At 36.9% G+C, this 57,671-nt stretch carries 43 protein-coding genes, 1 tRNA gene and 1 rRNA gene (1 of these 45 running past the window's edge); 24 read left to right on the top strand and 21 right to left on the bottom strand.

Going from position 1 to position 57,671, the window contains the following annotated elements; genetic code table 11:
- A protein-coding gene (trpD, locus tag J2T59_RS06530) for an anthranilate phosphoribosyltransferase (protein ID WP_259135091.1) crosses the window boundary here: on the bottom strand, positions 1 to 520 show its start. Its footprint begins 548 nt before the window's first position; 520 of the gene's 1,068 nt are visible here — the first part of the coding sequence; it begins with the start codon at positions 518 to 520; its stop codon lies off the left edge, out of view.
- A 229-nt stretch (positions 521 to 749) separates the two neighbouring features.
- On the opposite strand from trpD, the gene J2T59_RS06525 reads away from it, so the two are divergent.
- The gene (locus J2T59_RS06525) at positions 750 to 1,880 is read left to right on the top strand and encodes a glycosyltransferase (protein ID WP_259135090.1); all 1,131 of its coding nucleotides are present in this window, start codon (positions 750 to 752) and stop codon (positions 1,878 to 1,880) included.
- An 11-nt stretch (positions 1,881 to 1,891) separates the two neighbouring features.
- On the opposite strand, the gene galU is transcribed toward J2T59_RS06525, so the two are convergent.
- The 3 genes from galU to J2T59_RS06510 all read right to left on the bottom strand — a co-directional run bounded on the left by galU (position 1,892) and on the right by J2T59_RS06510 (position 5,877).
- Entirely contained in the window at positions 1,892 to 2,770 is an 879-nt protein-coding gene (galU, locus tag J2T59_RS06520; RefSeq protein ID WP_310572665.1) for a UTP--glucose-1-phosphate uridylyltransferase GalU, read from the bottom strand.
- A gap of 98 nt (positions 2,771 to 2,868) precedes the next feature.
- Entirely contained in the window at positions 2,869 to 4,338 is a 1,470-nt protein-coding gene (locus tag J2T59_RS06515; protein ID WP_259135088.1) for a flippase, read from the bottom strand.
- A 63-nt stretch (positions 4,339 to 4,401) separates the two neighbouring features.
- Complete coding sequence (locus J2T59_RS06510) at positions 4,402 to 5,877, bottom strand: cobyric acid synthase (RefSeq protein ID WP_259135121.1); 1,476 nt, start codon at positions 5,875 to 5,877, stop codon at positions 4,402 to 4,404.
- A 277-nt stretch (positions 5,878 to 6,154) separates the two neighbouring features.
- On the opposite strand from J2T59_RS06510, the gene cbiT reads away from it, so the two are divergent.
- The 7 genes from cbiT to J2T59_RS06475 are packed head-to-tail and all read left to right on the top strand — an operon-like array spanning position 6,155 to position 10,469.
- Positions 6,155 to 6,709: a precorrin-6Y C5,15-methyltransferase (decarboxylating) subunit CbiT gene (gene cbiT, locus J2T59_RS06505; RefSeq protein WP_259135086.1), complete on the top strand. Its 555-nt coding sequence runs from the start codon at positions 6,155 to 6,157 to the stop codon at positions 6,707 to 6,709.
- Between the two features lie 34 nt (positions 6,710 to 6,743).
- The gene (locus J2T59_RS06500) at positions 6,744 to 7,355 is read left to right on the top strand and encodes a cobalt-factor II C(20)-methyltransferase (protein WP_259135083.1); all 612 of its coding nucleotides are present in this window, start codon (positions 6,744 to 6,746) and stop codon (positions 7,353 to 7,355) included.
- A 15-nt stretch (positions 7,356 to 7,370) separates the two neighbouring features.
- The gene (gene cobM, locus J2T59_RS06495) at positions 7,371 to 8,102 is read left to right on the top strand and encodes a precorrin-4 C(11)-methyltransferase (RefSeq protein WP_259135081.1); all 732 of its coding nucleotides are present in this window, start codon (positions 7,371 to 7,373) and stop codon (positions 8,100 to 8,102) included.
- A gap of 17 nt (positions 8,103 to 8,119) precedes the next feature.
- Positions 8,120 to 8,614 (top strand): cobalamin biosynthesis protein CbiG, encoded by a 495-nt coding sequence (locus J2T59_RS06490; protein WP_259135079.1) that lies wholly within the window; start codon positions 8,120 to 8,122, stop codon positions 8,612 to 8,614.
- A gap of 11 nt (positions 8,615 to 8,625) precedes the next feature.
- The gene (locus tag J2T59_RS06485) at positions 8,626 to 8,982 is read left to right on the top strand and encodes a cobalamin biosynthesis protein (RefSeq protein ID WP_259135077.1); all 357 of its coding nucleotides are present in this window, start codon (positions 8,626 to 8,628) and stop codon (positions 8,980 to 8,982) included.
- Positions 8,966 to 9,754, top strand: coding sequence for a precorrin-3B C(17)-methyltransferase (cobJ, locus tag J2T59_RS06480; RefSeq protein WP_259135076.1), 789 nt, complete (start codon positions 8,966 to 8,968; stop codon positions 9,752 to 9,754). The genes J2T59_RS06485 and cobJ overlap by 17 nt, the downstream gene beginning before the upstream one ends.
- Entirely contained in the window at positions 9,744 to 10,469 is a 726-nt protein-coding gene (locus J2T59_RS06475) for a precorrin-8X methylmutase (RefSeq protein ID WP_259135074.1), read from the top strand. The genes cobJ and J2T59_RS06475 overlap by 11 nt, the downstream gene beginning before the upstream one ends.
- Positions 10,470 to 10,567: 98 nt before the next feature.
- Here J2T59_RS06475 and J2T59_RS06470 read toward each other — a convergent pair whose 3' ends face one another.
- The 7 genes from J2T59_RS06470 to J2T59_RS06440 all read right to left on the bottom strand — a co-directional run bounded on the left by J2T59_RS06470 (position 10,568) and on the right by J2T59_RS06440 (position 15,986).
- The gene (locus J2T59_RS06470) at positions 10,568 to 11,209 is read right to left on the bottom strand and encodes a cytochrome c biogenesis CcdA family protein (protein WP_259135072.1); all 642 of its coding nucleotides are present in this window, start codon (positions 11,207 to 11,209) and stop codon (positions 10,568 to 10,570) included.
- Entirely contained in the window at positions 11,206 to 11,664 is a 459-nt protein-coding gene (locus J2T59_RS06465) for a thioredoxin family protein (RefSeq protein WP_259135070.1), read from the bottom strand. The genes J2T59_RS06470 and J2T59_RS06465 overlap by 4 nt, the downstream gene beginning before the upstream one ends.
- 121 nt (positions 11,665 to 11,785) lie before the next feature.
- Positions 11,786 to 12,460 (bottom strand): 2,5-diamino-6-(ribosylamino)-4(3H)-pyrimidinone 5'-phosphate reductase, encoded by a 675-nt coding sequence (locus J2T59_RS06460; RefSeq protein WP_259135068.1) that lies wholly within the window; start codon positions 12,458 to 12,460, stop codon positions 11,786 to 11,788.
- A gap of 328 nt (positions 12,461 to 12,788) precedes the next feature.
- On the bottom strand, positions 12,789 to 13,637 hold the full coding sequence (locus J2T59_RS06455; protein ID WP_259135066.1) for a CBS domain-containing protein: 849 nt from the start codon (positions 13,635 to 13,637) through the stop codon (positions 12,789 to 12,791).
- A gap of 18 nt (positions 13,638 to 13,655) precedes the next feature.
- A complete protein-coding gene (locus J2T59_RS06450; protein WP_259135064.1) occupies positions 13,656 to 14,117 on the bottom strand; it encodes a universal stress protein in 462 nt (153 codons plus the stop codon).
- A 250-nt stretch (positions 14,118 to 14,367) separates the two neighbouring features.
- The gene (locus tag J2T59_RS06445) at positions 14,368 to 14,838 is read right to left on the bottom strand and encodes a universal stress protein (RefSeq protein WP_259135062.1); all 471 of its coding nucleotides are present in this window, start codon (positions 14,836 to 14,838) and stop codon (positions 14,368 to 14,370) included.
- Complete coding sequence (locus tag J2T59_RS06440) at positions 14,835 to 15,986, bottom strand: amidohydrolase family protein (protein WP_259135060.1); 1,152 nt, start codon at positions 15,984 to 15,986, stop codon at positions 14,835 to 14,837. The genes J2T59_RS06445 and J2T59_RS06440 overlap by 4 nt, the downstream gene beginning before the upstream one ends.
- A 116-nt stretch (positions 15,987 to 16,102) precedes the next feature.
- On the opposite strand from J2T59_RS06440, the gene J2T59_RS06435 reads away from it, so the two are divergent.
- Both J2T59_RS06435 and J2T59_RS06430 read left to right on the top strand, forming a co-directional pair.
- Positions 16,103 to 26,038: an AAA family ATPase gene (locus J2T59_RS06435; RefSeq protein ID WP_259135058.1), complete on the top strand. Its 9,936-nt coding sequence runs from the start codon at positions 16,103 to 16,105 to the stop codon at positions 26,036 to 26,038.
- A gap of 320 nt (positions 26,039 to 26,358) precedes the next feature.
- Positions 26,359 to 26,499: a hypothetical protein gene (locus tag J2T59_RS06430; protein WP_259135056.1), complete on the top strand. Its 141-nt coding sequence runs from the start codon at positions 26,359 to 26,361 to the stop codon at positions 26,497 to 26,499.
- Positions 26,500 to 26,532: 33 nt separating this feature from the next.
- Here J2T59_RS06430 and J2T59_RS06425 read toward each other — a convergent pair whose 3' ends face one another.
- Positions 26,533 to 27,324: an ATPase domain-containing protein gene (locus tag J2T59_RS06425; protein ID WP_259135054.1), complete on the bottom strand. Its 792-nt coding sequence runs from the start codon at positions 27,322 to 27,324 to the stop codon at positions 26,533 to 26,535.
- Between the two features lie 580 nt (positions 27,325 to 27,904).
- Here J2T59_RS06425 and J2T59_RS06420 point away from each other — a divergent pair.
- From J2T59_RS06420 to J2T59_RS06405, 4 genes are all read left to right on the top strand, one after another.
- Positions 27,905 to 29,944 carry an MA0829/MM1976 family S-layer protein gene (locus tag J2T59_RS06420; RefSeq protein WP_259135053.1) on the top strand — a complete coding sequence of 680 codons (2,040 nt, stop codon included), beginning with the start codon at positions 27,905 to 27,907 and terminating at the stop codon, positions 29,942 to 29,944.
- A gap of 565 nt (positions 29,945 to 30,509) precedes the next feature.
- Positions 30,510 to 32,837, top strand: coding sequence for an MA0829/MM1976 family S-layer protein (locus J2T59_RS06415; protein WP_259135051.1), 2,328 nt, complete (start codon positions 30,510 to 30,512; stop codon positions 32,835 to 32,837).
- A gap of 717 nt (positions 32,838 to 33,554) precedes the next feature.
- A complete protein-coding gene (locus J2T59_RS06410; RefSeq protein WP_259135049.1) occupies positions 33,555 to 35,681 on the top strand; it encodes an MA0829/MM1976 family S-layer protein in 2,127 nt (708 codons plus the stop codon).
- Between the two features lie 164 nt (positions 35,682 to 35,845).
- Positions 35,846 to 36,379, top strand: coding sequence for a hypothetical protein (locus J2T59_RS06405; RefSeq protein WP_259135047.1), 534 nt, complete (start codon positions 35,846 to 35,848; stop codon positions 36,377 to 36,379).
- 44 nt (positions 36,380 to 36,423) lie between these two features.
- Here the strand turns inward: J2T59_RS06405 and J2T59_RS06400 are convergent, their stop codons facing one another.
- The 5 genes from J2T59_RS06400 to J2T59_RS06380 form a co-directional block, all read right to left on the bottom strand.
- Positions 36,424 to 36,696: a DUF1294 domain-containing protein gene (locus J2T59_RS06400; protein WP_259135046.1), complete on the bottom strand. Its 273-nt coding sequence runs from the start codon at positions 36,694 to 36,696 to the stop codon at positions 36,424 to 36,426.
- Between the two features lie 83 nt (positions 36,697 to 36,779).
- The gene (locus J2T59_RS06395) at positions 36,780 to 37,538 is read right to left on the bottom strand and encodes a formylmethanofuran dehydrogenase subunit C (RefSeq protein WP_259135044.1); all 759 of its coding nucleotides are present in this window, start codon (positions 37,536 to 37,538) and stop codon (positions 36,780 to 36,782) included.
- Between the two features lie 2 nt (positions 37,539 to 37,540).
- Positions 37,541 to 39,262 carry a formylmethanofuran dehydrogenase subunit A gene (locus J2T59_RS06390; protein ID WP_259135042.1) on the bottom strand — a complete coding sequence of 574 codons (1,722 nt, stop codon included), beginning with the start codon at positions 39,260 to 39,262 and terminating at the stop codon, positions 37,541 to 37,543.
- Between the two features lies 1 nt (position 39,263).
- Positions 39,264 to 40,568 carry a formylmethanofuran dehydrogenase subunit B gene (locus J2T59_RS06385; protein ID WP_259135040.1) on the bottom strand — a complete coding sequence of 435 codons (1,305 nt, stop codon included), beginning with the start codon at positions 40,566 to 40,568 and terminating at the stop codon, positions 39,264 to 39,266.
- Positions 40,569 to 40,583: 15 nt separating this feature from the next.
- Entirely contained in the window at positions 40,584 to 40,967 is a 384-nt protein-coding gene (locus J2T59_RS06380) for a molybdopterin dinucleotide binding domain-containing protein (protein WP_259135039.1), read from the bottom strand.
- A 310-nt stretch (positions 40,968 to 41,277) separates the two neighbouring features.
- Between J2T59_RS06380 and J2T59_RS06375 the strand changes: the two genes are divergently transcribed.
- From J2T59_RS06375 to J2T59_RS06335, 9 genes are all read left to right on the top strand, one after another.
- Positions 41,278 to 41,388 (top strand) — tRNA-Met (locus J2T59_RS06375).
- Between the two features lie 682 nt (positions 41,389 to 42,070).
- On the top strand, positions 42,071 to 43,564 hold the full coding sequence (locus tag J2T59_RS06370) for a right-handed parallel beta-helix repeat-containing protein (protein ID WP_259135038.1): 1,494 nt from the start codon (positions 42,071 to 42,073) through the stop codon (positions 43,562 to 43,564).
- Between the two features lie 543 nt (positions 43,565 to 44,107).
- Entirely contained in the window at positions 44,108 to 44,917 is an 810-nt protein-coding gene (locus J2T59_RS06365) for an FKBP-type peptidyl-prolyl cis-trans isomerase (protein ID WP_259135037.1), read from the top strand.
- 200 nt (positions 44,918 to 45,117) lie between these two features.
- Entirely contained in the window at positions 45,118 to 45,627 is a 510-nt protein-coding gene (locus J2T59_RS06360; RefSeq protein WP_259135036.1) for a flavodoxin family protein, read from the top strand.
- Between the two features lie 160 nt (positions 45,628 to 45,787).
- Complete coding sequence (locus J2T59_RS06355) at positions 45,788 to 46,393, top strand: hypothetical protein (protein ID WP_259135035.1); 606 nt, start codon at positions 45,788 to 45,790, stop codon at positions 46,391 to 46,393.
- A gap of 125 nt (positions 46,394 to 46,518) precedes the next feature.
- Positions 46,519 to 48,969, top strand: a complete 2,451-nt coding sequence (locus J2T59_RS06350; protein ID WP_259135034.1) for a heavy metal translocating P-type ATPase — start codon at positions 46,519 to 46,521, stop codon at positions 48,967 to 48,969.
- 62 nt (positions 48,970 to 49,031) lie between these two features.
- Complete coding sequence (locus tag J2T59_RS06345; protein ID WP_259135033.1) at positions 49,032 to 51,749, top strand: DNA-directed DNA polymerase; 2,718 nt, start codon at positions 49,032 to 49,034, stop codon at positions 51,747 to 51,749.
- Positions 51,750 to 51,769: 20 nt separating this feature from the next.
- Positions 51,770 to 53,134, top strand: a complete 1,365-nt coding sequence (locus J2T59_RS06340; protein WP_259135030.1) for a dihydroorotase — start codon at positions 51,770 to 51,772, stop codon at positions 53,132 to 53,134.
- Between the two features lie 66 nt (positions 53,135 to 53,200).
- Positions 53,201 to 54,103: an RAD55 family ATPase gene (locus J2T59_RS06335; RefSeq protein ID WP_259135028.1), complete on the top strand. Its 903-nt coding sequence runs from the start codon at positions 53,201 to 53,203 to the stop codon at positions 54,101 to 54,103.
- Between the two features lie 56 nt (positions 54,104 to 54,159).
- On the opposite strand, the gene J2T59_RS06330 is transcribed toward J2T59_RS06335, so the two are convergent.
- The 4 genes from J2T59_RS06330 to eif1A form a co-directional block, all read right to left on the bottom strand.
- Positions 54,160 to 54,855: a DUF1614 domain-containing protein gene (locus tag J2T59_RS06330; RefSeq protein ID WP_259135026.1), complete on the bottom strand. Its 696-nt coding sequence runs from the start codon at positions 54,853 to 54,855 to the stop codon at positions 54,160 to 54,162.
- A gap of 304 nt (positions 54,856 to 55,159) precedes the next feature.
- Positions 55,160 to 55,696: a 16S rRNA 3'-interacting factor aDim2p gene (locus tag J2T59_RS06325; protein WP_259135025.1), complete on the bottom strand. Its 537-nt coding sequence runs from the start codon at positions 55,694 to 55,696 to the stop codon at positions 55,160 to 55,162.
- 66 nt (positions 55,697 to 55,762) lie between these two features.
- Entirely contained in the window at positions 55,763 to 56,548 is a 786-nt protein-coding gene (locus tag J2T59_RS06320; protein ID WP_259135023.1) for a serine protein kinase RIO, read from the bottom strand.
- 3 nt (positions 56,549 to 56,551) lie between these two features.
- Positions 56,552 to 56,875 (bottom strand): translation initiation factor eIF-1A, encoded by a 324-nt coding sequence (gene eif1A / locus J2T59_RS06315; protein ID WP_259135119.1) that lies wholly within the window; start codon positions 56,873 to 56,875, stop codon positions 56,552 to 56,554.
- Positions 56,876 to 57,594: 719 nt separating this feature from the next.
- On the opposite strand from eif1A, the gene J2T59_RS06310 reads away from it, so the two are divergent.
- Positions 57,595 to 57,671 (top strand): 16S ribosomal RNA (locus J2T59_RS06310); the annotation flags it as partial.

Genomic DNA, 57,671 nt, shown 5'->3' with positions numbered 1-57,671 from the left:
ATATTGTATGAACTCCAAGCTCTCTCCTAATACCTGCAACCCTTTTCATAGAAGGATGAAATAATGGAGCTAACATAAATCCAATCCCAATTTTCTCAATTGAATCTTCTACTTCTTTTGGTGAACAATCTATACGTATACCTAAACTTTTCAACATATCAGCACTTCCTGAAAGTGAAGTGACTGAATAGTTTCCATGCTTTGCCACAGGAACTCCCGCAGCAGAGGCTATTATTGCTGAAATTGTCGATACATTGATCGTATTGTGTAGGTCACCTCCAGTTCCACATGTATCAATGATAGTTCCAGTTGTTTTTGGATGAATTCTGTTGCTAGCTTTTCGCATACCTTTAGCAAATCCTGTAAGTTCATCGTCGGTGACACTTTTCATTCTTAGAGCAATAAGAAATGCTGCAATTTGAGCATCAGTTGCCTCCTTAAATATCATATTCATAGCTTTTTCTGCTTCTTTACATGTAAGATCGAATCCTTCAGTTACCTTTTTTATGCAACTCTTCATTTAATCACCAGCAATGCGTAAAATGTATATTTTTGTACTATAATGTACAATAAAATAACAAATACATTATATATATACATTATGGTATATAAAGTAGGAAATGGAGTTATTGGTAAAATGGTAAAATAATGTTGAATTGATCAATTTGTTCTGGGTCACAAGGAGTCAAGCTGATTAGAAATAGTAAAACATCAAAGACTTATATTAGATATAAACAATAATGTAATTCATGCTTTCCATGATTATTTTAGCACTGGCTATTAGCTTAATTCCTGTTATTATTTATTTGATCTATGTGCTTGCAGTTTTATTTACTGATGACACTGTAGCACTTGAGCTGGATAAATATCCAGATATAAGTGTAGTCATTCCAACCTATAATGAGAGTGAAGTGATTGAACACAGAATTAAAAATTTAGTTGATGATGTGTCCTATCCCACGAATAATATTCATGTTATTGTAGTAGACGATGGGTCTTCAGATAGTACTGTAGAACTAGCTAAGACTGCATTTAATAAATATGGGATTTCGGGTGAAGTAATATTAAAAGAACAGAGGAGTGGCACTAATGTTTCTGTTAACCTTGGTGTAGAGAGTGCTAATACCGATATTGTAATCACCACTGATGCTGATGTGGTCTTTGAAGATAATGCATTAGAAAGGGCAATAGCACGTCTTTTGAGTGAAGATGATATAGGGGCAGTTTGCGGTGAACTTCAACCTGTATTAAAAAAAATGTCATTTACCACGGGCTCTGAGAAAGCTTATCGTTCAGTTTATGGTAAGATGTGTACTTGGGAAAGTGGTCTCCATTCAACTTACTGCTTTAATGGACCTCTGATAGCTTTAAAAAAGGAAGCATTTACTCCTATTCCTGAGAACCATGGGGCATCAGATGCAGGAATGGCTCTAAGAATCATTCGCAATGGTTTTAGGACTGTTTATGAACCACAAGCTAAGTTTTATGAGTACATTACCTCGGATTTGAAGCAACAAAGAAGGCAAAAGATCAGAAGGGCAGCAAGGTTACTTGAAGCTACATTATACAATAAGGATATGTTTTCTAGAAAGTATGGTAAGTTTGGTATTTTAGTTTATCCACTAAGATTTGCTATGTTCTTTATAGTCCCTACTACTTTTTTTGCAAGTGTTATGCTTTGGTCTTATGTTCTAAGCCAAATTCAAGTGATTTATGGGACTCTTTTTGTACTGTTATTTTTCTTTGTTCTGATTTCAGGAAAAATACGTCCAAACCTATTGTCTTCGTTTATATGGCATCAACTCTATCTTTTTGTTAGTCTATTACATATGTTCAAAGATAAACATATATGGAAGGCGGTTGAAAGAGAGAAGGTTTGAACAGAGATCTATTAATCTCTGCTTTGTAGAAATGGTTTGCATTTGATGTGTTCTTTTATTTTTTCTTCCATGTCTTCATTTTTCACAGCAAAATCTATAATTGCTTTCACATACCCGAGCTTATCGCCAGTATCATATCGATTTCCTGTAAATCTGTATGCATAAACCTGCTGTGTCTTATTTAGTAGACGGATGGCATCAGTTAACTGAACTTCCCCTCCATGACCAATATCTATTTTTTTTATGCAGTCAAATATGTCTGGAGTAAAAACGTATCTACCAATGGTTCCAATATTAGATGGTGCTTCAGAAATAGCTGGTTTCTCAATTATTTCTTCAAGTGAGTATAGTGAATCATCAATTAGATTACCACTAATTATACCATAACTGCTAACTTTCTCAGATGGAACTTCCTCCACGGCTAATACTGATTGCCTTAAATACTGAAATTTCTCGATAAGTTGTTTTGTGCAAGGTTTATTGTTAGTGATAATGTCATCACCTAGAAGAACTGCAAATGGTTCATCTCCGATATGCTTTTCTGCAGTGAGGATTGCATCCCCGAGTCCCTTTGGTTCTTTTTGCCTTATATAATGAATATCTGCTAATGAAGAGATTTCTTGAACCATTTCCAACAACTCGTTTTTATTTCTTTGAGAAAGATGCATTTCAAGTTCTGGTGATTCATCGAAATAATCTTCAATCGATCTTTTATTTCTTCCAGTAATAAATATGATATCATCTATCCCTGAAGCTATTGCTTCTTCTACAACGTAATGAATAACGGGCTTATCAATTATGGGTAACATTTCTTTAGGCATCGATTTTGTTACTGGTAAGAATCGAGTTCCAAGGCCTGCTGCTGGTATTACTGCTTTTTTCACGTCCATGATGATCAGTCCTTTAATTTTCAAGAAAAATAAAGTTATATTGAATTATGTTTAACTCTTTAGCTGAATAAATAGAGGCACACTTCGATTGTATCGTATCATAAAGCTTGCCCCCATGGTAAATTTAGTTTGGTATATATAGCCTTTAACTCATGATATATTTTTGGTTCTAATCGTATCATTATATGTATGTAGATAATTGCACCAACAAATATTGGAAGCAAGGTAAGCCAAACCGATTCAAGCTGAACAAAAGTAATATAAACCATCACAAAAAGAGCCATTATTGAGGTTCCTTTTATAATGTTTATTAAACTGTTAAATTCTATTCTTATTTGAATTATTCTAGACAGTATGTATCCTGATAGGACACTGTTTACAGTTATTGTGATTGCAGTTGCAAGTGCGGCACCTTCTATACCCAGTTGTGGTATGAGAAGTATATTCAGTACGATGTTAATAGTGGCAGAAAATGCTGTGACAATAAAAGCATCCTTTTGACGATCCAATGCACTTAAACTCATTGTGAAGAATGAATTAAGTATAGTAATAGCTTTTACTGAAAACAGTATTATCAATGCTGTATACCCCCAAGCAAACCCGGCACCATAGAAGAAATATAGCATTCTTTCTCCTAATAAGATTCCACCTATGATTATAGGAAAAGCCATCAAAAATGAATATGTTAATCCCCTGGATATTGAATTTTCAACTGACCTTGTGTCATAGATTTTGCCCCACCTGCTTACTTTAGGCCATAATGTTGTTTTAATAGCACCCGCAAGTATTGTTGCAATCGCTGTGAACTGGAATACTACCTGATATACACCAACATCAGATTCTTCAAGGAAATAACCTATCAATACAACATCTGAATGTGAATATAGTGCTACACCAGAAGCGGTTAAAAAGAGCCAGAATGAAAATGATAGGATTTGCTTAACATGGTTCCATTTAAAAACTTTGAACTTGAGATCAAAGAACTTTAACATCATAATGGTTGCTACAATAAAACCTGCAATAAACCCACCAATAAGACCTCCTATCTCAAACCCTAATAAAACGGAAATAACTTGGACAAATAATCGAGTTAACTCTTTTGTCATAGAACCAGCCGCAGCAATACCCATCTTGGATCTACCTTTAATTCCATTAGAGACCATACAGTGGAATGAAGATATAATCAAAGCTATGATCAGCCAATCAAATATTACAGGATTTGTATCCATATAGGGCCTTAAAGCTAGAATTAACGTTATTATTACGATAGTTAAAGTTGCTCTTATTACAACAAAAGCAGTGAAGTATTCATCTTGTTCCTCCCCTTCACTGATTCTTTTTACTGCTGCACCACCTAAGCCTCCATCTGTAAAGATATAAATTATTCCAAAATAGGCTGTGAATAAAAAATAAGTACCTAATACACTAGACCCAACCATATGTGCAAAATACATTGTACTGAGAAACCCAATAAAGGTCAGAACTATTTTGCTTATGAAGGTGGCAATGCTTTGTCTTTGCACCTCGTCCACATTAAGTGTTCTTCTATACAGATCATCAAGAATCATTGTATTGCATCAATAAAGAGAAGAATAGCTATCAATAAATAAAAATGTATAATATGTATGTGATCAGGAAAGATCTAACATGGCATACACTTGCTCCATATCCACGTTTTCAGCTACCATTTGTGCAAGATCTTCATAAGGATCACTATTAACTCCACTCACATTGGGTATATATTGTAACCCCTTCTCCTTGAACAGGTGTTTTAATAACACATCCCTTACATTTTCATTTTCAAACAGTCCGTGAAGATACGTCCCAAAGATAAGTCCTTCATCATCAATACATCCATCATCTTCAAAAACAAAAGTATCGGATGTAGAATTACCCATATGTATCTCATACCCTGAAACGGTTTGGCCTCTGATAGGCTCGAAGATTTTACCATGCGCAGTAACTATTTTTTCTACTTGTACAGTTTTTTTCTCATACCGCTCAAAAGTGGTTTCTATATCTAGTAATCCTAAACCTTCATATGTACCATCCACACCACCTTCAATACCTGAATCATATATCTTATTGCCCATCATCTGATACCCTCCACATATTCCTATGATGGGACCCTTTCCCTTGAACTTTTTAATTTGATTGTATACTCTGCTTTTTTGAAGGTCACAAAGGTCACTTATAGTGTTCTTAGTTCCCGGCAAGATCACTGCGTCAGGATTGCCTAAATCGTCATCTAATTCCACATATCTTATGTTAGCAACAGATTCAAGTGGTTCAAAATCTGTAAAATTTGAGATACGTGGGAATCGGATAACTGCGATTTCAATATCTCTTTCTTCTAATTGTTTATCTCCAATCGAAACTGAATCTTCTGATGGGATACCCAACTTAGTATATGGAAGAACACCTAATACAGGGACACCCGTTTTATCTTCGATCAACTTAAGTCCGGGTTCAAGTATACTCGGATCACCCCTAAACTTGTTTATAATAAACCCTTTCACGTTATTTCTCACGTCTGCAGGTAAAAGCTCAAGGGTTCCATACAAACTAGCAAATACTCCACCACGCTCAATATCCCCTACAATGATAATCGGCGCATTTGTAATTCTTGCAGTACCGATGTTGACAATATCTCTCTCATAAAGGTTAATTTCAGCAGCACCACCTGCACCTTCCATCACTATTATGTCATATTCTTCAGATAATCTGTCTAAAGCACCTTCAAGAATACTATTCATATCATCAATTGAATCATAATATTCTCCTGCCGACTTGTCTGCATAGGGTTCACCTAGTATGATCACTTGTGACTGCCTGTCACCCTTTGGTTTTAAGAGTACAGGATTCATCTCCGCACTTGGTTCAACCAGAGCCGCTTTTGCTTGTATGGCCTGAGCAATCCCAATCTCTTTTCCATCCTTTGTTATCCATGAATTCAAACTCATGTTCTGTGCTTTAAAAGGAGCAACTTTATGATCGTTTTGTGCAAGTAATCTACAAATAGCAGTCACAATAGCGCTTTTTCCCACATGTGAGGCTGTACCCAATATTAACAGCTTTTTATTTTTAGTCTTGTTATCTGCATGCATTTTGTTCAGGTCTCCTGGTAGAACCAGTTCTAGCTTTAGAGTAACTATGTTTGTATATAGTATCATAGTTTTTTTAATTATCTTTTTATCTTTCTTTCTCATCTATATATCTTCAAGAATTAATATACTCAGTATTAGTGGCTAATAGGAAAATATATGTCTGATATCTTTGTTTATATTGTTAAAGTCGAGCAGATATGTGCATTTAAGACTGACTTAATTAACTAAAATCTACTATTGATAATTTAATTTAATATACTATATCCCGGTGAATTTCGTGTCTGATTTATTACACATTAGTGGTGGTCCAACAAAACCTGAAGTGATTGCTATCTCTCTTTCAAAACTTGAACTAAAAGATGGCGATACCTTTGTAGACGTTGGATGTGGTACAGGAGCAGTTTCGATTGCAGCTTCAAATCATGTAAATGACCTTAAAATACATGCCATCGATGCTAGAGAAGAAGCCGTTGAGGTAGCAAGAAAGAACTTTGAAACAACAGGGACAACCGCGAATTTGATATTTGGAGAAGTATCAAAGGTTTTAAGTCAACAAAGTGGTATTGATAAGATAGATTGTGCATTTGTTGGTGGAACAAAGAATATTCACCAAGTACTTGAACATCTTTTAGGTAAAGGTACAAGGAATATTGTTGTTAACGCTGTTCGTATTGAAACCGTGGTAAGTACCATGCAAAAGATGCGTGAACTTGGTATATTCGATGAAGTCTTAAACATAGCGGTTTCTCGTGGAAAAGAAATATCTGGAGAAACAATGTTCCAACCCGAGAATCCCATATATATAATTGTAGGTAAATCTAGATCAAACTAAATAAATTATAATTTTTACATTATGGAGATAAAGAATGCTTATTGGAGTAGGATTAGGTCCAGGTGACCCTGAACTGTTAACATTAAAAGCGATTGAAGCTCTCAAACAAAGCGATAAAGTATATGTGCCAGGTAGAATGGCGGCAGAACTTGTAGAACCGTATGCTGAACCCGAGATATTGGATTTTCCTATGATAAGAGATTATGATACACTTAATGATATATGGAAAAAGAATGCTGACCATGTAGCAAACCATGCTAGTAATGGAACAGTTGCATTTGGGCTTATAGGTGATCCCAATTTCTTTTCTACATTTACGCATTTAAAAAGAGTAATGAACAGATATTACCCTGAAGTAAAGATCTCAACAGTTCCTGGTATCAGTTCAATTACTTCATTTGCTTCAAGAACGGATTCTGAGATTGATTCGTCATTTACGGTAACTGACGGGAGCGATACTAATCATAAAATAGCTTTAAAAGCTCGCCACCCAAGACAGCTTATTGACCAGTTCTCTAAAGAAGGATATGATGAATTTGTATTTGCAGAAAAGCTATTTTCAGATAAAGAGACAATAATCAAGGATTTAAACGATATACCTGAACAAGGTAATTATTTTAGTATACTTTATGCTAAGAAGAAATAATCATGGAGTTTTTTTATGACGGAGAAAAAGGTATATTTTGTAGGTGCTGGACCAGGAGACCCTAAACTGATTACGGTTAAAGGCCGAGAACTATTAGAGTCAGCTGATCTGTTAGTATACGCGGGATCATTAATCAATCCTATAGTTCTTGAATACTCTAATGCAAAAAAGGTTGACAGTTATGGTCTCACACTAGATGAAATTACAGAGATGATGGCTAAAAGTGTGGAAAAAGGTGAGACTGTAGTACGGTTACATAGCGGTGACCCATCATTATATGGATCTATTGTAGAACAGATCGAAGAATTAAAAAAACATGATATAGCTGTGGAAAGAGTACCTGGGGTATCATCAGTATTTGCATCAGCTGCTGCTTTGGATACTCAACTGACACTTAATGGAGTCTCTGATTCATTAATAATAACACGACCTGCAGGTAAAACACTTGATAAAGATCTAATCCCAGAATTTTCAAGATTAAACTCTACAATGGCAGTTTTCCTGGGTACACAGAAAATTGAAGAGATCATGAACAAACTTGAATGTCCAAAAAACACTCCAGTAGCTGTAATATATCACGCATCATGGGATGACGAAAAGGTTATAAGGGGTACAGTCGAGGACATTGCAGATAAAGTAAAATCAGCTGGTATCAAGCGTTCAGCTATGATAATCATAGGTGGTGTGGTTGATCCTAAGAACTACAGGAGGTCGCACCTATACGGAGTCGCACAAGACCCGCTGTAATTACCTTTGAGCGAAATATGGAAGCTGCTAGAAAAGTAGCTAATCATATAGATGCGGATATTCTTATATATTCTAAAGGTATTTTCGGGGAAGCCTTTGAAAAATATAGTGCAGTAGTTGCTTTATTTGCTACAGGTATAGTTGTTCGTGAAATTGCTCCTTTGATCAATGATAAATGGGAAGATCCAGGTATTGTTGTAATGGACTCCAACTTGAGGTTTGCTATACCTTTACTTGGAGGCCATCATGGGGCCAACGAGCTTGTGAAAAAAATATGTGAACTTGGTAGTATTCCAGTTATTACAACAGCAACTGAGGTACATGGTAAAAACTCGGTTGAAGGAATAGCTTCATCACTTGACTGCGAGATAGTTAATAAGGAGTCCACAAAAGAGGTAAATTGTGCTTTTCTTGAACAGGACGTAGAAATTCTAGAAATTGCAGGTCCGAAGGTAGTTATAGTGGGTGACGATGTTTCGGTCCTAAAAAGAAAACATGACGGTAAAAGATAATGGACAATTCAATGATAGTAATAGGCTTAGGTGCTAGAAAAGGCGTTGATTCTAAAGAGGTCATTGATGCAATAGGTGAAGCTATAAGTGAATCGGGCCATCATATAAGTCAGGTAAAATATCTTGCTTCTGCAAAATTAAAGGAAAATGAAAGTGGACTTATAGAAGCATCACATATCCTTGGTATTGAACTAAAGTTCATACCACACGATGTTCTTAATAATTACAATATTCCCACTCCATCCCAAGCTAATAGGTTTGGGCTGATAGGAGTAGCTGAACCTGCAGCATTAGCATTATCACAAAACAAAAAATTGGTATTCAAAAAAAGAGTTTATGGAAGGATAACAGTTGCAATCGCAGAATAAAACAAATAAAAATGGTAGATTATATATTGTAGGTATTGGACCTGGCTCAATTGATCACATGACCGTTAAAGCGTGTGATGTTCTTAAAAGATCAGATTGTATAATTGGAAATGGCACTTATCTTGACCAGATCTCAGACTTTATTGAAGGTCAAGAAATCATCAGAAGTTCTATGGGAAAAGAGGTAGATCGAGCTACTCGTGCAGTAAAACTTTCTCAAAATAAAGAAGTATCTATAATCAGTGGTGGTGACGCTAATGTCTACGGAATGGCAGGACTTGTATTAGAGGTAGCAGAAAAAACGGGTCTTGATGTAGATATAGAAGTAGTCCCAGGTGTAACTGCAATTACTGCTGCCGCAAGTATTTTAGGAGCACCAATAGTAAATGATTTTGCAACTATAAGTCTAAGTGACCTCTTAACTCCTTGGGAAATGATTGAAAAAAGGTTAGATGCAGCAGCATCAAGTGACTTTGTTATATCGTTATATAATCCAAAGAGTAGGCAAAGAAAATCTAATTTCAGTAAAGCAATAGATATTATTAAAAAACATCGTGACCCTTCAGTTCCCGTAGGGCTAGTAAAAAATGCTTTAAGGGGTAATGATGAAGATACTGTAGTTACAACACTTGAAGAAGTATTAAATTACAACGACTGGGTTGACATGAGCACAACAATTCTTGTCACGAACAGTGAATCTCGTATTTGGGAAAATAATGGCACTAAAAGAATAATTACTCCTAGGGGGTATCATCGTAAATATGAATACTGAAAATAAAAAAATCGAAGTAGATGAACTCGGCGACCTCGTTCAATTCACTACTGATATAGATTCGGAACTAGTAGAACAATGTAGAGACCTTGGTGCACATACACAAGAAGCTAAAGCTATATCCATGACTAGCCGTAACATTGCTAAACTCATTGTAGGCGATAATACGGTTGAGGATCGGATCCGCCAGAGATGTATGATAGCAACAGGAGATCCTGGTGTAGCCTACTTGATGCAATTCAACAATGACCCAATATCTGCAGGGATAGAAGCAATAAAATCAGGTGCACCAATATTTGTGGATATCAACATGGTAAAAACCGGTATAAGCAAAAAAGGACATTCTAGCAATATCATCTGTGTACTTGACAGGGACCCAGACGCAGAACTTGCCCACAAACACGGGATAACTCGTACCTCCGCTGGATTCTTAGCTAGCAGAGACCAGCTCAACGGCTCAATAATAGCTATAGGGAATGCTCCATCAGCTGCACTTACCGTATGTAGACTGGTTGAACATGGTATCAAACCTGCACTTATCATCGGTACACCGGTTGGCTTTGTAAACGCAGCCGAGTCAAAGGATGCTGTTAGAAATCTTGATGTATCTTCTATCACATGTGTAGGTACAAGAGGTGGAACACCAATAGCTGTAGCTTGTGTGAATGAACTCATCGCAATTGCAAATGAAGAAGAAGCTAACGAAATGGATTAAAATTCCAATTTCAATTTCAATTTCATTTACTCTTTTTTCTTTATTATAAGCAATAAAAATGAATGAAACAAGGTGGATGTAACTTCTCACAATGCCTTTCAGATATATGTAATTACCATCCAAATACTTATCAGAATCAATATTGTCCCAGAAACCTGTTTAATATAATGTCCTTTACTGGTCATTTCGCGTAACTTCTCAGAAGTTATATTTGTGGAATACCCTATTATTAGCATAGGCACTGCAAAACCCAACGAATAAATTGCTAACATAACACTTCCATAACCAATACTTCCTTCTGAAGCTACAAATGCTAATACTGCACCCAAAACAGGGCCAGTACATGGTATCCAGACAATCCCAAGTGATATCCCCAATAAAAGGGCTCCTAAAAGACCACTGCCAGTTTTCCCACTAGGTAATGATACCTTAGAGAAAACATTGAAAAACTGATAATTATCAATTAAGAGCATTATCCCAAGAATGAATATTATCAACGCAGCTAAGACTTGCATGAATTCGATATAATTGATAATAAATGCACCAAAAGCTGAAGTTAATATACCCATAACTATAAAAGAAATGCTAAGCCCAAAAATAATCAATAGCGGTTTAGCTCTATTATTGTCAGCTGAATATGCCATTATTGCAGGTAATAATGGTAAAATACAGGGAGATGCCACACTCAAAATACCTGCCAAAAAAATCACGAATGGACTAAATGATAATTGTTCTATCATTGTTCTATATTTTCGTTTATGTAGCTGAGAACCTCATCTATATTTGTGACTAGGGTTTCTTTATTAGTAACTCCTCTAAACTTTGCATTCTCCGTATCCGTAACAACTTCAGTACCATGCATGTAGAGATAATCACCACTCTCACCTTCAATTATTAGAACACTTTCAGGTACCCTGAAAACATTAAATGCACGTGCAAGTTCAGGATTTTCATCAATGTCTATATACTTGACCTCTATATCATTTTCGTACATGTCAGAAACTTCCTGGTTAATCATTTGTTGATCATGGCAACTTGGACACCATTCAGCACCAAAAGTGATTAGAGTGGGCTGCTCGCTGACAATCATATCAATATTATCATAAACACTGGGATCGATATCTCCTTCATCAATACAACCTAGAGAAAATATATTGATCATGAGAACTAACACTATAGCTATTTTATACTTCATAGTTCCACCAAGTAAAATAAACAAGTTTAAGGTTAAATAATAAAGTTATCTTATGATTAATTAATTCATGGATAGCCACATATATTGTAGAGATATTGTTTTAATTTACGCATAAAAGACCTCATTTGCGAACCCACTTTAAGACCAATCCCTCATCCATCTGCTCCACTCCCATCAACTTAAAAAATTTAATTTCATTTTCCATAAAACCCGAACCGTCAAATGGTGTGGGTGCACTTTCACCTCCAATCAACATATTACCAATGAATGTATAGATCTCATCAACTAGATCTTCACAAACCAACCCCCAATTAAGAGTAGCTCCACCTTCAACCATCAATCTATTCACACCAATATGTTTCAGTTCATTCATGAGCAGTTTAAGGTCGACGTGATGTTCACCAAATGACATGACCCTAGCTTTTTTTTCCAGCTGAGCGATTCTATCAATCGGTGCCCTTTTGCAGGTAGCTATGATTATATCTCCTCTACCCTTTTGAAAGATATCAGCATTAATAGGAGTACGTGCAAAACTATCCACTATAACTCTAACAGGTGTTTCAAAATAACCTTTTTGAACACGTTCCTTTTTGAGAATATCCGATTTTACAGTTAAACTAGGATCATCTGCAAGTACTGTTCCAATACCTACCATTATAGCATCAGAACCAGATCGAAGTTGGTCCATCCTGTTAAAATCAGTTATACCCGATATTTTCAACTGTTTTCTTTCTTTTGTTGCAATTTTCCCATCTAATGACATTGCACAATTAATGAAAACAAATGGTCTGTCCATACATTCTCACTCAAAAAATCCCGATTAAAAAAGGGAAAAAGAATAGTTAGGCTTCATTTGTGACCTACTCCTGAGCTAAAGACCCAGGTGCTTCCTTCGACCGATTCCTTGAGGAATCTGATATCACAGTTCATACCCAACTGGAAAGGCAACGAACTCTGGGAACCCTTTACGAAGACCCCTATCTCATGGGAGTTCAGTTTAAATTCCTTTTGGCTTGGTTCTCGCCATCGGTTAATTACATACATATTGAGACTTATTTATAATATAGTTGACGCTTACATCCACTATGCTAAAGACATAGTGGTTTTACGCTTTAATTATAAATTTAGTCTACAATTACCTTAAGTAAATCCTTGTCCTTGAGCATGCCAAGCAGCTTTTGATCTGCATTCACAATAGGCATTTGGTCAATCCGTGCACGTTTCATTCTTAAAGCACAATCACTAACCTCGGAAATATGAGAGGCCGTTATAGGCTCTTTTATCATCACATCTTTTACTATGATATTGGGTACCTTTATTCTGGATACACTATAATAAATACTCATGGTATCCCTCATAGATTCCCATGTCCATTCATCATCATCTGAACCAGCAGACATATCCGACATCTCAACACTATCTTCTATTATACTGGCATTAATTATATCAAGCTCAGATACTATTCCGACAAGATCTTGATTTGCATCCAATACAGGTACTGCTTTTTTATGTGAGAGTTCCATGATCCTTGCAGTTAGGGGAAGAGGTGTTTCACACCAAACGGCAACTACACCATCATCTAAATATGGGCCTACTTGTTCAGTTATGTCAAGGTCTGCAATACTTGCAACAATATCTGCGATAGTTACCATTCCAACAAGGTCCCCATTATTAACAACGGGCAATCTTCTGATATTGTTTTCAAGGAATAGCTTTGCAGCTTCAGTAATATCTGCTTTCCTGTTGACAGTTATTGGATTCCTTTGCATTAACATTGCAAGCTGCTCTTCTTCAGGGTTTTTCAGTAAATCAGTTCGACTGACTATCCCTACAACATTATTCCCTTTAAGAATTGGGACACCTGAAATTTTCTTTTCTTTGAGTATATTAAGAACCTCATCCCTTGAACCAGGAATTGTTGCGTATGCAACATTTGTTACCATAATATCTTCTATAATTGTGTTTTTTGGCACCTTTTACAGCTCCTAGTATCATTCATCATTATCATCATCAGACATTCGTACCACGAAAACGGGTATATCTGAACTTCTTATGACCCTTTCTGCTACACTACCTAATAAGAACCTGTCAAGTCCACTTTTACCATGTGTACCCATGATAATTACACTGATATTGTTCTTTTCCGCAAAATCAATTATTTCATGTGCAGGTTGACCGTCAAGTAAAACTTGCTCTACTTCAACACCATACTCATTACTCATTTCTTCTACGCGTTCTGTTGCTTTTTTCCCTTCATCTTGGAGTAATGAATACATCATTTCCCACTCTGCATCCATTGGTATTGAAGCGAATGCTCCAGTATCCACAACATAAACAGCAAATAATCTAGCACCACTGAGCTTGGCTAGCTCAACACCATACTTGATGGTATTTTCACTATGTTCAGACCCGTCTGTGGCGATAAGGATATTTTTATAAATCGTACTTTCCATTTTACCCTCTCCAATTAATTCTATGCATGAATGAAATCTATATTTTGATCTAATGTCCTCTCTTTCCAGTGGAACATATGATTATGTTCTTTTGAATGATTACAGGAAACTAGTTTTAATATCATAAAGTTTACCCTACATTACAATAATTTAGCAGAATATGGTGCCAAATAGAGCACACTTAATATATATTAGTATGTTTCAAAACTATTTTTAGATATTTTTTACATTGAATACAAATTAGGGTTATTTAATGAGATTTATCTTTTTTAGAAATCGCAGGTACTACCAGGATAGGTTTTGTTGAAGTTCGAATGACATTTTCTGCAACACTTCCCATAAGGATACTGCTGAGACCACTTTTTCCGTGTGTACCTAGGATTATAATATCCATATTCTCCTTATTTGCAAATTGAACGATCTCTTCACTAGGATGACCTTCCAATTCTACCTGCTCGACTTCAACACCTACCTTCTTTGCTAGCTCTTCGACCTTCTGTGTAGCATCCTTACCCTCATCTCTTAATACTGAATACATTGTCTCCCAGCCAGCATCACTTTCCATTGGTATTGATGCAAAGTCTGCAGTATCTACAACATAAACAGCATAGAGTCTAGCTCCACTAATGCGTGCTATCTCTATTGCATATTTTAATGTACATTCGCTCAATTTTGAGCCATCGGTAGCTACCAATATTCGTTTATAAATATTGCTTTTCATATTATTCTACCTTCTGATGTTGGTGTTGGTCTTGGTGAAGAACCCGGTCCAATTACTGCTAAGATATCATCAGGTCTTGCCCGCCTCACAACACTACTAAGTATATCCGAAGAATGTGATAAGTTATTAGAATTACCATTCAATATCATTATATTGGAATTATAACCTTCCTCTATAATACCACATCCAACAAAGTTTAAAGCCTTAGCACCATTTAATGTACACATCCTAAATATATGTTTATCTTCTAACCCGAACACCTTTGAAAGTAATTGCATTTCTTCAAACATATTAACTGAGTTCAACATTACATTATCAGTACCAACAGCCACACTGATACCTGCTTCAAACATTTTGGCAACAGGTGCCATCCCTGCCCCCGTTAAAAAGTTTGAACGTGGACATACAACAATTGGAATATCCATATCAGCAGTTCGCTTAAGATCACCCTCAGTTGCTCTGTTCATATGCACAAGTAGGTCCGGGCCTAATTCAAGAGTTTCTTCAATACCTTTCCTTTCCTTCTCAGCACAATGTATCGCGAAAAATTTTTTATTCAGCTTTGTTGTGGAAACAATAGATCTGATCATTCTGGAATCGAGATCATTCACGCCACTTATCCCTAACCCATCACTATTCACTAACAATCGTTCAACTTCCTCTATCACAGATTCAATCTCATTTTGATCTCCAGTAGGTCTGCCAAAAATACGGGTCTTTATATTAGTTTCATTTAAAGCTTCCTTTAATGCAAGTATTCCGGGAACTCCACTTTCCCTAAAATCAGCAAAACCACATGTACCTGTATTGATCATATCACATACCGTCTTTTTCATACCAATAACAAGCTCAGGTTCAGGTGTACGTCTTAATATTCGATGCTTTAATCCGTTTGGAGGTTTCACTAAAGCGTCAAGATCGTGCTTTAACAAGAACCTGTCATAAGTACCAAGAGGTGGATCTTTGTATACTGAATCTCCAATATGTGTATGAGCATTAATAAAACAGGGTAATATTATGTTCTGTGAATCTACTTTCTCTTCACTTACCTCAACTATAACATCGTCTTTGACACAAACATTACCTTCAATTACCTCAAGATCGGGTCCATACAATATTTTACCGGGAATTATTTTTTCAGATGGCATTATATATGTATACTTGTTGTTTGCTTTAAATATATTTATTCAACAGTCAAGAATAAAGTAAAATAAATGGGTTTAATAATCTATGCTTCCATATTAAACTCAAAAGATGATAGAAAATGGATTTATCAAATCATTCACATGACAATAATCAAAATCTAGGGTATATAACATACCACTTATCCGAACTCACTGACAATAATGTATCCCCTTCCTATTTTCTAGAATTGGTTTCAGGTCAAAACTTAACCAAAAAACGATATCCAGAAACTCAACTCAATTTTGAGTTCATATCTCAACTCGCCAAAAATCTCAGGTCATCACCACCACTTAATCTGGAAAAATTAGTTCCAACAAAAAATGGGGAAAATAGTAAATTTAAAAACAATTTTGAACAAGGAAAAAGAATATCTGTAGCTATTGAACATCTGGCACACTTTAAATTAAGTTCAAGTAACGGTTCTACCTGCACCTCGGATTTAAAACCTGAAAATGACCTGAACAATTACAACAATAATTATAGGCAAGTGATAACTGTTCTTACCAGACAACTATCTACAATCTCTAACCAACCGCCCAAACACGAACTTGAGATCATTATAGTTCGAGGTCTTGCTCCCCTATCTTTCTTAGATCATGATACTCACACTTATTATCTTGATGAAAACGTATTATCAGATACTCTCTATTTAGAATATGTAACGTTTCGTGACCTATTTCTATGGCATAATTCACCAAATGATCTAAGGTCAGCTATTATTGCTTCACTAACCAACTTATGCCAAAATGTAACTGAACGAGATCTATCTTTATTTTACACTAAACTAGCTAAGACTTATTCAATACATTTTGATATAGATCAAACAGTATCAATTGAGTGTGTAGCTGATAAGATACTTGATAGTATAAACAAGCTCAACATCTCAGATGAAGTAAATGGCAAATTCCACTACTGTACTGAATATACAAATTCCACAATACTTTCACTCACACAAAACCTCTGTTATGAACTTTCATCTACAAAAAATCCTGACATACCTCACCTAAACTCTGTTCAGAAATGGACACAACAAAGCATTCATTTTATCCAAGAAATGATACAAGCACGAATACTTGGTTATCATGTGCTTATGATAGGAGATGCTGGCACGGGCAAAGATTGGGTTGCCATGAAGTATGGAAAGGTCATGGGTGAAGATCCAATTGTCATCTCACTCTCAGAAGACCTTGAAGGACCCGACCTAATAGCATCAAGAGGTCTCCATGAAGGAGTTACTATATGGGAATATGGTCAGATAGTAAAAGCTTACATACAAGGCGATATTATCGTCCTTGACGAGGTCAATAAGACAAGACCGGGCGTCTGTGCCACACTAAACAATATCATGGAATCCGATCAACTCGAAATGCCTGACGGTACTTGGGTTCAGAAAGGTCAAGGGTTCCAGATAATTGCTACAATGAACGAACCCGGTGAAGCTTATGGTGGTTATGACATAGATCCTGGTTTCAAGGACAGATTTGGGACTGTTCTATATGTACCAGAACTCAGTTTTGATGATCGGATAAGGTTCTTGAAAAGAATTGCTGACAATAAGACTCCAACTCAGTTCATTGAAGAACTTGTAAGGTTGCAGGACCGTATCAATTCAAGTGGTAAAGTGTGGCGCAAAATGTCACTTAGAGTGCTTGAAAGGATAATAGAATCAAAATCGAACTATCCCAGAGAACCTGTTGCTAATCTTATTCGATCAGAATACTTGATAGGAACATGGGAACAGGGACATGATGTCGTAGAAAAGGAAATTTTAGCTTTTTCATCTAATATCGAGGATAGGTTTGAGAAAGAACTCCTAAACTCGCTGAAAACTGATAGAACAGTAAATGATAGCTTAGGTACAACTGAATATAATATAGGTATTGCTGAAAATAGGATATGGTTATGCTATAATGACAGTCCATATCTATTGATCGATGAACTCGTAGGTCCTTCACGTCCAATTGACCATATCGAAATAACAACCGATAAACGTACTGTTCTAGCAATATCAGACACTCAACTGTGGTTCTGGCACAATACAGCTCCAAATAAATGGGTATGTGAATGTATTGATATTACACCTGATACTATTGAACATTATAAACACGAATTCGAAATCTCGCTCACCCCACTACGAAGCTCATTATCATCAGCAAACTCGACTCCCACAGTGAAAGATGGCTTTTTGTGTAGTGGTACTGTTAAGTTGCCTCTAGGAAATGACAAAATCTCATGCCCAGGAATTGAATATGATTATTATATCAAAGAAACACCAACTAACAATAATATCTTGCATAAATTATTCTTAGGTCTTTCATTGAACCGTAATGTTCTTCTTATCGGGAATGTGGGTACTGGGAAGAGCTGGCTCAGCAAATCAGCGTTTCGGTTATTACAAAGGTCAGTAGAACACATGTCACTTCATGAAGGAACCACCGTCCAGGACCTTCTTGTTTGGCAGAAGACCGTACGTGTAAAAGACGAACTCTCACTTGACCTTGAAGTATCACCATTGGTCCGTGCAGCCATTGAAGGAAAACCCTGTATTATAGATGAAATAAATAGGGCATCCACTGGAGTACTAGCTGTCCTGAACCACATATTACAATTCAGGGAAATAATTCTTCCAAAAAAGATCAGATACAATAATATCCTAACTGATCGTATCACCATATCTCCTGGGTTCAAACTGGTAATGACAATGAACCCTCCACAACAACATACCGGTATCAATCAGATGCTAGCCGATTTCATGGACCGGATGTACTGTGTATGGATAGACTATTTACCACCAGAAGAGGAACGATCTCTTCTAAAAAATATTTGGTATAATATTGGGGGAGATACTACTACTGCCAACTTCGATACTGAGCTTAGAAAGCTCATATCCATAGCTACTATCACCCGTGATCAAGATATGGGCGAACCACAACGAGCCATTAGTACAAGATCACTGGAAAAACTTGTTCATTTCAAGAAAGAGTACCCCAAAGAACATTGGTTAGATATCCTTTCTATGTTAACTGGAGTAGAAGGTGCTGTAAGCCCGGAAAAGATGTCATTTTTCATATCGACTTGGGATTCATCTAATACTTTCTCCAATCAAATTGAATCACCACATATCAGACTTGATATTGCATCAGGGACATTGGAAGCGGGTGGTAAAATATGGTCACGTAAAGATAATAATGTCCGGTCAAGATATTTCAGTGGTATAGAACAAAACGATCGAATAATCGACCTTTTAGCAAAAGCTAGGAATTTGGGTTCACATGTACTTCTTGTAGGTGAAGCCGGTACTGGTAAGGACTGGTTATCACTCGCTTATGGTGAACTCATGGGCGAAAATTCGATGGTGATATCATTATCAGAAGAAGTTGAAGGGCAAGAACTGATAGCTAAACGTGACCTTAATGAAGGCGTAACAGTTTGGGAATATAGCCATATAGTAAAAGCATATCAAGAAGGATCCATAATCATCATCGATGAAGTAACAAGGACAAGGCCAGGTGTACGTGCAATCCTGAACGAAATAATGGATTCCGACCAACTCGAAATGCCTGACGGTACTTGGGTTCAGAAAGGCCAAGGATTTCAGATAATCGCTACAATGAACGAGGTCAAGGAAGGATACGAAGGATATGAACTAGGTGAAGATTTCGAGGACAGGTTCGGTGCAGTATTAGAAGTAAAAGAACTCCCGGATGAAGAAAAACTCAAGTTCTTGAAACGAGTTGACCCCAACAACACCTTGATCTCAGATACTTCACTCATCTCCCTGATCGACCTTCAGAACCGTATTAATGGCAGTAAAGATGTGTGGCGAAAAGTCTCATTGCGAGTACTTGAACGTATAGTTGAAATGAAAGTAACATATCCAGATATAGGTATAGATGAAATAATACGATCAGAGTTCATGATAGGTCATTGGGAAACCGGTAAGAATACTGTAGATAAACTGATCTCGATCCTCCCACCCCAGCTGCTCGGGAAAAGAGATTGGAGATTTGGATCTGAACTGAATAACCCATGTCCAGACATTATACAAATGCGTGTATCTAGTAACGGCTCAACTGCAGTGCTCATGGACAGGTCAGGTAAATTACTTGTTTCAGAGCTAAACAACGGGAAAATTGTGGGTCACTGGCATGAACTGTACCGTGAACCTGATCATAAAGACAGAATAACACTATCCTCTGATGGCAATCTATTAATTGTAAATGGAATGTATGCTCCTCCTGAAGTTTGGGAACGTGGGAACAATACATGGTTAAAACTCGAATCTCATATTCTGGATCAGTTAAGTAAAGTCATATCAGTATTTGTAGCTACTGATAACTCCTTTTTCCTTATAGTTACATTAAAAGGCTCTGTTTGGATCTGGTACAAAAATGAGGATATGACATTTGCACGTTCTAATGGTATAAGGTTAAAGGAAGATGGGAACAGAGTTCTGGTAACCTCCCTGTCCCCTGACAACAAATCGTTACTGTTACTTGATGACAAAGATACACTTCATATTCTGGACATATCAAAATCAGACCTAACTAAAAAATCAATTTCAATTCCAATCCCCACATCTGTGATCACAGCAATATGGTCACCAACCTCTAAATTGATAGCTTGTGTGGGATATGCCGGGAATATCTATCTAATCAAACCTACTCTTTCTAATAATACAGAAACACATATACTGTTCCAAGAACAGGTAGAATCAACTGATCTTGGGTTACTCTCATGGTCCGAAGATGGGAGGTACCTGGTTGCTGCTGGTATTAATGATGGTACCCTGTACTTATGGCATTCAATCTCAGAAGAAAATATCGGGTCAGAACCAATTAAACTTAAAGGACCCGTAGGTAAACTGACTGATATGAAATGGTCATGTGACCATGAACATAACTGGCTATTCTCATACGGTAATGACTATAAAATCCATGCATGGAAGATATATCATAATAGACCTCCACAGATAGAATACCATGAACTCAAATTCAATGGTAATCCACAGAAACTCAAATCTGTTCATATATCTCCCAATACTCAGTTTATTATTGGATATGGCATGAATAATTCACTTTATACGTGGTCAAAGACACGTGAAGGTGGATGGGCCAGTACCAGTACAAGATTGATCACACCCGAAGATACAACAAATTTCGATACGATCGAGTTTCAAAATAACTATATCTATGCCTCCAGTTCCAAGGATCAAAAACTTTTTTTCTGGAGAATACCGGAAAGTTTCGCAGAACCACTAAGTTCCATCATAGAATCAGTGGAAAGGGATACCCTTGTACCTCACTATAGAGGAAATGCGTTAATATCAGGTACTGTACGACTCGATGTGAACAAAAGGAATAGCACACTCTCAACCAACAACGAACTATTACACTACTTTACTACCGATTTTCATTCTAACAATCAGGCATTACATAAATTGATGCTAGGCCTTTCACTCAAAAGAAATATATTGTTATTGGGACCCGTAGGTTCAGGGAAGACATTTATAGCTACTTCGATCTTCAAGTTACTGAATACCGATATTGAACAAATGTCATTACATGAAAGTACTACAGAACTCGATCTTACTGCTTGGCAAAAGACTGAAAGGATAGGGCATGATATTTCACTTGACCTTGAGATCTCACCACTTGTGAGGGCCGCTATCGAAGGAAAACCTTGTTTGATAGAAGGCGTGAACCGTGCATCTTCAGGAGTTCTTGCTGTCCTGAACCACGCATTACAGTTTCGTGAGATCATACTCCCAAAAAAGGTTCGTATAGGGTCAATGAACACTGACAGGATATCAGTACACAAGAACTTCAGGCTCGTGATGACCGCAATTCCACCTGGTGGTTTGGTTGATGTGAATCCATTACTTGCAGATTTCATGGACCGTATGTTCACGATAAATCTCGATTATTTAGCACCGGACGAAGAAAAGGCACTGTTACATAATGTATGGTACAATGAAACTTCCAGTACCCCTACTGAGCATATTCGTGACCGTATCCACGAACTTGTTGAAATGGCGGATCGCAGACGTATACTTGCTATACAGAACTTTAGGCGTACAGTTACTACAAGAACACTTGTACGCACAATAAAATTCAAGGCATTATACCCAGATGAACATTGGATCGATATACTGGGTATGATGTGCGGTGTTGAAGGTGCAATTGATGATGAACAGATCAAGGTATGGAAGATAAGCTGGGAAGCCAAATTTGGTGATAAATCAGTGCCAATAGTTTCTGAGAAACCACAACTATCCACAAACTATGAAAAGGTAGATTTCGGGGATATAGTATGGCAACGAAAATATCCTAGTATCAAGTGCAGGTACATATCCGGTATTGGCCAGAACGATAATGTTGTAACCATTCTCTCAAAAATGAGAAGTATGTCAGAACACGTACTTCTTGTAGGTGAAGCTGGTACTGGTAAGGATTGGTTATCACTCGCATACGGTGAGCTCATGGGTGAAGACCCCATAGTGATATCACTATCAGAAGAAACTGAAGCACAAGACCTTATTGCAATGAGAGGACTTAAGGCTGGTATAACAGTTTGGGAATATAGTCATATAGTTGAAGCATATCGAGAAGGCAAGATCATCATCCTTGATGAAGTTACACGAGTAAGGCCTGGGGTACGTGCAATCCTGAACGAAATAATGGAATCCGATCAACTCGAAATGCCTGATGGTACGTGGCTCAATAAAACACAAGGATTTCAGATAATCGCTACAATGAACGAGGTCAAGGAAGGATACGAAGGATATGAACTAGGTGAAGATTTCGAGGATAGGTTCGGTGCAGTACTGGAAATAAAAGAATTACCAGTACAAGAAAAACTAAACTTTCTACAAAAGACATGTAATAACGAATTGCCCTACTCGTTCCTCACTCGCCTTATAGAACTTCAAACAAGTATCAATTCCGAGAAGACCATTTGGCGAAAAATGTCGCTTAGAGTACTTGAAAGAATAGTTGAAAATATAGTAACTCATCCCGAAGAACCATTGAGTACAATAATTCATTCAGAGTTCATGGTAGGTTACTGGGAAGAAGGTCATGAACTGGTTAATTCGAAAGTCTCATATCTCGTTTCAGAAGTAGGTGAACACGTTTTACTTTCAAAAAATTCCACTCATACACAATCAGACACCATCACTCCATATTATGATAAAGGTCATCTCATATCCGGTCACCTTAGTTTCCCGTTATTACCCCAATCCAATATCAAATCAAATAAACCAACGATCAATTATTTCAATAAACGAACTAAAACGAATGACCGATCACTTCATCAGACCCTACTGGGAATTCACTTGAACCGTAATGTACTCTTGGTAGGACCTCAAGGTTGTGGTAAAACATGGTTAGCTCATTCTGTCTTTGATCTACTGGATAAGAACGTGGAACATATGTCACTCCACGAATCAACCACCGTCCATGACCTGACAGTCTGGCAAAAAACAGTACGAAAAAAAGATGATATGTTTATTGAACTCGAACTCTCACCACTTGTGAGATCAGCTGTTGAAGGTCGACCCTGTATCATAGATGACGTGAATAGAGCACCCCCCGGAGTCCTTGCTGTCCTGAACCACGCATTACAGTTTCGCGAAATAATATTACCTCAAGGTATAGATACCTCGAACCCAAACATTTCCAGTAATTCATATAAAGTTACTGCAAAGAAAGGGTTTCAGCTAATCTTCACAGCAACTATCCCTGAAGATACTAATCAGATAAACCCAATGATGGCAGATTTCATGGACCGTATGTACTGTATAAACATGACATACTTACCACCTTCAGAAGAGGTCGAGGTGATGAAACGGTTAATTGGTATCAAAGAACTAGATCATGACTGTATGCATCAACTCGGGACACTTGTACGTCTTATAAACCAACTTAGGGAGAAGTGTAATGATGGGAAACCCACTTTCAGGAGCACTGAACGTATTGCAATGAATTTAAAACACTTCCCTGACATGGATATAAGAACACTACTTAACCGCGAACTAAGATTAAGTTCAAGAGAAGATGAGCTCGATCTAAACACTAACGATCTAAATGACCTTTATATGTTAACAGACGTACTTGAAACACAGTACCCAAAACCCTGTATTAAATGCACACCACTAAACGAAGTTGTATATCGAGGCTATAACCTTTCTCTCCCAGTACCCGAGAACGAGATAGAGACCTATGACCCCAATCGATGGTGGGAAGCGGGTAAACCGACTCTATATCAAAGTGAACGTGCAAGAAAAAGACAGCGAATACTTCAGAGATTACTTGAAACTGTAACGGCTCTTGATATACCTCTGCATCCATGGAAAAAACCTAGATCTAATGCTTTAGACTCTTCATCTAAACCTTCTTGGGGTTGTACTTTCGCTCAAGATATACCTAGGATAAAAAATGTCTTCTTTTCACCATGGGATTTGTTGTATAGAGACAATGATGAGAGTATCTATGGCCTATTATTCCATGAAATATTTGAGATATTGTATAGGAACACCACACAGTTCAGTACCGAATTCCTGTCATTACCAGGCTCGCGAATACTAGTGAATGCAATTGGTGATATTTGGATCAATCAACAAGGTATGGCTCAATTCCCTGGAACCTGTGACTGGATATTAGCATTATATGAAGAATCGTTCGATTCAGAAAAGCTGGTTGTAGAACATGACGAATATCCACATATCCAGTTCATCACATTACTTCTCTATTACTGGAGATTTGGGGCTATTAATAGAGGAATAAGTACAGATCATTTTGGTACAGATGTAATAAACGCATTCAATTCACTTCAAGATAAAATAGATCAGATCATCTCAACCCAAAACGAGACCGAGTTAATTGAATTAACTAAACAACTCTATTATACTCCTCAGTTCCAACAACTGATAAAACGTTCATTATACCTTACTATTGAGGATATTCATATCGATCCCCCAACTAAATCAGAGAAAGATGCAATAATATCCATGGCATCAACTAAATTAACTGATTATGAACGTAACACTAAACTATCAACCCAACCCGTCAATGAGACTGGTAGACAAGTCACATCAGAAGAATTCGAGGAATTACGTAACTTTATCTTGGACGCTATTAAAGAGTCAAGAATTGAACTTGAACGACTCGATGAAGATAACGAGGCGAAAAAAAGAGTTGATGAATTAAAGAAAGCTGAACTCGAAAGAGAAGAAAGGTTACTTGAAGGTATTACTGAACGGGAACAGAAAGAGTTTCAAGTCAGGTACGAACGTGTAATGGACCATATTAAACTAATGCGAGATAAATTTAGACAAATATACCGACATGAAAGGGGCATATGGCGTAGACATCTTGCTCAAGGTAGACTTGATAGTACTCAACTCGCATCACTTGTTGCTGGTAATGATCGAGTATTCATGAAACGTGAACAACCTGAACGATACATGGTCCGTATATCTCTACTTATTGACCAGAGTGCAAGTATGCAAGGTGATAAGATCGATCACGTATCAGACGCTGTTCTCATGTTACTCTCAGCAATCCAAAGTGACCAGAGAAAAGGTGTTAATGTAGAGGTAGTTGGATTCCATGACGATAAACCAATGGAGATCTACCTGAAATACGGTGAACATTTAACTAAGAAAAAGATCATTAAGGTAGTAAACGATGTGTCAAGGACAAAAGGAAGAAATAATGATCTTCAGGCCATATACTATGCATTTGAACGAATACCCAAACATGATCGAAGATCACTTAATCTTATAATCCATTTTTCTGACGGTGACCCAAACCAACAGTTCGATCGTGACCAGTTCAAGGACCTTGTGAACAAGTACTCTAACATAATCGTAGTAGGATTTGGTATAGGTGCCCAGGGTACCAACTTTGTTCTCGATCTCTACCCAGAAGACCAGGCAACTATTGCAGAAGAAACTTCAGAAATACCTGAAAGACTAAGTTCACTTATACGACGATATGTTTCAAGTACATAATATAGTATTAATTGTAAAAACCGTATAATGTACATTACTTTTATATTAAATGAAACATATGAACAGAGTAGCCGTATTTTTAGGTCCTTGCATAAGAACATGGTATATACCATTCAGTGAATGTACAGACAACCTCAATACGGTACAATTATTGCGATAATGCCCGTCACGAGGGTAACTGGGAGTGACAGCGGACCGTCCATAGGATGATCTCCCGGAGTTAGTGCGTCGGGCTACAGCACATCACATGTATATAATACAATACAATACAATAAATCCAAACTTTTCTGGTAGTTACTTATCGAGAACGTGATCATCAAATGTTTCATATATGTCCTAAATGTAATGGTCGAATGAACAGATGGCGTCGTTCACTTATTAAAAGAGAGGATATGCTCAAACGTCAGAACTATATCTATAAATGTCTCACATGCGGGAATGAACAAGAATATTTCGATTAATATAAGATCAAGATATTTTATTCTCAGAGCAGCTTAGAACATGTATACTTCTTCGTTTGGATGTATAACTATTCCTTGTGAGGTAATATCGTAAGGATGCATTTTTTTACTATGATCCGATCCACGCATTTTATAAACTTCGATACTACGAGTACGTACATTATCAGCTTTATGATAATTTAGAACTACAGTACCTTGTGTCACGAAATTTTCTACACCAAACCTTGATACTTCATTCTCATTAATGGTCTCACATGTCATTATCGAAGTAAGGCCCAGTATCTCTAGAGTCGAACTCAATTTAAGCAACTCTACTCTGATCCTGGCAGGGTCCTGTATTTGGAATCCTAACGCAGTACTTGAATCTACCAGTGCTCTTGTAGCACCCACATCTTCCTGGGCGGTGATGATCTGATCTATCATTGATCTCATATCAAAAGGTCTCACATCAACGAACTTCTCTTGTGAAGGAACTCCAATCTTAGTTGAACTAGCATCTATTATAGCTAACATCCCTTCATCTTCTAAAGCCTTCAAGTCCCATCCGAACTTAGCAACATTTTCTCTGATATGCTGAGGTTTTTCTTCCGTAGCAACAATTAATCCGGGTTCACCATAATTCACAATACCGTTATAAATGAACTGAATTGCAAAATTAGTTTTACCTGCACCCGAATTCCCTGAAACCAGGTATGTACGATCACGTAAAAAACCACCATTGCATATTTCATCAAATCCTTCTATACCCGTCAGTACCCTATCCTCATCATCACTACTTGAACTAAGTCCACTTGTACCATTATTGTCGGGAATATTATCGAACAAACAAAATTCTCCTGTTAGCTAAATACCTAAGTATTGTTTCAATTTGTTTTAGATTGAGTTGATCTGTACAATATATAAAATGTGGTTTTTATTTAAGACTCAGGTAATGCACACCTTAATTTTGAAAAGATTATGTTAAGTGCAAATATAAATCTATTGCTGAAGTTTTCTCAATTCATTTAAAGACCCGTTTTGAAAAATAAGGAAATAAACAGATATTTGGAATACATGATTTTAAGTTTGATGATCATGTTGAAGAATCTGTGTAGATATAAAGATAAACTCTAAAAAAAATTAATCGTTAATTGACGAACACAACATTTCAATACACGAAATTGTGTAATAGTTTGGAAAAAAGACCACAATAGTTATATTCTTACAATCCATATTATGTATTTGATATACATATGACGGGTAATTTTAGGGGTTAAAATTCGACAATCATAGTATTAAAGTTAATTTTTCTGAAACTATGATAAGAATCTGTGTGCATATAATGATTTAATGTGGACATAGTTTAACTTCCGTAAACCCGGGGTAATCAAAACTATATACAAAAAAATAAAACGAGGAGAAAAATATGAAAAAAATAGCAATTGTGCTGGTTGCCCTGATGCTAATGTCGATGTTTGCGGTTGCAATTCCAAGCTCTGCAGCAAATGACAAGCTTGAGATTAGGGGACCTGTATGGGGCATAGGCGATACTGGCCTTGAAGCGAACAGTACCAACTTTGCAGGATTTTGGTATGATCTGAATGAGAACAAATCGAGTGAAAGACTTATCATTAATTCATGGACTGGGGACAATAAATTGGAAGATGATGACCTGAAATATTATTCAGTACCACAGAATGTAACCTCAGAACAGAATTTCAATGGATTTGAACATTATGCCATAATTGGTTTTTTGGCAGAAGAATATGTTCCAGTTTTCACTGACGGTCCTTTAGTAGATGATAAATCTCAACTTGACGGTATAGCTGTAGATAAATTATCTAAATTGTTGATGGACACTGACGATAAATGGACACTTAGGGTTGGTCAATCTCTTGAACTTGAGGAAGGGTATAGTCTAGTACCAAAACAGATCGATGTTGATGGTAACAAGGTCTGGCTTGAATTGAACAAAGATGGAGAATACCTTGATGATAAGATCATTGATGTAGGTTCTGCTGACAAAACCTGGCTCTATGACCAGACAGTTCTTGGTGAAGATGATGTTATCACACTTGCAATAAATATCGAGCAGGTCTTCCAGGGTACAGTAGATAGTCTTGTAGTGATCGAGGGTATCTGGCAGATATCAGATGATGGTATTGATATTGATACTGATGATAAGTTTGGTAAGATGAAGGTTACAAACACTGATGGTCAGATCGAGATGGAACTTGATACAGCGATCACGCTTAGAAGGGATAGTAAGCAACATATCATGGAAAGTCTCTATTTCAGAGTCTCTGATTATACTACTGCCACAGATGGTAGGTTCTACCTAATGCAGGAGATAACTACTCCAGGCACATATGAGGTTCGAGGTACTATTGCAGTACATGGAACTACGTTCAACTGGACTGCTACAGGAACTCAGATCAATGGAGAACCGGCATCTTTACAAGGCTCATTTGCAGGATTCTGGTACGATCTAGGTGAAGATAAACATTCAGAGATTTTGAAAGTAGATGGAACAGGTCTTGCACCAGGTTCAAGGAGCTTAGAGGATGATAAAGTCAAATATATTGCAATACCTCAGAATGTCACCTCAGAACAGAATTTCAATGGATTTGAACATTATGCTATAATTGGTTTTTTTGCAGAAGAATATGTTCCTGTGTTCACTGGCGGTCCTTTAGTAGATGATAAATCTCAACTTGACGGTATAGCTGTAGATAAATTATCTAAATTGTTGATGGATACTGACGATAAATGGACACTTAGGGTTGGTCAATCTCTTGAACTCGAGGAAGGTTATAGTCTAGTACCAAAACAGATCGATGTTGATGGTAAAAAGGTCTGGCTTGAATTGAACAAAGATGGAGAATACCTTGATGATAAGATCATTGATGTAGGTTCCGCCGATACTACCTGGCTCTATGACCAGACTGTTCTTGGCGAAGATGATATTATCACACTTGCAATAAATATCGAGCAGGTTTTCCAGGGTACAGTAGACAGTCTTGTAGTGATCGAGGGTATCTGGCAAATATCAGATGATGGTATTGATATTGATACAGATGATAAGTTTGGTAAGATGAAGGTCACAAACACTGACGGTCAGATCGAGATGGAACTCGATTCAACACTAACTCTAAGAAGAGATAGTAAACAACATTTAATGAGTGATATCTACTTCCGTGTAGCAGATGATACAAATGAAGTTAGGTTCTATCCATTCGTTGAGAGGACAGTTGGTGAACCAGTGGATCCAGTTGACCCTGTTGATCCCGTAGATCCGGTTGACCCAATTGACCCAGAACCAGAACCTGAGCCTGAACCAGAACCCGAACCTGAGCCTGAACCTGAGCCTGAACCTGAGCCTGAACCCGAGCCTACACCTGGGTTTGGAGCAGTACTTGGCCTGATTGGAATTCTAGTGATGGTGTACCTGTTAAGGAAGATTTGATAAAAAAATAAGTTACATGAGCTGTAAATCGGCAGCTCATATTTTTCATTTTAGATTATCTGTTAGTAATCGTCGAATAACTTTTGTTCTATTAAATTTACTTTTATGTGTACTAACTTGGTTTTAATTAGAATCATATTTTCATTTATAACAATTGCACTTTTCAGTTTTGGTTTTGTAATAAGTTAAAAAATACCTTTTTTTATGATAATAAGTTATTATTTGACTTATAAAATCAAGATAAAAAAGAATACTGATAAAATAGGTTTTATATGTAAAAATAAAACTTATTATAACTAAATAGGTGAATTAAGACATATGTCGATAAAAATAACGTTATTTATTACTTATTTTTTGAAAATAAGGTTAATTTGACCACAAAAGATTTAATAATAGACCAAATAAATGGATACTTGTTAATCCAATATGACGGGATAATGAGGGTGACAATATTTTGGAAATAGCGTTATTGAGACGCTAAATATCATTTTAACTCTCACACAACATCCTGAATACGAAATTGTATTCGAATTATGATTAAAAAATTATGGAGGATAAAAGAAAAATGAGAAAATTAGGAATCACACTGGTTGTCTTAATGCTCATGTCATTGTTTGCAGTTGGTGCAGTAAGTGCTAACAACAATGATGATTATGTTGACGAGCTTGAACTAAGGGGACCGATTTGGAACTTCTCTGCATTAGATAATGATGTAGATCAATTAGTTGCAAATGAAACAAACTTTGCAGGCTTTTGGTATGATCTTGATGAAGACCGTGCTAGTGAAAACTTAACCGTGTTAGATGTAGATGGTGATACAATAAAAGAGGAAGATTTAGTTTATACAGCAACTCCTCAAAATGTAACAACATCACATAACTTTACTACAGCAGATGACGAAGACTGGGGAGACTATCCACTACTAGGTTTCCTTGCAGAGGAATATGTACCTGTCTTTGAAGACGGACCATTAGTCTATGAGAAAGACGAATTAGCTGCCTATGATGTAGATAAACTAAGTAGACTTCTATTAGACACAGATGATAGCTGGACACTAAGAGTTGGCGAAACGCTAGAACTTGAAGAAGGCTATGCAATCGAACCACAGCAGATTGATGTTGATGGTGACAAAGTTTGGTTAGAACTCACAAAAGATGGTGAGTACATAGATGATGAAATAATAGATGTTGGTAACGACAATGAAACTAGTTGGGTATATGATCAAACTGTCATGGGTGAAGAAGATGTAGTAACTCTAGCGGTTGATGTAGACCAAGTATTCCAAGGAACTGTTGATGCACTTGTTGTTATAGAAGGTGCTTGGCAGATTGCTGATGACGGTACAGAAATCGAAACCGATGACACATTCGGAAAAATGGAAGTTGATAGTGTAGAAGATGAAATTGTGATGGAACTCGAATCAGATATCACATTAAGAAGTGATACAAAGCAACATATCATGGAAGACTTGTACTTTAGAGTAGCTGAGTATTCTTCAGGTGAAGATGAGAACAAACGTTTCTACCTCATGCAAGAAATAACCGAACCTGGAACATACGAAGTTAGAGGTACTGTAGCAAATGAAGATGACTGGGTCACCACAACACACCTTAATTGGACCGCAACAGGTGACAATGTAACCGATGGTGATGGCAACGATGTTCTTAATGCAACAGAAGGCTTTTCATTTGCAGGTTTCTTTTATGATTTAGATGAAAACATGCATTCAGAATGGCTTCAAGTTAATGTTGACGTTTTAGATGGGGGAGCTAATGACAGAAAACTCGATGAAGGGGATGTAAACTACAGTACTCATATGCAATATCCAATAAATCCAGAATTCGAGTTTTATTATGATGCAAATGACCAATTTAACTATTCAAAGATTGGATTCTTTGCAGAAGAGTATGTACCAGTATTCTCTGAAAATGATGCAGAGGATGGCTCAGAAGTAGGTAAACTCAGTAAACTGTTAATGGATACTGATGATAGTTGGACTTTAAGAGTGGATCAAACACTTGACCTTGAAGAAGGCTATGCAATAACACCACAACAAATAGATGTTGATGGTGAAAAAGTATGGCTCGAACTCACAAAAGATGGTGAATTTGTAGATGATAAGATAATTGAAGTAGATGATGATACTGAAGATCAAACGTGGTTCTATGAACAGACTGTCTTAGATGAAGATGATGTAGTGACATTAGCAGTTCATGTAGAACAGGTATTCCAAGGAACAGCTGATTCACTTGTTGTGATCGAAGGTGTTTACCAAATAGCCGACGATGGTATGGAAATCGAATCTGGTGATGAATTTGGTAAAATGGAAGTTGATACAGTTGGTACTAATCAACTTGAGCTTGTGCTTGATTCATCAATAACATTGAGGGAAGACACTACTCAACACTTGATGGGAGATGTCTACTTCAGAGTAGCAGATGATGACGAGGTAAGATTCTACCCATTCGTTGAGAGAACTGTTGGTGAACCAGTAGATCCAGTAGATCCAGTAGATCCAGTAGACGAGGAACCTGTAGCAGCATTCACAGCTGACCCAACCACAGGTGAAGCTCCATTGACTGTCAGTTTCATTGACGAATCTGAATATGCAGTCGATTATGAATGGGACTTTGGAGACGGTGAAACTTCAACAGAAGCAAGCCCAACCCATACATATGAAGAAGAAGGTGAATACACTGCAACACTAACAGTCTCTAACGATGTTGGTGAAGATACTGCAGAAACCACAATAACTGTAGAAGAACCAGTAGATCCAGAGCCAGTTGACCCAGAACCTGAGCCAGAGCCTGAACCAACACCTGGATTCGAAGCAATATTTGCCATTGCTGGACTTCTAGCAGTTGCATTCTTTGCAAGAATGTATAACAAATAAAAAAGAGATAAATAAAGATGGATCTATCTCCATCTTTTTTAAATGAAGAGCTTTTTAACTAAAGACTCTTCTTTTAAACTATTTTTTTAATTAGTAACTTAATATTAATTTATAGAGTTACGCACTTCATTTTTCTGATTAAATTTTAGTTTAATGTCTTTATATTAGATATAATATCCTAATCTAAGATTCATTTTATTTAGACGATACTTTTTTGGAATTAAAATAATCTAAGATATATATGTCAATCTAATATCTATTTATTAATAATACTTTAAAATCAAGTTCAGTAAAAAGACTATAAAATAAATTAAAGTTTTATTGTTATTGTTTTTCTATTAGTAAGTTAATAAAATTTCATAGAAAATATATATTCGACAATTTTGAAACCTGAAAATTGAGATACGTTTGAATTTATATAAAATCCACTAATAATACGTGTATTGTCGAAAAATTAATCGTTTTTTAATACTATTTCTAGTTAAATCCTCTCAAATAGACCACAAAACATTTAATAGTCAAATGGTAATCTTTGATGGATAATCCAATATGACGGGATTAGGAGGGTGATAATGTCCTTCAGAAAAAATGAGCTATTCTCATCTTTTGAAGGAAGTAGTGTGCAACCATGCACAGTACATTATGTTTATCATCTAATAAAAACCACACAATGAAAAATCAAAAACTATTCCCACAAAATAAGGAGGATAATAAATTATGAGAAAATTAGGAATAATGTTGGTTGTTCTAATGCTCATGTCAGTTTTCGCAGTTGGTGCAGCAAGTGCCGATGAACACGACGATTACCTTGACGAGCTTGAGATTAGAGGACCAATTTGGAACTTCTCTGCATTAGATAATGATGTAGATCAATTAGTTGCAAATGAAACAAACTTTGCAGGCTTTTGGTATGATCTTGATGAAGACCGTGCTAGTGAAAACTTAACCGTGTTAGATGTAGATGGTGATACAATAAAAGAGGAAGATTTAGTTTATACAGCAACTCCTCAAAATGTAACAACATCACATAACTTTACTACAGCAGATGACGAAGACTGGGGAGACTATCCACTACTAGGTTTCCTAGCACAAGAATATGTACCTGTCTTTGAAGATGGACCATTAGTCTATGATAAAGACGATTTAGCTTCCTATGAAGTAGATAAATTAAGTAAACTCTTAATGGATACAGATGACAGCTGGACCCTTAGAGTAGGTCAAAGTCTTGATTTAGAGGATGGTTATGCTATTACACCACAACAGATTGATGTTGAAGGTGACAAAGTTTGGTTAGAGCTCACAAAAGATGGTGAATATCTTGACGATAAGATCATTGATGTAACTAAGACCAACGAAACTAGCTGGGTTTATCAGCAGACAGTAATGGGTGAAGAAGATGTAGTTACACTTGCAATCGATGTTGACCAGGTATTCCAAGGAACTGTTGATGCACTTGTAGTTATTGAAGGTGTATGGCAGATTGCAGACGATGGTCTTGAGCTAGAAACTGACGATACTTTTGGAAAAATGATCATAGACAGCCTAGATGACAAAATTGTCATGATTTTAGATTCAGATATTACTTTGAGAAGTGATACTACGCAACATATTATGGAAGATCTGTATTTCAGAGTTGCACCTTATAGTACTGGAGACGATGAAAAACTCTTCTATTTAATGCAAAAAATCACAGAACCTGGTACATATGAAGTAAGAGGTACAGTTTCTGATGAAAATGACTGGGTCACCACAACACACCTTAATTGGACCGCAACAGGAACAAATGTAACCGATGGTGATGGCAACGATGTTCTTAATGCAACAGAAGGCTTTTCATTTGCAGGTTTCTTTTATGATTTAGATGAAAACATGCATTCAGAATGGCTTCAAGTTAATGTTGACGTTTTAGATGGGGGAGCTAATGACAGAAAACTCGATGAAGGGGATGTAAACTACAGTACTCATATGCAATATCCAATAAATCCAGAATTCGAGTTTTATTATGATGCAAATGACCAATTTAACTATTCAAAGATTGGATTCTTTGCAGAAGAATATGTTCCATTGTTCTCTGAAAACGACGCAGAGACAGGTTCAGAAGTAGGTAAACTAAGTAAACTTTTAATGGATACCGATGACAGCTGGACTTTAAGAGTAGGCCAAACCCTTGACCTTGAAGAAGGATATGCTATTACTCCACAACAGATTGACGTTGAAGGTGACAAAGTATGGCTTGAACTCACAAAAGATGGCGAATTTGTTGATGATAAAATCATTGATGTAGATGATACTGCAGTTCATGATAGAACTTGGTTCTATGAACAGACAGTACTTGATGAAGATGATGTAGTGACATTAGCAGTTCATGTTGACCAGGTATTCCAAGGAACCGTCGATGCACTTGTGGTTATTGAAGGTGTTTATCAGATCTCTGATGATGCTATAGAAATAGAATCTGGAGATACATTTGGTAAAATGGAAGTTGATACAATTGGTGATGAACAAATTGATCTTACGTTAGATTCATCAATAACATTGAGAAAAGATACTGCTCAACACTTGATGGGAGATATCTATTTCCGTGTAGCAGATGATGATGAGATAAGGTTCTATCCATTCGTTGAGAGAACTGTTGGTGAACCAGTAGATCCAGTAGATCCAGTAGAGCCTGAACCAGAGCCTGAACCAGAGCCTGAACCAGAGCCTGAACCAGAGCCTGAACCAGAGCCTGAACCAGAGCCTGAACCAGAGCCTGAACCAGAGCCTGAACCAACACCTGGATTTACAGCTATCTTCGCTATGGCTGGACTTCTAGCAGTTGCATACTTTGCAAGAAAACTGTAAATAAAAAACAAATAAAAAGGTAAAAGGATTTAATAAAAATCCTTTCTACCATTCTTTTTTTTTAATAGATTATTAATTAACTATTGCACTTTGTCGATAGTTTCAAATATATTCATTACTATCCTAGTACAAAAATTACTAGTTTGGTGACGGAGGATATTAAAATGAAATTGAAGATTTTGATGATATTATCATTTTCTGTTCTTATGCTGACTTTAAGTATAGGATGTATTGATAATAATGAAGAATTGCCTGATATGGATGTAGAGGACCTTTCAATGGTAGAAGATACACCTCATGAACTTGAACATTTAGGGAATCCTACCATTTCAGGTGATAGCATTGCAAATGATTATGTGGATGTTCCAGGTATCGTAGAAGCATCACGAGGAATATATCAAAGTGATGATGCAGAGATTCATCTAACTGTCATTGAAATGGAAGATACCCAGTCAGCAGACAATTTTGTTGAAGAATATAAAGCAACATACCCAGAATTTAATAATCGGGATAGATTTGTTGAAGAAACAGTGGATGGTCAAGATGTGACAAGGATCAATAAATTTACTCGTGTGGGTGGAGAATATGTTGATAGGTTCACTTACATATGGAATCAACAAAATTATGTTTTTGTGGTTGAAGGTAATACCGACGATTACACATTTCTTAAAGATTTCGTGAAAGCTGCAGGGTTCTAAAAAAACCCTCTAACTTTTTCTTTCTCTCCTTTTCTAAATAACATTTACACTAGCAAGAACTCTAAAAAGAACAGTACTTGTACTAAAATTATCACAGGCACACCTACACTAAAACTGCGATGTAATGTCTTGTGCCTGAATAAGTTCATCCCGATAAAAACTCCTATACTCCCACCAAGAAATGCGAGTGAAAAGAATGTTTTCTCGGGTACTCTTCTAGACCTATTGATTGCACGTTTTTTGTCAGCACCCATCAAGTAGAACGAGTAAATGTTTAAAAGTGCAAGATAACTAAAAAATAGTATTAATAGGTCCATTCAGCTTGACCTCAAAGTTTCAATAAAAAAAGTTTGGAGTGGATAAGAAGAAAAGAGTTAGAGCTAGAACACAAAAACTCTTTTCATTTGATCAATAGTGTTCCTTTCCCTCTTATGTTTACATCACCTGTGAACTTGCGGTACGTTTCACCATTAAACTCCTCAGTACCATCTTCTCGATACACTGGTAACATTTCGTGAACTGTACCTTTTATTACAATGAGTCCTTTCTTCATTTCACCCGCAGCCATGGTGGCATCGCCATCGACAATAATAGTGCCACCATTATTCGCAAGGCCTAGTAAGAGTCCCGCATCACCTTTGACATGTATCTCACCACCAGACATATGTTCAGCTAAGAAGTCGAGGACATTACCATTGATAGTGATCTTACCACCAGTCATACCGGTAGTATCACCGCGATATCCACTACCAACATAATACTTGGCATTACCATTAACCTCGATCTCACCACCTCTCATATCACAACCGATCCAATTATCTGCATGACCATTAACTGTGATCTTACCACCAGACATTGTACAACCGCAATGCATATCGACATTACCGTTAATGATGATCTCACCTGCTGTCATACCCTGGCCAATACGTTTTATCCTTGATACATCACCGTTGATCTCGATCACGACATTCTCAGCAGTATCAGAACCGTCAACAACAACCTCGAAAATGTCGCCAAGGAATACTTGAGAATTACCGTGCCATACAGGTATCTGTTCAATGTCGCGGTCAGAGAGTCCTGCAAAATTATCTGGCGTGATACTATCAGCTACTATAGGTATTCTGTTCTTCTCACGAAGTGTAAGTGTGACTTTTTGCATTTTCAGGCCTCCTGGGTATTGATCTCTATAGGGTTTGGTAAGTAATGGTCATCAACTACATAGTTAGACATTGCTACAGTGTAATATTTACGGAAATTGTTCTGTATATCCTTTAAGGTAACCTCATTTATTTCGCTAGGTACACGACCAGATGCATTTACCCAATAGGTCTTACCACGTGGTGATGATACGATCTCGCCGTCTTGTACTACTAAATTCCCGCTCTTGATCGTGTATGAGGTTGCAGATAAGGCCTGCTTAACTTTTTCGTGCTCAATTCCAGCATCAATTTTGTCTGGGATAATGTCGTATATAGCAATATCAGCATTTGCACCAATACCAAGATGGCCAATAGTATCTACGGAGAACATCTTTGATTGGAGTGCACGTGTCATGACAGCAAGTTCATAGAAACTGAGCTCTCTATCAATTCCAGGTAGGACCATACGATCGATCGCCAGTTCTGGCAAGGTTTCAATGATTTGTTCTCTCTTCTTCGCACTCATTAGTAAAGAATAAGCTTCCGGATAATTCACGAAAGAACCACCGTTTGGACTATCTGTAGTAAACATCACTTTCCACGGATCATCTACGAGTAATGCGAGTTCCAGTCCGATTGCCCATTGCACAGAGTTCACGAAACTCTTTGGTGAATATACGATCGGTACAACACCGGCACCGTCCTCTAACTCCACGTCCTTGTTACTCCATTTAGAATGTAACATTCTTGCATTGGAATACTCAAGTGGACCGTCTGCCGTCATTGTCATCGCAGGACCGAAAATAACTTGACCCATATCGAAGGTGAGATGGTCTTTAGTATTGATGTAATCTGCGAGTTGTGTTGATGCAGATTCGAACTCTCTCCAAGAATTACCTGCATATGCATGGAACTGGAGGTGTGCTAGATGTAATACTTGTCTATCCCTTGCAGCCTTGATACCCTCCATTATTTTCATGGTATCCAAGGTGGTTTCGTAATTACCTGGCTTTCCAAGATTATTACAATGTACATGGATTGAGTGTGGGAGATTCAAGTCTTCATTAGCTTTAGCTAACTCTACCAAGATTTCGCGTGGTGTTACATCGAAATCTGGGACCTCGTCATCTATTGAAGTAACGTTCTTACCCCATCCCCACGCTTCTCCGCCACCAGGGTTCACTACCTTGATACCAAATCCGCGTGTGGCTCTAAGACCCCAAGCTAAATATGCGGCAAGTTTCTCGGGTTCCTCATCCCTCACATAGTTCATTACTTGCCAGTTATTACCGAACAGTGTAAGGCCCCATTTATCTAGGATCGGGATAGATTCGAATTCTTCATGTGTATGCTTTGCTGCCATCATTGAGATCGCGGCTTCTGAGAGTGTAGTGTACCCCAACTTGGAGTACCTGTACCCTAAAGCGAACGTATTAGGTGTATTATATCCTGCTTGTGCTCTTGTAACAGAAGTTGCTGGTTGTAGACCTGAGAGACCGTTAACTGGATTCATTCTCATATCATGTGGACTCATTAACCTTCCAACATTGATCTTACCTGCACAATGAGTATGACCGTCAATAGCACCTGCCATTGTAAGTTTTCCTTTTGCATCGATCGTATCTGCATTAGAAGAAACACTTTCAACGATCTTTCCGTCTTTTACTGCAATGTCCATCTTTTCACAGTTAATACCGTTAAGTGGATCACAGACAGCTGCATTTTTAATAATAAGTTCTGACATTTTAAGCACCTCTTTTAAGTTCCCTAACCTTTTCAAGGATATCCGTAACTATTTGTTCATCGCTCTTAAAATCAGTATCAATGAATTTCTTCATCCTTAGAGGGATACTGTCCATTCTATAAGCAGTACCTTCAGCCTCAACTCCCACAACGGCTGCAGGTATTACGATATCAGCAAGTTCGGTTGTTGGGTTATGGTACGGGTCAATTTGGATCAATGGTATCTTGGCAAGACATTTTACAGCTTCCTGTGCAAAATGTGAACCTGGGTCAGCAGCTGCAACTAAAGCTGCATCTACATCACCTCTTAATAATGTATCACTAGCACCGGTTTCACCCGGATTATAATAAGCGAACTTACGTGTGAAATCTACTGCGTTAGGGTACCCAGTCTCCCAATTACACACCTGTCCAAAGCCAGTAACATTATAGTGACCACGCATTGGTATCATGACAGATTTTGAGTACTGGTTCAGGTCATATAATAATGAAGATACGGCATCACCGTTCTTGTACTTAGACCTTGTTTGAGTTGTACCCATACCATAGAATACGCAACTGAACCTAGCCTCTTTCATCATAGTAGCAAGTTCTAGTATGGTCTCTTTTGGAACACCACCTACAATCTCTGGAATAACATCTTCATTATCATTGATTGCTGACCTTATTGCTTGGAGTAACATGAAATCGCAACCCGGGTCAACTTGGACGTAGGTATCAGCAATCTTGGCAGTATCGGTTTCTCTAACATCGACAACAGCGATATGTCTTCCTTTCCTTCCCTTTTTCGTAAAGAATCCTTTAGCATACATTGAATATCTGCTCATGTGTCTTGGATGTGCATGTACAGGATTACAACCCCAGAATATCACAAGGTCAGCTCTGTTCTTGACCTGGCCAAGAGACGCTGCAGGTGACCCTTTCTCATGGACCGCGAGTGTAGTGGGCCCGTGACATACATTTGCACATGAATCTATGACTGATCCTGTTTCTTCAGCTAATTCAATAGCTTTGCTCACAGCTTCACATGAAGTTGATGACCAACCGTATGATAAAGCTCGTTTTGAATTGACCAGGATCTCAGCAGCTCTTTCAATCGCATCTTCATATGTGGTTTCAACCAATTCACCATCTTTTCGAACAAGTGGCGCTTCTATACGTGCATGATCGGTGACACCCGCGATTTTGTTGTGCCCAAGCACACATGCACGCTGGATATCAGTGATCTTATTATTCTCGACCTTTATTGTGAGATCGTCACATAATGAGCCACAGAAAGGACAAATGGCATCTGTTATTACGTTCATTTTATCTTAACTCCTTTACTGGTAGTAATACGTTCTCATAAATGATATCATATCAAGTGGTTCTTTATCGGTCTTCTCGACTTCCGCAGGAATACCCTTAAATCCAGGTGTCCCGCATCCCCCAGTATCAGGATTTACTATTGCATTAGACCAGGGGCCCATGGGAATAAAAATAATGCCTTCAGGGTTCCCGTCATTTTCACGTGCTTTAACTACAACTTCACCAAAAGCTGTTTTCACGTTAAGATTTTCTCCAACTGAGACACCAAGTTTATTTAAGTCTTCAGGGTTCATTTCGCAACATGCACACTCTTCAAAGTATTTAGGGTTCGTCTTATTCTCGAGATAGGAACCTTGGTATGCTGTTCTTCCGGTAATGAGCTTTGTTTCCAATTTCATTGAATTACCTCTGTAAATTTCAAGGTCTAATAAGCCATGTGGTTTTAACTATATTATATTAGTATCAATAGAATATTTTCAATACATAAAAACCCGTCTATCGCTGATAATAGTCATTATCTAGGAATAACTTCGACATATCAGATTAACAATATTGACAGGTATTTCGCTTGCATTCTATTTGTTAATATTTGTAATATATAGTTAACTATTGAACAGTGAATAATAGTTTATAGTTTTGTTAAACTCGAACTGAACATACAATCGATATACTTTAATATATCTATGTACCTTTAGAGTTTTTGTTAGAGCCCGGATAGCCTAGTAGGTTGGGGCGCCAGACTCATAGGGAAATAAAATATGAGCGTCCAAAATCTCCTGAGATATCTGGAGGTCGCGTGTTCGAGTCACGCTCCGGGCATCTAATATTATATTATTGAATCATCAATATTTGTATACCTGCTAATTCTGAGGATTTAACAATTATAAGAAGTTCTTAACTAACAGCTTATAATATCATAGAAGAATCGAACCAACAATTAATACCTTATTCTCATTATATTTGTTATCCTTTTTTGCATGCAGATGGTTTGTCAACTATATATCTGTTAAATTCACTGAATCAACTGAATCTTAATCAAACTCTAAAGAATTTAGACATAGTAAAATTAAATAATATGAGAGAGTTGGTACTGTTTATCAGGTTAACATGTGGTATTGAGATAGAGTTAGCTCAATGAATTATGCTATTATTTATGCTTTTGTCAAGGGAATATAGAAAAGGTGAGTATTAAAAAAAGAGTATATCAACATCTACTCAGAATACTCAACTGGGATAAAAACTGCTAATGTACTAACACAAGCAAAGCTTGAAGCACGTTCAATAATGCTACTTCTAGAAAATACATTCATTTGTTAGTAAACCTTTGATCATGGACTAAAAAGAGAACAAAATGATGCATTGTACGAATAGAATTATTTTATTTAGAGCAAATAAGAGATTATCCTATAACTTAGTTTCTCATCTTTATATGTAAAATTGTGTTGATATTTATCTTTGTAAAAAATTATATCCTATATTACAATATATTGGGGTGGGTAAAGTGATAAGTTTAAATGAAAAATCAACTAGTGTTTTTATTGTTGCTTGTTTGATGCTGACTTTTGTTTTTGGTATGGTCGGAGCAGCAGGTGCAGCTACAATATATGTGGAAGAAGGTGAATCTATTCAGGATGCTATTGATAATGCATCTCCAGAAGATACTATTGAAGTGGGTCCAGGTACTTTTGTGGAACAGTTAACTATTGGTGAAAGTAAGGCCAACCTAAGCTTGATTGGAGCTACAGATGGTAATGGTGTACCTAATAGTGTACTAAATCTATCAACTTTTACATGTGGACATGGAATTTTGATCAAAGGTGTGGAAGGTGTTACTGTAAAGAACTTTGAGGTTCACCATTCACCTGACCGTGGTGTGTACGCTGATAAGACACAAGGGGTGTTAATAGATAATATCGTAACTCATAACAATTCTAATGACGGTATAAGGGTACGAGAAGATCAAAACGGAACAGTCCAAAACAGTAAGTCTATTGAGAATAATGGTGATGGAATTACATTTTATTCTTATGGCAGTATTCTCAACAATATTGTTTCAAATAATGTAGAAAGAGGAATTTATGTCCATGTTGGTTCTGTCACTGGTACTGGAACGCTTACAATTTCTTGTAATGAAGTTTATGAAAATGAGAATGCTGGAGCAATTTCACCAAATGAACATAAAGTTGGTGGAATAATAGTTTATTCCAAAGCTCATGTTCTAGGAATTACTCAGGTCATAATTGAGAACAATAAGATCTACAAAAATAAAGGACCAGGTCTTTTACTTTACAAGATAAATCATAAAGGTGCAGACAAATCAGTGATCGCTGATTCTCAAAGTGAATCACTTGTAAAAGGGAATATAATATTTGATAATGAAAACCGCACAAGTCCTGACTGGGAAATGGGGATGGGTATGAATCCTGGTGACGGAATTTTAGTTTATCTTTGTCACAACATTGTATTTGAGTGCAATGTAATCTATAATTCAACTGCAGGCATAAGAATCACCAATGATTACAGATACAATTCATTTGGACCTACCACGAATAATACTCTTAGATTCAATGATTTCTACAATAACGAATATGGTATACTTGTCAGTGGAGGAGATAATTACGGAGTAAAAAACACTACAGCACATGAAAACAATATTTATGGTAACGTGAATGGAGTGGTCAACATGAACAATAATAATGAAATTGTTAATGCTACCAGCAATTGGTGGGGTGACAGCTCAGGGCCATCAGGTGTAGGATTATTTGGTACAGGAGATTTCGTTTCAGAGAATGTGGATTTTGATCCATATAAATCAGAAGCTTTAGATGCGTGTCCACCTACAGAATGCCCGGATACAGACATTCATCCTAAACCAAACGATTTCTGTGTATGCTCAAGTTTTGCCTCAGTTCCTACAATGAATCCATTACTTTTAATCGTTGGTCTGCTTGGAATTTCTATGTTCATGATTCTGAGAAAAGAAACAAAGAAATAATTAAATGGTAACATGAGTTACTATTTTTTCATTTTTTTGTTACACATTTGAAATCCTGTAGGAACTGCATTTAGTAGAAACTATCAACCTCTTTTTATTGTAAAGGATGAAAAAAATGCTACTTTGCCTTAATGTTATAGATAAAATAGTTAGCCAGTTGCTATATTTGGTACATTTTCTGAAATGATGTAGGTCACATAGGATTACATTTTCACGAACTCACCACCAAAAATATTGAAAAGATTGAAATTAATCTTCAACGCCAGCGAAGTAGAGATAACATGGGGAATAGGTGGATAGAGCTTACATACAAGCTTTAGGGTTGCTCTATTTATATCAACTTTCATTTCTCTTATTTGGTGTTGTTTTAGTTATTTGTGTTTTATTTTGTATGTTCATTCTGTCTAAAATAAGCCATTAAAAATAAGTTTAAGCACTCTAATGCATAAAATAAGTGATATTTTGATATATTATCTTGAATAGGTTCAAACTTGATCGAATCTACCAAAACACTTATTGAACCCCTCCACATTTTAATCAACTATGAATCGAAAAATTATGCTATCTTTGATTGTCTTAGCAGGTGCAGTACTACTTAGTGGCTGTGCTGAAATGGATAATGGAGATTTGATTCCAGATGATCGGACAGTAGAATCTGGTGACATAGTATCGTTCCACTATACAGCAATGCATGAAGATGGTACAGTGTTTGAAACATCAAGAGAGGAAGTGGCACAGGAACATGATATACATGTACCCGATATGCCATATGAACCACTAACAGTTCAAGTTGGAACCCAGCAGATAATTCCTGGTTTAGAGGAAGCACTTATGGGAATGAGTGAAGGTGAACAAAAATCAGTTACACTTGAACCAGAAGATGCTTATGGTGAATATCAGGAAGATTTTGTCATACCTGTTTCAATTGAAGAGTATCAACAGTTATTACAACAAGCTGCAATGACAGACGAAGAAGCTGAAATCCCTGACCCCGAAGATGCACCGCAAGAAGGTGACGTAATCGAGCAAATGGGACAAAGACTTACTGTGGTAGATGTCACTGACACTCATGTTGAGCTTGAGTTACAGATACTATTCTCAATTGAGGAATACCAGGAATTCATGGGAACTGATGAAGTCCCTGAAGTTGGAGAAGATGTATTTACACCAATGGGTCAACAACTTACAGTAAAAGATGTTACTGACACGCATATTGAGTTTGATCCAAATCATCCAATGGCCGGTAAGACCCTAACTTTCGATATTGAGGTCGTATCAATTGAAGATGAACCTGAAATGGACGAAACTCAACAAATGGATCCAGAGATGGACCCTGAAATGGTATTTGAGTAAATTGAGTAAACCTTATATTTGACATGAATGGAATAAAAAATTTTACTTTATTCTATTCACCAGTTCTTTTTTTCATTGACTATTTAGTATTATGGTCAATATCGTTGAAACATCCAAAACTGACATAAACTACCTAGTATATAATATATACTTAGTGAAAAACGGGTTATTATCAAAATATAATTATGGAGGAGTAGTTTATGAAAGTGCTAGTAACATATGTATCTCAGACTGGGAACACAAAGAAAGTTGCAGAATCGATCTATGGTGCTGTTAGTGATGATAAAGAGATCTTACCTTTAACTGAGGTAAATAGCTTGGAAGAATATGATTTGGTATTTATTGGATTCCCCGTAAACCAATTCAATGCTCCAAAGGATGCGCAGGAGTTTTTGAAGAATAAAACTGTGGGTAAAGATATTGCTCTGTTCATGACACATGGTGTACCTGAAGGAGCTGACCCAATATCCGATTGGATCTCTACTGCTAGAGGTCTAGCATCGGGCGCTAACATTGTAGGAACATTTAATTGTCAGGGTGAGGTTGCACAGAAAGTTATGGATATGCTTCAGAACTCGGATGATCCACAAATGCAAGCGTTTGCTGAAATGTGCGCTTCTGGCAAAGGTCAACCTGACGCATCTAAACTCGAGAAGGCCGAAGAGTTTGCTAAAGATATGGTAGCTCAGAAGAAAGCATGGACTGAATGAAAAGGTAAACTTAGCTATACCTTTCATTCTTTTAATTTTTAAGAGACTGTAAGATATATTGCACCCAAAATCTATTTATGGGACGAGGTATGTTTAACGGGAATAATTGCGACTAAAAGAATAATATAATCTAGAAAAAAGTCCGTACAGGTGTAGTAAATTGAAGATTGAGATTAATTATGAGAAACCCACAGATTTAATTGAATTGAACTGTCCAGGCAAGATGTCAAGACAAGTTCCTATCTGGTTAAAGATAGATTGGTTACTCGAGAAAATATGGGTTGTCAGGATGAACTATACATATGCGGTACCTGCTAGGGAATATTATAATATAGTCTCAAGGTTTAGTCTTCCTCATAATGTAAATGCTGTACTCTTGAAAGGTTGGATACAAACTAACTTAATGCCCTTGATCGAAGAAGCTAAGAAGAACATGAAAACGGTATGGACGGATAATGGGATTGCTTGTGAGTTCAATGAAAAAGGTGAAGATTGTTTATATCAGATAGGTTCTAAGCTTTTCGAGGTACCTTTAATTGAAGAAGGCGGTCTCTGGCGATTTGAAGAGTGGATCAAGGAAAGGCATAACGTTCATCCAAAAATGACCGATGAAGAATTGATTGCTCATAAAGATGAACTTTTGGAGTTAGCTGACAAGAAATGGGCTATTTTCGAAGAAGATGAACGTGCAATGATCTATGTCCTAAAAAAGATCAGAAGAAAAATGAGTGAAGAACAGGAAAAGAAGATAGCTACAACCCCCTAAAAAAGACTATTTCTCATTTTATTAGGCATTTTAAATGCCAATACACAAATCTACAAATACTCTTTATTCATATAGAGTTTTCAGAAACCTCTAGTTGAAACTTTATTTTCAGATCAGGTGGATTTATGGTAAAACTTGTTTTAAAAATAGATGGAATGACATGTTCTTCGTGTTCCAGACGAGTAGAAGAAGGGCTGAAAAAGGTTAATGGTATAAATTCGATTACTGTGAATCTTCCTGCTGAAAAGGCTTTCATAGACTATGATCCACAGCAAATAGATGTTGATACTATAATTAAGTCAGTTGAGGAACTAGGGTATAAAGCGAGTTCAGCTGACCAAAATGGGGATACAATCAAAAGTATTAGTGCTAGGATTGAAGATATGACATGTGCTGCATGTGCACAAAGGTTGGAACGTTCCCTTGGTTCAGTTACAGGTGTACATGAAGCTAATGTGAATTTTGCAACATCTAGAGCAACTATATCCTATGATTCCTCAATTGTTACATTAGATGACATAAAAGACACAGTTGAAGATACGGGTTATGGTATTTCATTTGATGATGAAGTGGAAGATGAACATGATCCAGAACAGGCTAAACTTGATAAAGCTGCTAGAAAAATGTGGATCGCAGCATCTTCTGCAAGTATAATTATGGTATTGATGACAGTTCATATGTTTTATGAACCTATACCAGGTTATTTCTTTTTAACAGCAATTCTAGCTATACCATCGGTATTCATCGCAGGTGCAGATACACATCGTGCTACTTGGAAAGCGTTACGGCACGGTTCTGCGAATATGGATACTTTGATCACTATGGGATCACTGGTACCCTACTTCTTGAGTATGCTTGGTTTCTGGTTCCCAGTAACTACATTTGTGGAAATGGCAGCTACTATCATGGCACTTCATCTTGTAGGGAGGTACCTTGAAACGAAAGCAAAAGGAAGGGCATCCCAGGCGATAAAGAAACTAGTTGCTCTTGAGGCTAAGAAAGCTCGAATACTTGTTGAGGGTGTTGAAAAGGAAGTTCCCGTAAAATCACTTCAACTTGAAGATATTATGCTGATCAAGCCAGGTGAAAAAATACCAACTGACGGTATAGTTGTATCTGGATACAGCACAGTAGATGAATCCATGGCAACAGGTGAATCCATGCCTGTTGAAAGGAAGGAAGGTGATGAAGTTATAGGGTCCACCATTAATCAGCAAGGTTCTATGAAAGTGAAAGTTACAAAGGTTGGTAAGGATACATTTCTCTCACAGGTCATATCAATGGTGGAACAGGCACAGGGTTCAAAGGTACCAATTCAAGAGTTTGCTGATAGGGTTACTGGTTATTTTGTACCCGCGGTAATTTTTATTGCAGTAATGGCTTCCGTCTCCTGGCTACTATTCCCCCAGTTTCATATTGGTATAGTTGAATATTTTAGTTTTCCATGGAGTAATACTGATGTTCCATTATTCACATTAGCTATACTCGCAACTACAGCTGTATTGGTAATATCATGTCCATGTGCGCTTGGTCTTGCAACACCTACTGCACTGATGGTAGGTAGTGGGATGGGGGCAGAGCGCGGTATTCTTATTCGAAGCGGGGAAGCCATACAGACAATGAAAGATGTGAATCTGATTGCATTTGATAAGACTGGTACTATTACTAAAGGAGAACCTCAAGTAACCGATATGATCTCATTTAAGGGTAGCAATGATACTGAACTGTTATCATATGCAGCGAGTTTGGAATCCGTATCAGAACACCCACTTGCATTTGCTATCATAAATAAAACAAAAGATGAGAATATTGAATTGTTTGATCTTCAGGAATTTGAGTCGATCACAGGTAAAGGTGTGAAAGGTAAGATCAACGAAACTGAGATTATTGTAGGTAACCGTAAGATATTAGAGACTTATGATTTGGGTTATGATGAACTTGAATCTAACATGGAAGAACTGGAAAGTGCCGGTAAAACCGTGGTTATAGTTGTTAAAAGCTCGCAGATAATAGGGATTATTGCAATTGCTGATGTAATAAAGGAAGATTCAGTTAGGGCGATTGAAGAGATTGAGAAAATGGGTATTAGGACTGCCATGATCACTGGTGATAATAGGAATACCGCTGAATCTGTTGCTGAGAAGGTTGGGATCAGTTACGTGATTTCAGATGTCTTGCCTAGTGGTAAGGTAGAGGAAATTAAAAAATTACAGGAACAATATGGTAATGTTGCTATGGTGGGTGACGGTATAAATGATGCACCTGCACTAAAACAAGCAAATGTTGGTATTGCTATTGGAACTGGGACGGATATAGCAATCGAGTCTGCTGATATTACTCTGATAAGAGGTGATATTACTTCAGTAGTATCAGCGATAAAGTTGTCAAGGTCAACGTTTCGTAAGATCAAGGAGAATTATTTCTGGGCCTGGATATATAATGCAGTAGCGATACCCGCAGCTTTTTTCGGGTTACTCCATCCAATGATCGGTGCTGCAGCTATGGCTATAAGCTCTTTGACAGTAGTCCTTAATTCATTAAGACTGAAAAGAAAGAACATTGGTTTAAAGTCATGAGTTTGTATATGTATCTAATGTACGGTAAAATATATGACACATATAATACACTAGATAAGTGAATGAAATTCCAGGTATTAGATTCAGATTATATCAGAGAAAATAATTCTCCGGTTATAAGATTATTTGGAAAAGATGATGACGGTGCTAGTGTATGCTGTTTAGTGCCCGGGTTCGAACCTTATTTTTATGTGAGACCCACATCTACCAACAATCTATCCGAACTAACTCAAATACTTCAAGAAACATTTTCTGAAATTAAAAGAGTTGAACAGGTGGAAAAGTTTGAACCCGTTGGATATCAAGCAACTAAAACTCAGATGTTAAAGGTAATAACCCATGATCCTCAGAACGTACCTGAGATCAGAGACGATGTTTTGGAATTACCTGGCATTGAGGACGTGTATGAAACTGATATACTTTTTAGGAATAGGTACTTGATAGATAATGGTATCCATGGGATGAAGTGGGTCCAAGCACAAGTAAATCCAGCTGAAAGACATGGATTTAATTGTGATAAAGTAGTTCGATCAGAGCAAGTACATGAACTTGAACATATAGGTAATGCGGAACTGAAACATCTTGCGTTTGACATTGAATGTTTGCCATTGGATGGTGGTATGCCAGTACCTGAAAAATCTCCTATTATTATGATAAGCCTTTCATTCCAACCCGAATTTAGTGGAATTAGTTCATTGGTTTTGGTTGGTAGGGATTTCGGGGATGGTATTGAAGGAATAGAATCTCTTAATAATGAAGTTAATGTTTTGGAAAGGTTCTTTGAGATACTCAGGACATATGATCCCGATGTCATTACAGGGTATAACATAAATGACTTTGATATACCTTATATTGTTGATAGGGTAAAAAAATTAGAGTCTGAAGGGACTCATATAGATACATCCTGTGGACGAGATGGTAGAAAACTGGATTATCGTAAAATTGGTATCCGGACCAACATCTCAATCCCTGGTCGGATAGTACTCGATTCTTTACCTATAATAAGACAACAGTTCAGTCTAAAAAGATACAATCTTCAAACAGTTTCAAAAGAACTTTTGGGCAAAGAAAAGATTGATGTAAACCCCGACCAAATGGAAGAATATTGGCATGATAATGGAGATAAAATCTTTAAATTCGTCGAATATGCACGGCGTGACTCCGACCTTGCTATCGAACTGGTTAAAAAGCTGAGATTGTTGGATAAGTATATAGCATTAGCTCAAATAAGTGGTTCTGTACCCCAGGAGATCCTTGAAGGTGGTCAAACTTCCATGGTAGAGAACCTGTTCTTGCGTGAATTTAAAATGTCAGGTTATGTTCTACCACCACGTCCAAATGACGAACTTGTTTATAAAAGGAATCAGGAAAGTGAAGGGTTAAAAGGTGGGGAGGTTCTTGAACCTAAAAAGGGTTTACTTGAAGATGTGGTAGTTCTCGATTACAAGTCACTTTATCCTACAATAATGATGGCACATAATCTTTGTTACACTACTGTAGTTGATAAATACCGACCTGAAGGTAAAACGATAGTTCCACCATCAGGAGGAGAATTTGTTAGAGAAGATGTTTTCAAGGGAATAGTTCCATCTATTTTAGAGAATCTGTTGAACCGGAGGACTGAGACCAAAAAACTTATGAAAAGTGCTCAAAATGATGATGAGTATAGAGTATATGATGCAACCCAACAAGCACTGAAAATATTATTGAACAGTTTTTATGGTTATTCTGGTTACACTAGGGCTCGGCTTTATAGTTTATCCCTTGCAAATGCAGTTACTAGTTTTGGTCGAGATAATATTCTAAAAACACGAACTATCGTAGAAAAGGATATTGGATATGTTATTTTAAGAGATGGTACTGTTTATCTACAGGGTGAGGTAGATGGAAATGAAATTGAGGGTACCAAAGTTGCACTGTCCGTAGTTTATGGGGATACTGATAGTGTTTTTGTCCAATGTATCTCCGACAGTGCCTTAAATTTAGATGATCTTGAACAAATTGGAGATCGTATTGCGGTTATTGTATCCGAGTCATTACCTAACCCAATGGAACTGGAGTTCGAGTCTGCTGCTAAGAGAGCGCTGTTCATTGCAAAAAAACGGTACGCATTATGGATGTTTGAACGCTCTGGACAGGATTGGGATGAAGGTATCAAGGTCAAAGGCATGGAAACGGTTAGAAGGGATTGGTGTGAACTTACATCAAGGACACTTAACTCGGTCCTAGAATTGATATTGAAAGAAGGAGATGTTGATCAGGCAGTAGAGTATGTCAGAGAGACTGTAGATAGGATTCGCAATATCGATGTAGTAAATGATTCTGAGATAATAGATGATCTTACATTAACTCGTCTTTACTCTAAAAGTATGGGTAGTTATAAGAATAAACAGCCACATGTCACCGTTATTGAGAAAATGAAAAAAAGGACTGGAATAGCTCCATCTATAGGCGAGAGAATCCCGTTTGTGATAGTTGCGGGTAAGGACCTTTTTGTTAACCGTGCAGAGGATCCAGAACATGTCCGACAAAATAATATTCCCATTGATGTAGATTATTATATCAAGAAACAGATATTACCACCAGTAAAACGTATACTCGAGGTTTTTGGTGTAGATAATACTTCACTTGACTATGATTCTAAGCAAAAAGGTCTTTTCGAATTCTCACCTGCCAGTGAACGAGAAAAGGAAGGAAAACTGAATAAGAAAAAAGATAGTTCAGGAACAAGTTCAAATGGCCTAGGAACTAAATCACAAAGTTCATTATTCGATTTCTGATATTATTTGGATTGATTGCAATGGCTGATATATTGATCAAGAACACCAAAGTGTTATACAATAATTATTTACAACCAGGGGAGGTTGTGATCGAGGATGGCAAGATAGCTCGGATTGGTAAGGATATTCGATTGAACAGTGTTGATAAGGTCATCGATGCAAACGGAGCTTTAACTTTACCTGCAGGGATAGATGTACATGTTCACTTCAGAGAACCTGGGATGACCCATAAAGAAGATTGGTATACAGGTTCCAGTGCTGCTGCAGCAGGTGGAATCACTACAGTTATAGAACATCCTAACACACTCCCACCTGTAACCAACAAAAAAAGATTTAATGCAAAGCTCAAATTAGCTGAAAAGAAAAGTATTATTGATTTTGGACTTAATGGGGGCGTAAGTCATGATATGAGCTTACTATCGGAACTCTGGGACTCCGGAATAACCTCATTTGGTGAGATATTTATGGCCGAGTCAACTGCTGGGCTTGGAATTGATATGGATACTTTAGAAAATGCATTGATTGGAATAAATAAACTGGATGCAATACCATGTATTCATGCCGAGGATGAAGAGGTTCGGCTTAAGAACCAGAAATATTTAATCCATGACATGACTCCTATGTCTCATTCTAGAGAACGTTCTAATATGTGTGAAGCTATAGCCATTGAGAAAGCACTCGATATTGTCCAAAAGAATCACCTACAAGTACATTTTTGTCATACGAGTACTAAAGAAGGACTTGGCCTAATTCGAAGAGAGAAATATGTGTCCCAGCAGGCAGGGTTCAATAACATAACCTGTGAAGTAGCCCCACATCATCTTTTTTTGTCAACAAGGGATTGGGATAGGTTAGGAAGTTTTGGTAAAATGAATCCGCCATTAAGGGATCGATCTAGTGTAAAAATACTCCTAAATTCCATTAATGATGGTACTGTTGATATGATAGCTTCGGATCATGCTCCACACCTTGAACACGAAAAAGATTCCGATATTAAGAATGCTCCTTCAGGAGTTCCTGGTGTGGAAACATTAATGCCATTAATGTTGAGTGCAGTGAAAAAGAATCTTTTACCACTTGGAACAATGGTTGATGTAACTAGCAGAAATCCCGCAAAACGTTTTGGTCTGGTTGAACACGGTAAAGGTATTTTTGGTGAAGGTTATGATGCAGATCTTATTATACTAGACTCACAATTGAGAAAGATTTCTGCAGATGATTTACACAGTAAAGCCGGTTGGACTCCATACGAAGGTATGGAAGGTGTATTTCCACGTATCACAATAGCTAGAGGTGAAATTGTTTTTGATGAAGAGGTAACTGGTGAGAAAGGACGTGGTAATTTTTTGAACGGTAAAGGTTCATCTATGGACATAAACTCGTGAATAACCCTAATTTTATGGACATAGAACCATAAATGATTTATAAGGTATATACGATACATAAAAGTAATGGCAAGAAACAAGTTACCTATCCACACAACACTAAGTTCAGATGCTATTAGGATTTTAGAGCGTTATGAGAAAGAGATAGGTGCCAAAAACCTTGTTCTTGAAAAAGCATTACTAAGTCTTGACAGTTCTCGTTTTAAAGGAAAGTTTGATGCTGGTAATATCGAACGCACAATTAAGAGGATATCTACAGGCGTTAAAGGTTTGGATGATACTCTTGAAGGCGGGATTCCAAAAGGATTTCTTGTGATAGTAACAGGACCACCGGGAACGGGTAAAACTACTTTTTGTATGCAAGCAATGTTGGAAGGTGCACGTAATCAAGAGAAATGTTTATTCTTTTCGTTTGAAGAGAGGGTTGAACAACTGGTTCAACATTTTATGCGGTTTGGTTGCGATATTGGAGAATATATAGATGATGGTTACTTGGATATATTCGGAATGTCAAAATTAACATCTGAAGAAATGATGGAAATAATACAGTTCTATAATCCAGAAAGAGTAGCATTTGATTCAATGAATGTTTTAACCAATGGTGATGAGTTCAGGTCATCAGGGTCATGGAGATCATTGCATAGGTTACTTAAGAATAAGAAGATAACATCATTTTTTATTACAGAGAAGAAACACGGTATTGAAGTTAAAGAATTTGATAATTTTGATTTTTTAGGTGACGGTATATTTTTCCTTGATTCAGTGCCTACTAATGAGATCGATAATACTCCAATGCCTGTAATAGCTGTTCAGAAAATGAGGGCTACTAAGATAGATTCATCACTCCAACCTTTCAAGTTTACAGATAACGGGATTGCTAGATATAAGGCAGTAACTACATCAAAGTATCCTAGGATATCAATTCCTCCCAAAATTGAAGAGGATGATATTAAATTAGAGAGTTCTTAATATATAGTGATAGAAAAATAGATTATTTTTTTTAATTGATTCTTATCCTATTACAATTACATAAAGAAAGCTAAAATTACTGAAATCAAAAATGTCACATATATTGGAATGAAACTACCGGCACCACCGATGCTGAGATAAGCACTTCCTTTCTTCTCTCGATTGAATGTAGCAGCTGAGATCAAAGTTCCTACTAAGATCCCTGAAACACTTGCAATATAAACTGCTTCCGCAGCTGAGCTAGGAGCAACCAATAACGCAAGTGGGATAGCTAAAAGTGATATATAGTTAGGAATAACAATCCCAATACCGTCAACCATTTCGCTTCCTAGAAATACTGCAATTATCATAAGTGAGGTTATAAGCAGAATGGCAGTATTGTGATGGGACACTAGAACATATATCAATGTGATCAAAGGTAGTATACATCCTCCCAAGTTTAGGGAAACAGTTGTATCAAAAGTTCTTTTTGTCCCAATTTCAAGTTCTTTTAGTACAGGAACTCCATAGATTTTCTCTAATAACAGTGCGTTTTTCATTAAATGTTCTGGCTTTATAGTACGCGTTTTATAAATGGGAATCTCATAATTGGCCAGTATTAAAACCAGTACTAAAATAGCTATTAAGGAAAATGGACCGAGTGAACCCAATTCAATATTGCTGTGGTATGCTAAAACTGCAAGTGGGATTAGAGTTGCAATAAATATACTGATTTCACGCTTTTTGTATTCTAAAGTATAATCTCGCATCATTATTCCACGTTAATTCCATGTGATTTATATTATAGATTGATTTATAGTTAAAGCGTAAAACCACTATGTCTTTAGCATAGTGGATGTAAGCGTCAACTATATTATAAATAAGTCTCAATATGTATTTAATTAACCGATGGCGAGAACCAAGCCAAAAGGAATTAAAACTGGACTCCCATGGGATAGGGGTCTTCTTAAAGGGTTCCCATAGTTCGTTGCCTTTCCAGTTGGGTATGAACTGTGATATCAGATTCCTCAAGGAATCGGTCGAAGGAAGCACCTGAGTCTTTAGCTCAGGAGTAGTTCACCTAAAACCTGCTTCAAGGTGTTGGATCTCTGGTCTTTTCTTATCTAAGAAACTGAAGACTGATCCGTGATCTACACCTTTGATCAACATTTCAAAAGCGGCTCTAGCAATCTGTATCTGTTCAGGGTACCCTATCATGCTCACGGTTTTACCATAAACTGAAACCTTAACACCAGTCAAGTTTTCTATAGTTATACGTGCTTTTCCATCTTTACCTATAATCCTACCCTTAAGACGTTTCATCTCTTTTTGTGACCCTGTGTTTTGAGATATATCAATAAAATCAAAGATCATCATTTCGTCATCGAACATCTCAAATACTTTTTCGGGATTGAAACCCCGAGCAATTGCATGAACTACGTCCGCAGCTCGCATGGATTTAACAGGATCTTCTCCTGGAATAATTTCTATCATTCCACTTTCACTATCAACGCGAAGTTCTGATTCACTCATTTCTTCGATTGTTTTTTTAGTGTTTCCATCGGGTCCTATGAGAACACCTATTCGGTCCTGTGGAATTTTTATGTGCGTCATTTAATTTCTCCTGTGGTAATAACTTTAATGGGTATTATACGTTAATTTAATTGAATTTAAGCTCAATCATGGTGATTTTATGAAGTTATACAATTTATCTGGATCATTCTCAATACCAAACCGAGTGAAAAACTTTGTTATGTTTCTAATATCTCTCAAAAGAAACTCATTAGCACGTGGATGCTCTAAAGTTGTAGATTGACCCATGTCAATTATGATCGGTTCTCTACTATTTGGCTCAACCATTATATTGTATTCGCTTAGATCAGCATGTACTAGTCTTGCGTCTGTATATAATTTGTTGATATAATCGATCAGTTTGTCACAAATGGTTGCAGCTTCTGTATCAGCTAGTCGAATATCTTTTAATAAAGGGTAGGGTACACCATCTTTACCAAGATATTCCATTATCAATACGTTTCTATTGCTTGTTATTGGGACAGGAACCCTAACACCTGCTTCATGTGCACGTTTTAAGTTACGATATTCCTTTTTGGTCCAAGCAAAGACTATCTCATGTTTTTTTTGTCCAACGTTCTTGAACCTAGGGTCACCTACAATATATTCTTCCATCGAATTGAAGGAACTAGTGGTTATCCTGTAAATTTTCACTGCAATTTCTGTTTGATCAGCACCATCAGCAAGGAATACATTAGCTTCTTTTCCTCTACTGACAATACCGCCCATAGCTTGGATTATATTTAATTTTGATAGTTTGTATAATGTTTTAAGTGTATACTCGTCAAAAACATCCTCTTTTACCTTACGGGCATTATCATCTTTGAACTTGATTCGATACTTATCGACTTTACTATCAATAGCTTCAACTTTTTTGTCAAATCGTTTTTTCATGCTTTATCCTTTCAAGAACCCTTTTCTTTCAAGCCAGTCTACTTGTGGTCTGGTATATTTCCAAATGACATCTGCTTTACTGTCCTGGAAATTCCATGGTACTGCAATAACAATATCTCCCTCGCGGATCCATGTTCTTTTTTTCATAGATCCCGGGATTCGACCCATCCTGACAACACCGTCCAAACATCTTAGTTTGAGTCTATTAGCACCAAGTAAAGTTTCGACTATTGCAAGTACCTCATTTTCGCTTTTTTTAGGGATTCTTACACGAGTTACCTGGGGTTCATCTCCAGTACTGTTCTTTTTATTGTTCTTGTGATCCAGATTAATACCTCTTATGACTATTTATTGATAATTTGATATAAAATCACCTGTGGGATATAACTTATTACAATATATTACATATAAAAAGTTAAATGTTGCGATGATATCAATTTACTGTTCTGTTAGATAAGAGAACTATCGTACAAAAGTGAATTATCTCTAACTCCATATGGCATGAAATAAAATTCTAGCTATAATGATATGTGTTGGCAAAATAATAAGAAACTATTTATATCAGCATGAATATGTAGAGAGTCCTGCACGCAAGTCGTGCATTATATGTTCAACAGAATATGATTTTGTTGAACAACAATAGGATAATAGTTATATGCGATATGAATACATATGGCATTTCCCGTGAAAAACACGGAGATATTGCTTGAATACAATATCATACTATCCTAATATTCATCTTATATGGAGGCAGGAGTTATTTCTTGCCTGACGCTAGATCTGGCAGTTCAGTTAATTTCGGCTGATAGTTGTATATTATTCAATGACATTTACTGTTCTAAGCCTTAAATTAAAGGCATGAGAACAGAAATGGCATAACGAATAATACTAAAACATGAATGTGTACTAAACTATCAGTCAGGTAATGTATAATAAAATACACTAAACCAAGATTGACTGAATTGTGCATTGAACTCAACAAAGTGATTGAGTTCTCCCACCAATTCAAACCAAATACAAACCAAAGCAAAAAAGGTGTGCAAATAATTCTGGTTGATCCTGCCAGAGATCACTGCTATCGGTGTTCGACTAAGCCATGCGAGTCAAATGTTCTTCGTGAACA

Source organism: Methanosalsum natronophilum, from assembly GCF_024808815.1.
Taxonomy (GTDB): Archaea; Halobacteriota; Methanosarcinia; order Methanosarcinales; family Methanosarcinaceae; genus Methanosalsum; species Methanosalsum natronophilum.
The sequence above is the reverse complement of the archived record's forward strand: the minus strand, read 5'-3'. Positions and strand labels throughout refer to the sequence as shown.

Excerpts from the sequence above, each read along its gene's own strand:
- J2T59_RS06385 (WP_259135040.1), bottom strand. The coding sequence starts at position 40,568 with ATGAACGTAATAACAGATGCCATTTGTCCTTTCTGTGGCTCATTATGT.
- J2T59_RS06450 (WP_259135064.1), bottom strand. The coding sequence starts at position 14,117 with ATGGAAAGTACGATTTATAAAAATATCCTTATCGCCACAGACGGGTCT.
- J2T59_RS06435 (WP_259135058.1), top strand. The coding sequence starts at position 16,103 with ATGGATTTATCAAATCATTCACATGACAATAATCAAAATCTAGGGTAT.
- J2T59_RS06340 (WP_259135030.1), top strand. The coding sequence starts at position 51,770 with ATGGCTGATATATTGATCAAGAACACCAAAGTGTTATACAATAATTAT.
- J2T59_RS06490 (WP_259135079.1), top strand. The coding sequence starts at position 8,120 with ATGGAAGCTGCTAGAAAAGTAGCTAATCATATAGATGCGGATATTCTT.
- J2T59_RS06350 (WP_259135034.1), top strand. The coding sequence starts at position 46,519 with ATGGTAAAACTTGTTTTAAAAATAGATGGAATGACATGTTCTTCGTGT.
- J2T59_RS06405 (WP_259135047.1), top strand. The coding sequence starts at position 35,846 with ATGAAATTGAAGATTTTGATGATATTATCATTTTCTGTTCTTATGCTG.
- J2T59_RS06360 (WP_259135036.1), top strand. The coding sequence starts at position 45,118 with ATGAAAGTGCTAGTAACATATGTATCTCAGACTGGGAACACAAAGAAA.
- J2T59_RS06395 (WP_259135044.1), bottom strand. The coding sequence starts at position 37,538 with ATGCAAAAAGTCACACTTACACTTCGTGAGAAGAACAGAATACCTATA.
- J2T59_RS06515 (WP_259135088.1), bottom strand. The coding sequence starts at position 4,338 with ATGATTCTTGATGATCTGTATAGAAGAACACTTAATGTGGACGAGGTG.
- J2T59_RS06325 (WP_259135025.1), bottom strand. The coding sequence starts at position 55,696 with ATGACGCACATAAAAATTCCACAGGACCGAATAGGTGTTCTCATAGGA.
- J2T59_RS06415 (WP_259135051.1), top strand. The coding sequence starts at position 30,510 with ATGAGAAAATTAGGAATCACACTGGTTGTCTTAATGCTCATGTCATTG.
- J2T59_RS06460 (WP_259135068.1), bottom strand. The coding sequence starts at position 12,460 with ATGGACAGACCATTTGTTTTCATTAATTGTGCAATGTCATTAGATGGG.
- J2T59_RS06445 (WP_259135062.1), bottom strand. The coding sequence starts at position 14,838 with ATGAAAAGCAATATTTATAAACGAATATTGGTAGCTACCGATGGCTCA.
- J2T59_RS06470 (WP_259135072.1), bottom strand. The coding sequence starts at position 11,209 with ATGATAGAACAATTATCATTTAGTCCATTCGTGATTTTTTTGGCAGGT.
- galU (WP_310572665.1), bottom strand. The coding sequence starts at position 2,770 with ATGGACGTGAAAAAAGCAGTAATACCAGCAGCAGGCCTTGGAACTCGA.
- J2T59_RS06345 (WP_259135033.1), top strand. The coding sequence starts at position 49,032 with ATGAAATTCCAGGTATTAGATTCAGATTATATCAGAGAAAATAATTCT.
- J2T59_RS06485 (WP_259135077.1), top strand. The coding sequence starts at position 8,626 with ATGATAGTAATAGGCTTAGGTGCTAGAAAAGGCGTTGATTCTAAAGAG.
- J2T59_RS06410 (WP_259135049.1), top strand. The coding sequence starts at position 33,555 with ATGAGAAAATTAGGAATAATGTTGGTTGTTCTAATGCTCATGTCAGTT.
- J2T59_RS06510 (WP_259135121.1), bottom strand. The coding sequence starts at position 5,877 with ATGCATGCAGATAACAAGACTAAAAATAAAAAGCTGTTAATATTGGGT.
- J2T59_RS06430 (WP_259135056.1), top strand. The coding sequence starts at position 26,359 with ATGTTTCATATATGTCCTAAATGTAATGGTCGAATGAACAGATGGCGT.
- J2T59_RS06380 (WP_259135039.1), bottom strand. The coding sequence starts at position 40,967 with ATGAAATTGGAAACAAAGCTCATTACCGGAAGAACAGCATACCAAGGT.
- J2T59_RS06335 (WP_259135028.1), top strand. The coding sequence starts at position 53,201 with ATGGCAAGAAACAAGTTACCTATCCACACAACACTAAGTTCAGATGCT.
- J2T59_RS06475 (WP_259135074.1), top strand. The coding sequence starts at position 9,744 with ATGAATACTGAAAATAAAAAAATCGAAGTAGATGAACTCGGCGACCTC.
- J2T59_RS06320 (WP_259135023.1), bottom strand. The coding sequence starts at position 56,548 with ATGAAAAAACGATTTGACAAAAAAGTTGAAGCTATTGATAGTAAAGTC.
- J2T59_RS06400 (WP_259135046.1), bottom strand. The coding sequence starts at position 36,696 with ATGGACCTATTAATACTATTTTTTAGTTATCTTGCACTTTTAAACATT.
- cobM (WP_259135081.1), top strand. The coding sequence starts at position 7,371 with ATGACGGAGAAAAAGGTATATTTTGTAGGTGCTGGACCAGGAGACCCT.
- J2T59_RS06465 (WP_259135070.1), bottom strand. The coding sequence starts at position 11,664 with ATGAAGTATAAAATAGCTATAGTGTTAGTTCTCATGATCAATATATTT.
- J2T59_RS06390 (WP_259135042.1), bottom strand. The coding sequence starts at position 39,262 with ATGTCAGAACTTATTATTAAAAATGCAGCTGTCTGTGATCCACTTAAC.
- J2T59_RS06525 (WP_259135090.1), top strand. The coding sequence starts at position 750 with ATGCTTTCCATGATTATTTTAGCACTGGCTATTAGCTTAATTCCTGTT.
- J2T59_RS06500 (WP_259135083.1), top strand. The coding sequence starts at position 6,744 with ATGCTTATTGGAGTAGGATTAGGTCCAGGTGACCCTGAACTGTTAACA.
- J2T59_RS06330 (WP_259135026.1), bottom strand. The coding sequence starts at position 54,855 with ATGATGCGAGATTATACTTTAGAATACAAAAAGCGTGAAATCAGTATA.
- J2T59_RS06440 (WP_259135060.1), bottom strand. The coding sequence starts at position 15,986 with ATGCCATCTGAAAAAATAATTCCCGGTAAAATATTGTATGGACCCGAT.
- J2T59_RS06420 (WP_259135053.1), top strand. The coding sequence starts at position 27,905 with ATGAAAAAAATAGCAATTGTGCTGGTTGCCCTGATGCTAATGTCGATG.
- J2T59_RS06365 (WP_259135037.1), top strand. The coding sequence starts at position 44,108 with ATGAATCGAAAAATTATGCTATCTTTGATTGTCTTAGCAGGTGCAGTA.